The 43341-nt window shown below is 63.5% G+C and carries 37 protein-coding genes and 3 tRNA genes; 19 read left to right on the forward strand and 21 right to left on the reverse strand.

Annotated elements, in window-relative coordinates; genetic code table 11:
- Positions 1-137 precede the first annotated feature (137 nt).
- The gene (gene folD / locus Q6A48_RS21420; protein ID WP_042727840.1) at positions 138-992 is read right to left on the reverse strand and encodes a bifunctional methylenetetrahydrofolate dehydrogenase/methenyltetrahydrofolate cyclohydrolase FolD; all 855 of its coding nucleotides are present in this window, start codon (positions 990-992) and stop codon (positions 138-140) included.
- A gap of 281 nt (positions 993-1273) precedes the next feature.
- Between folD and Q6A48_RS21425 the strand changes: the two genes are divergently transcribed.
- The 11 genes from Q6A48_RS21425 to Q6A48_RS21475 all read left to right on the forward strand — a co-directional run bounded on the left by Q6A48_RS21425 (position 1274) and on the right by Q6A48_RS21475 (position 11909).
- A tRNA-Arg gene (locus Q6A48_RS21425) sits at positions 1274-1350 on the forward strand.
- 40 nt (positions 1351-1390) lie between these two features.
- Positions 1391-1466 (forward strand) — tRNA-His (locus tag Q6A48_RS21430).
- Between the two features lie 76 nt (positions 1467-1542).
- Positions 1543-1627 (forward strand) — tRNA-Leu (locus tag Q6A48_RS21435).
- Positions 1628-2047: 420 nt separating this feature from the next.
- A complete protein-coding gene (gene tig / locus Q6A48_RS21440; protein WP_304556227.1) occupies positions 2048-3358 on the forward strand; it encodes a trigger factor in 1311 nt (436 codons plus the stop codon).
- Between the two features lie 92 nt (positions 3359-3450).
- Entirely contained in the window at positions 3451-4092 is a 642-nt protein-coding gene (gene clpP / locus Q6A48_RS21445; protein ID WP_003183177.1) for an ATP-dependent Clp endopeptidase proteolytic subunit ClpP, read from the forward strand.
- A gap of 107 nt (positions 4093-4199) precedes the next feature.
- Entirely contained in the window at positions 4200-5483 is a 1284-nt protein-coding gene (clpX, locus tag Q6A48_RS21450) for an ATP-dependent Clp protease ATP-binding subunit ClpX (RefSeq protein WP_024778305.1), read from the forward strand.
- A 161-nt stretch (positions 5484-5644) separates the two neighbouring features.
- Positions 5645-8041: an endopeptidase La gene (gene lon / locus Q6A48_RS21455; RefSeq protein WP_304556228.1), complete on the forward strand. Its 2397-nt coding sequence runs from the start codon at positions 5645-5647 to the stop codon at positions 8039-8041.
- A gap of 148 nt (positions 8042-8189) precedes the next feature.
- Complete coding sequence (locus Q6A48_RS21460) at positions 8190-8462, forward strand: HU family DNA-binding protein (RefSeq protein ID WP_003183171.1); 273 nt, start codon at positions 8190-8192, stop codon at positions 8460-8462.
- Between the two features lie 224 nt (positions 8463-8686).
- A complete protein-coding gene (locus Q6A48_RS21465; RefSeq protein WP_304556231.1) occupies positions 8687-10558 on the forward strand; it encodes a SurA N-terminal domain-containing protein in 1872 nt (623 codons plus the stop codon).
- A 223-nt stretch (positions 10559-10781) separates the two neighbouring features.
- Complete coding sequence (locus tag Q6A48_RS21470) at positions 10782-11645, forward strand: DUF2242 domain-containing protein (protein ID WP_304556232.1); 864 nt, start codon at positions 10782-10784, stop codon at positions 11643-11645.
- An 81-nt stretch (positions 11646-11726) separates the two neighbouring features.
- On the forward strand, positions 11727-11909 hold the full coding sequence (locus tag Q6A48_RS21475) for a hypothetical protein (RefSeq protein ID WP_304556261.1): 183 nt from the start codon (positions 11727-11729) through the stop codon (positions 11907-11909).
- Positions 11910-11954: 45 nt separating this feature from the next.
- On the opposite strand, the gene Q6A48_RS21480 is transcribed toward Q6A48_RS21475, so the two are convergent.
- Both Q6A48_RS21480 and Q6A48_RS21485 read right to left on the reverse strand, forming a co-directional pair.
- A complete protein-coding gene (locus Q6A48_RS21480; RefSeq protein WP_304556233.1) occupies positions 11955-12992 on the reverse strand; it encodes an AraC family transcriptional regulator in 1038 nt (345 codons plus the stop codon).
- 1 nt (position 12993) lies between these two features.
- A complete protein-coding gene (locus Q6A48_RS21485; protein ID WP_304556234.1) occupies positions 12994-14124 on the reverse strand; it encodes a carbon-nitrogen hydrolase family protein in 1131 nt (376 codons plus the stop codon).
- 255 nt (positions 14125-14379) lie between these two features.
- On the opposite strand from Q6A48_RS21485, the gene Q6A48_RS21490 reads away from it, so the two are divergent.
- Positions 14380-16419, forward strand: a complete 2040-nt coding sequence (locus tag Q6A48_RS21490) for an NADPH-dependent 2,4-dienoyl-CoA reductase (protein WP_304556235.1) — start codon at positions 14380-14382, stop codon at positions 16417-16419.
- Between the two features lie 220 nt (positions 16420-16639).
- Positions 16640-17548 (forward strand): 1-aminocyclopropane-1-carboxylate deaminase/D-cysteine desulfhydrase, encoded by a 909-nt coding sequence (locus Q6A48_RS21495; RefSeq protein WP_304556236.1) that lies wholly within the window; start codon positions 16640-16642, stop codon positions 17546-17548.
- A gap of 7 nt (positions 17549-17555) precedes the next feature.
- Here the strand turns inward: Q6A48_RS21495 and Q6A48_RS21500 are convergent, their stop codons facing one another.
- Together Q6A48_RS21500 and Q6A48_RS21505 are read right to left on the reverse strand one after the other, a co-directional pair.
- Positions 17556-18104, reverse strand: coding sequence for a cytochrome b (locus Q6A48_RS21500; protein WP_304556237.1), 549 nt, complete (start codon positions 18102-18104; stop codon positions 17556-17558).
- A gap of 100 nt (positions 18105-18204) precedes the next feature.
- The gene (locus Q6A48_RS21505) at positions 18205-19611 is read right to left on the reverse strand and encodes a type VI secretion system Vgr family protein (RefSeq protein WP_304556238.1); all 1407 of its coding nucleotides are present in this window, start codon (positions 19609-19611) and stop codon (positions 18205-18207) included.
- 217 nt (positions 19612-19828) lie between these two features.
- Here Q6A48_RS21505 and Q6A48_RS21510 point away from each other — a divergent pair, with 217 nt between their 5' ends.
- Positions 19829-20533, forward strand: coding sequence for a YebC/PmpR family DNA-binding transcriptional regulator (locus tag Q6A48_RS21510; RefSeq protein WP_304556239.1), 705 nt, complete (start codon positions 19829-19831; stop codon positions 20531-20533).
- Between the two features lie 56 nt (positions 20534-20589).
- On the opposite strand, the gene Q6A48_RS21515 is transcribed toward Q6A48_RS21510, so the two are convergent.
- From Q6A48_RS21515 to Q6A48_RS21550, 8 genes are all read right to left on the reverse strand, one after another.
- Complete coding sequence (locus tag Q6A48_RS21515) at positions 20590-21921, reverse strand: leucine-rich repeat-containing protein kinase family protein (RefSeq protein WP_304556240.1); 1332 nt, start codon at positions 21919-21921, stop codon at positions 20590-20592.
- Positions 21922-22098: 177 nt separating this feature from the next.
- Positions 22099-23145, reverse strand: coding sequence for an ABC transporter substrate-binding protein (locus Q6A48_RS21520; RefSeq protein WP_304556241.1), 1047 nt, complete (start codon positions 23143-23145; stop codon positions 22099-22101).
- A 17-nt stretch (positions 23146-23162) separates the two neighbouring features.
- Positions 23163-24278 carry an NAD(P)/FAD-dependent oxidoreductase gene (locus Q6A48_RS21525; protein WP_304556242.1) on the reverse strand — a complete coding sequence of 372 codons (1116 nt, stop codon included), beginning with the start codon at positions 24276-24278 and terminating at the stop codon, positions 23163-23165.
- Positions 24275-25630 carry an FAD/NAD(P)-dependent oxidoreductase gene (locus tag Q6A48_RS21530; RefSeq protein ID WP_304556243.1) on the reverse strand — a complete coding sequence of 452 codons (1356 nt, stop codon included), beginning with the start codon at positions 25628-25630 and terminating at the stop codon, positions 24275-24277. Before Q6A48_RS21530 ends, Q6A48_RS21525 begins: the two co-directional genes overlap by 4 nt.
- A gap of 139 nt (positions 25631-25769) precedes the next feature.
- Positions 25770-26060, reverse strand: coding sequence for a (2Fe-2S)-binding protein (locus tag Q6A48_RS21535; protein WP_304556244.1), 291 nt, complete (start codon positions 26058-26060; stop codon positions 25770-25772).
- Positions 26061-26067: 7 nt separating this feature from the next.
- The gene (locus tag Q6A48_RS21540) at positions 26068-26862 is read right to left on the reverse strand and encodes an ABC transporter permease (RefSeq protein ID WP_304556245.1); all 795 of its coding nucleotides are present in this window, start codon (positions 26860-26862) and stop codon (positions 26068-26070) included.
- Between the two features lie 6 nt (positions 26863-26868).
- Positions 26869-27738 (reverse strand): ABC transporter permease, encoded by an 870-nt coding sequence (locus Q6A48_RS21545; protein ID WP_304556246.1) that lies wholly within the window; start codon positions 27736-27738, stop codon positions 26869-26871.
- Positions 27735-28760, reverse strand: coding sequence for an ABC transporter ATP-binding protein (locus Q6A48_RS21550; RefSeq protein WP_304556247.1), 1026 nt, complete (start codon positions 28758-28760; stop codon positions 27735-27737). The genes Q6A48_RS21545 and Q6A48_RS21550 overlap by 4 nt, the downstream gene beginning before the upstream one ends.
- A gap of 244 nt (positions 28761-29004) precedes the next feature.
- Between Q6A48_RS21550 and Q6A48_RS21555 the strand changes: the two genes are divergently transcribed.
- Positions 29005-29835 carry an IclR family transcriptional regulator gene (locus Q6A48_RS21555; RefSeq protein WP_304556248.1) on the forward strand — a complete coding sequence of 277 codons (831 nt, stop codon included), beginning with the start codon at positions 29005-29007 and terminating at the stop codon, positions 29833-29835.
- A gap of 63 nt (positions 29836-29898) precedes the next feature.
- Here Q6A48_RS21555 and Q6A48_RS21560 read toward each other — a convergent pair whose 3' ends face one another.
- Entirely contained in the window at positions 29899-30651 is a 753-nt protein-coding gene (locus Q6A48_RS21560; protein WP_304556249.1) for an anti-sigma factor family protein, read from the reverse strand.
- Positions 30648-31154 (reverse strand): sigma-70 family RNA polymerase sigma factor, encoded by a 507-nt coding sequence (locus Q6A48_RS21565; protein ID WP_304556250.1) that lies wholly within the window; start codon positions 31152-31154, stop codon positions 30648-30650. The genes Q6A48_RS21560 and Q6A48_RS21565 overlap by 4 nt, the downstream gene beginning before the upstream one ends.
- 166 nt (positions 31155-31320) lie before the next feature.
- Here Q6A48_RS21565 and Q6A48_RS21570 point away from each other — a divergent pair, with 166 nt between their 5' ends.
- Together Q6A48_RS21570 and Q6A48_RS21575 are read left to right on the forward strand one after the other, a co-directional pair.
- On the forward strand, positions 31321-32403 hold the full coding sequence (locus Q6A48_RS21570; RefSeq protein WP_304556251.1) for a catalase family peroxidase: 1083 nt from the start codon (positions 31321-31323) through the stop codon (positions 32401-32403).
- Positions 32400-32936, forward strand: coding sequence for a cytochrome b (locus Q6A48_RS21575; protein ID WP_304556252.1), 537 nt, complete (start codon positions 32400-32402; stop codon positions 32934-32936). Before Q6A48_RS21570 ends, Q6A48_RS21575 begins: the two co-directional genes overlap by 4 nt.
- 50 nt (positions 32937-32986) lie before the next feature.
- Here the strand turns inward: Q6A48_RS21575 and Q6A48_RS21580 are convergent, their stop codons facing one another.
- The gene (locus Q6A48_RS21580; protein ID WP_304556253.1) at positions 32987-34138 is read right to left on the reverse strand and encodes a M14 family metallopeptidase; all 1152 of its coding nucleotides are present in this window, start codon (positions 34136-34138) and stop codon (positions 32987-32989) included.
- A gap of 482 nt (positions 34139-34620) precedes the next feature.
- The gene (locus Q6A48_RS21585) at positions 34621-34968 is read right to left on the reverse strand and encodes a DUF6124 family protein (protein ID WP_304556254.1); all 348 of its coding nucleotides are present in this window, start codon (positions 34966-34968) and stop codon (positions 34621-34623) included.
- Positions 34969-35098: 130 nt separating this feature from the next.
- On the opposite strand from Q6A48_RS21585, the gene Q6A48_RS21590 reads away from it, so the two are divergent.
- On the forward strand, positions 35099-35728 hold the full coding sequence (locus tag Q6A48_RS21590) for a LexA family protein (protein WP_304556255.1): 630 nt from the start codon (positions 35099-35101) through the stop codon (positions 35726-35728).
- A gap of 29 nt (positions 35729-35757) precedes the next feature.
- Here the strand turns inward: Q6A48_RS21590 and Q6A48_RS21595 are convergent, their stop codons facing one another.
- Genes Q6A48_RS21595 through Q6A48_RS21610 form a run of 4 tightly spaced genes read right to left on the reverse strand, consistent with a single transcriptional unit; the run spans position 35758 to position 41318 of the window.
- On the reverse strand, positions 35758-37707 hold the full coding sequence (locus Q6A48_RS21595; RefSeq protein ID WP_304556256.1) for an acetyl/propionyl/methylcrotonyl-CoA carboxylase subunit alpha: 1950 nt from the start codon (positions 37705-37707) through the stop codon (positions 35758-35760).
- Positions 37704-38522 carry a gamma-carboxygeranoyl-CoA hydratase gene (locus tag Q6A48_RS21600; protein ID WP_304556257.1) on the reverse strand — a complete coding sequence of 273 codons (819 nt, stop codon included), beginning with the start codon at positions 38520-38522 and terminating at the stop codon, positions 37704-37706. The genes Q6A48_RS21595 and Q6A48_RS21600 overlap by 4 nt, the downstream gene beginning before the upstream one ends.
- A 13-nt stretch (positions 38523-38535) precedes the next feature.
- The gene (locus Q6A48_RS21605; protein WP_304556258.1) at positions 38536-40143 is read right to left on the reverse strand and encodes a carboxyl transferase domain-containing protein; all 1608 of its coding nucleotides are present in this window, start codon (positions 40141-40143) and stop codon (positions 38536-38538) included.
- Between the two features lie 11 nt (positions 40144-40154).
- Positions 40155-41318, reverse strand: a complete 1164-nt coding sequence (locus Q6A48_RS21610; RefSeq protein ID WP_304556259.1) for an isovaleryl-CoA dehydrogenase — start codon at positions 41316-41318, stop codon at positions 40155-40157.
- 188 nt (positions 41319-41506) lie between these two features.
- Between Q6A48_RS21610 and Q6A48_RS21615 the strand changes: the two genes are divergently transcribed.
- Entirely contained in the window at positions 41507-43204 is a 1698-nt protein-coding gene (locus Q6A48_RS21615; protein ID WP_304556260.1) for an AMP-binding protein, read from the forward strand.
- The last annotated feature ends 137 nt before the right edge of the window (positions 43205-43341 follow it).

The raw sequence follows: 43341 nt of genomic DNA on the forward strand, positions 1-43341 counted from the left end.
CGCCCCCCCCCCGCCCGCCCCCCCCCCCCCCCCCCCCCCCCCCCCCCCCCCCCCCCCCCCCCCCCCCCCCCCCCGGGGGGGGGGGGGGGCCCCCCCCCCCCCCCCCCCCCCCCCCCCCCCACAGGGCTTGGGGTGGATCAGCTGTGCAGCGTTTCTGCCGCGTACAGCGTGTTTTCCAGCAAGCAGGCGCGGGTCATCGGGCCGACACCGCCTGGAACCGGGGTGATCCAGCCGGCGCGGGGCAGGGCGGTCTCATAGACCACGTCGCCCACCAGCTTGCCGTCTTCCTGGCGGTTGATGCCCACGTCGATGACGATGGCCCCTTCCTTGATCCACTCACCCTTTACCAGGCCCGGTTTGCCGGCGGCCACGACCACCAGATCGGCACGGCCGACATGGCCGGCCAGGTCCTTGGTGAAGCGATGGGTCACGGTGACGGTGCAGCCAGCCAGCAGCAACTCCATGGCCATCGGCCGGCCGACGATGTTGGAGGCGCCCACCACCACGGCATCGAGGCCGTAAAGATCCACGCCGGTGCTTTCCAGCAGCGTCATGATGCCCTTGGGGGTGCAGGGCCGCAGCAATGGGATGCGTTGGGCCAGCCGACCGACGTTATAAGGATGGAAACCGTCGACGTCCTTGTCCGGGCGGATGCGCTCCAGCAGCCGGGAGGCGTCGAGGTGTTCAGGCAGTGGCAACTGGAGCAGCACACCGTCGATGTTCGGGTCTTCGTTCAGACGATCGATCAGATCGGCCAACGCTTGCTGGGTGGTTTCGGAAGGCAGGTCGTAGGCCTGGGAAAGGAAGCCGACCTCTTCACAGTCTTTACGCTTGTGCGAGACATAAACCTGAGAGGCAGGATCGCTGCCGACCAGGATCACCGCGAGGCCGGGCGTGCGCAGGCCTTGCTGGCGGCGCTCGGTGACTCGTTGGGCGATCTGCTGGCGCAGGCTGGCGGCGATCGATTTGCCGTCGATAAGTTGTGCAGTCATTGCGCGTGGTTAACCATCGAGAGGGGAAAAAAAGAGAACGCATTCTCGCATGCCGGGGCGTGAGGGCAAAGGCGCTTGGTCTGCAAATTCCCCTAACCCCTTTAATTAAATGAATTTTTTTTAAAAAAGAGTTGACGACCTATCAGGCCGTCTATAACATTCGTCGCACTTGTCGGGCACAGCCTAGCACTGGTTAAGAAGGTGGAGCGGAGTTGGTTGTTTCAACTCGGTAAAACTGAAAGCACTTAGTTTGTAATCGTCCAAGAATACAGATTAAAAAGGCGCCCGTAGCTCAGCTGGATAGAGCATCCGCCTTCTAAGCGGATGGTCGCAGGTTCGAGTCCTGCCGGGTGCGCCATTAGGCAGCTTTGGCACAAGTAACGCAACAAGGCAATATGGTGGGCGTAGCTCAGTTGGTAGAGCACGGGATTGTGACTCCCGTTGTCGTGGGTTCGATCCCCATCGTCCACCCCATATTCTAGAAGGCGCCAGATCTAACCATCTGGCGCCTTTGCTTTAAAAGCTAGTGGCCACACGGGCCGCTGGATACGCGGATGTGGTGGAATTGGTAGACACACTGGATTTAGGTTCCAGCGCCGCAAGGTGTGAGAGTTCGAGTCTCTCCGTCCGCACCATACAAGTCGCTATTTAAATAGCTGAAAACGGCGCAGTACCTGAAAAGGACTGCGCCGTTTTTGTTTTCGGGGTTCTGGACCTGTCGCCGGCGCCGTTTCCGGGCGTGCGTTGGGGCGGGATCAATCACGATTGTGTTTCGTGATGATGCGCGGCATGCCCGTTGGTCTCCTTGCGGGGCAGGGATCCTGTGCATCGATCCTGCGCTTCTATATATAGGAAGCGCTGGTGCAGAGCCTTTGGTTGATCGGCTGTATGTGCAAATCGTGCGGGGCATCACCGTCTGTCCCGCTCTTAAATTCAATGCCTGTTTCCGACCCGTTTTCAGTAGGGTGACTTCTTGAGTTTGACCTACTAGAATGCATGCCCTTGATTCTGGGGTCGGAAACGCCCGGCCAACGTCTGTGCAACGAGGAATATCCATGCAAGTTTCTGTTGAAAATACTTCTGCTCTTGAGCGCCGCATGAGCATCACCGTGCCGGCTGAGCGCATCGAGACTCAGGTCAACAAGCGTCTGCAGCAGACTGCCCAAAAGGCCAAAATCCCAGGTTTCCGCCCAGGCAAAGTGCCGATGAGCGTGATCCGTCAGCGTTACGAAGCTGATGCTCGCCAGGAAGCCGTGGGCGACGTGATCCAGTCGTCGTTCTACGAAGCCGTGGTCGAGCAGAAGCTGAACCCGGCCGGTGCGCCGTCCGTCGAGCCTAAAGTGCTGGAGAAGGGCAAGGACCTGGAATTCGTCGCAACTTTCGAAGTGTTCCCTGAGTTCACCGTAGCCGGTTTCGACAGCATTGCCGTCGAGCGCCTGAGCGCCGATGTGTCGGATGCCGACCTGGACAAGATGCTGGACATCCTGCGCAAGCAGAACACCCGTTTCGAAGTGGCCGATCGCGCTGCCCAGAACGAAGACCAGCTGAACATCGATTTCGTTGGCAAGGTTGACGGCGAAGTGTTCGCTGGCGGTTCCGCCAAGGCCACCCAGCTGGTGTTGGGCTCCGGTCGCATGATCCCGGGCTTCGAAGACGGCCTGGTCGGCGCCAAGGCTGGCGAAGAGCGCGTGCTGAACGTGACCTTCCCTGAGGATTACCAGAACCTGGACCTGGCCGGCAAGGCTGCCGAGTTCACCGTGACCGTCAACAGCGTTTCCGAGCCGAAGCTGCCTGAGCTGAACGAAGAGTTCTTCGCCCAGTTCGGTATCAAGGAAACCGGCCTCGAAGGTTTCCGCGCCGAAGTGCGCAAGAACATGGAGCGTGAGCTGCGCCAGGCCATCAAGTCCAAGGTCAAGAACCAGGTCATGGACGGTCTGCTGGCTTCCAACCCGATCGAAGTGCCAAAGGCCCTGCTGGACAACGAAGTGAACCGTCTGCGCGTGCAGGCCGTCCAGCAGTTCGGTGGCAACATCAAGCCGGACCAGCTGCCGGCCGAGTTGTTCGAGGAGCAAGCCAAGCGCCGCGTCGTGCTGGGCCTGATCGTCGCCGAAGTGGTCAAGCAGTTCGAACTCAAGCCTGACGAAACCCGCGTTCGCGAGCTGATCCAGGAAATGGCCTCGGCCTACCAGGAGCCTGAGCAAGTCGTGTCCTGGTACTACAAGAACGAGCAGCAACTGAACGAAGTCCGTTCGGTTGTGCTGGAAGAACAAGTTGTGGATACTGTTCTGCAGAAAGCTAGCGTGACCGATAAAGCGGTCTCTTACGAAGAAGCGGTCAAGCCGGTGGAAGCTCCACAAGCCGATTGATTGCTTTGCGGTAGGAAATACACACCATAAGCCAGCCTTCGCGCTGGCTTATGCGTATTCAAGACATAACTATTTGGGAGTGACTGCGAGACATGTCCCGCAATTCTTTTTATCAGCAGAGCTCTGACATCCAAGCCGCAGGCGGCCTGGTCCCGATGGTTATCGAGCAGTCCGCCCGTGGCGAACGTGCCTATGACATCTACTCGCGTCTGCTCAAGGAACGCGTCATCTTCCTGATCGGCCCCGTCGAAGACTACATGGCCAACCTGGTCGCGGCGCAGCTGTTGTTCCTTGAAGCGGAAAACCCGGACAAGGATATCCATCTGTATATCAACTCCCCTGGCGGTTCCGTGACGGCGGGCATGTCGATCTACGACACCATGCAGTTCATCAAGCCGGACGTTTCCACCATCTGCATCGGCCAGGCCTGCAGCATGGGCGCGTTCCTGCTCGCCGGTGGCGCAGCGGGCAAGCGTCACTGCCTGCCGAACTCGCGCATGATGATTCACCAGCCATTGGGCGGTTTCCAGGGCCAGGCGTCGGACATCGACATCCATGCCAAGGAAATCCTCCATATTCGTTCGCGCCTCAATTCGCTGCTGGCCCATCACACCGGCCAGAGCCTCGAAACCATTGAGCGTGACACCGAGCGTGACAACTTCATGAGCGCCGAGCGTGCCGCCGAATACGGCCTGATCGACTCGGTGATCAACAAGCGTCAAATGCCTGCCTAAGCCGCTCAAAATGCAGGTGGTTGGGATGACCGGCCGCCTGCGGGCTTGAAAAAGCCCGCAATTGCCTTCATCTTGTGTTGCAAGCCTATCGGATTTGGATCGATCGAATGACTGACACCCGCAACGGCGAGGACAACGGCAAACTGCTCTATTGCTCCTTCTGTGGCAAAAGCCAGCATGAAGTACGCAAATTGATTGCCGGCCCCTCGGTCTTCATTTGCGACGAGTGCGTCGACCTGTGCAATGACATCATCCGCGAGGAGGTGCAGGAAGCCCAGGCCGAGAGCAGCGCGCATAAGTTGCCTTCGCCTAAAGAAATCAGCGGCATCCTTGACCAGTATGTAATTGGTCAGGAGCGTGCGAAAAAGGTACTGGCCGTAGCGGTGTACAACCACTACAAGCGCCTGAACCAGCGTGACAAGAAGAATGACGAGGTCGAACTCGGCAAGAGCAACATCCTGCTGATCGGCCCGACAGGTTCGGGCAAGACCCTGCTTGCCGAAACCCTGGCGCGCTTGCTGAACGTTCCGTTCACCATTGCCGACGCAACCACGCTGACCGAAGCGGGTTACGTTGGCGAAGACGTCGAGAACATCATTCAGAAGTTGCTGCAGAAGTGCGACTACGATGTGGAAAAGGCCCAGATGGGCATTGTCTACATCGACGAAATCGACAAGATTTCCCGCAAGTCCGACAACCCGTCCATCACCCGGGATGTTTCCGGCGAGGGCGTGCAGCAGGCCTTGCTCAAGTTGATCGAAGGCACGGTCGCTTCCGTTCCGCCCCAGGGTGGCCGCAAGCATCCGCAGCAGGAATTCCTGCAGGTCGACACCCGTAACATCCTGTTCATCTGCGGCGGTGCGTTCTCCGGCCTGGAAAAGGTCATCCAGAACCGTTCCACCCGCGGCGGCATTGGTTTCAACGCCGAAGTGCGGAGTAAGGAAGAGGGCAAGAAGGTCGGTGAGTCCCTGCGTGAAGTCGAACCTGACGATCTGGTCAAGTTCGGCCTGATCCCGGAGTTCGTCGGTCGCCTGCCAGTCCTGGCAACGCTGGACGAGCTGGATGAGGCGGCTCTGATGCAGATCCTGACCGAGCCGAAGAACGCCCTGACCAAGCAGTACGCCAAGCTGTTCGAAATGGAAGGTGTAGACCTGGAGTTCCGTTCCGACGCGCTGAAATCGGTCGCCAAGCGTGCCCTGGAGCGCAAGACCGGGGCTCGTGGGTTGCGTTCGATCCTGGAAGGCGTGTTGCTCGACACGATGTACGAGATCCCCTCGCAATCCGAGGTGAGTAAAGTCGTGATCGACGAAAGCGTCATCGAAGGCAAGTCCAAGCCACTGTATATCTACGAAAACAGTGAGCCGGCTGCCAAGGCCGCACCGGACGCCTAGGCGTCCCGCTGCCGAAATAAAGAAGGGGCCTTCGGGCCCCTTTGCTTTTAGCGCGTTTTAGACGTGTCTTAGCGCTTGTTTTTTTTCAAGGCTGCCCCCATCTTGGTTTCAAGCTTACTTCCATCTGTTTCCGGCCCTAGGGCCGCCGTAGAGGCGAAATCATGAAGACAACCATCGAATTGCCTCTCCTGCCATTGCGCGATGTCGTGGTGTATCCGCACATGGTTATCCCGCTGTTCGTGGGGCGCGAGAAGTCTATCGAAGCCCTCGAGGCCGCGATGACGGGTGATAAGCAGATCCTCCTGCTGGCTCAGAGGAACCCTGCCGACGATGATCCCGGCGAAGACGCACTTTATCGCGTAGGTACGGTTGCAACGGTCCTGCAACTGCTCAAGCTGCCTGATGGCACCGTCAAGGTCCTGGTCGAGGGCGAGCAGCGCGGTACGGTCGAGCGTTTCAGCGAAGTGGACGGTCACTGTCGTGCAGAGGTGTCGCTGATCGAAGAGGTCGATGCCCCCGAGCGCGAATCGGAGGTGTTTGTCCGCAGCCTGCTGTCCCAGTTCGAGCAATACGTGCAGTTGGGCAAGAAGGTGCCTGCCGAGGTCCTGTCGTCGCTGAACAGCATCGACGAGCCTGGGCGGCTGGTGGATACGATGGCGGCCCACATGGCCCTCAAGATCGAGCAGAAGCAGGAAATCCTCGAGATCGTCGACCTGTCGGCCCGTGTCGAGCACGTGCTGGCGTTGCTCGACGGTGAAATCGACCTGTTGCAGGTCGAGAAGCGCATTCGTGGCCGCGTCAAGAAGCAAATGGAGCGCAGCCAGCGCGAGTACTACCTGAATGAGCAGATGAAGGCCATTCAGAAAGAGTTGGGCGATGGCGACGAAGGCCACAATGAAATCGAAGAGCTGAAAAAGCGCATCGATGCCGCCGGCCTCCCGAAAGACGCACTGGCCAAGGCCCAGGCTGAGCTGAACAAGCTCAAGCAGATGTCGCCGATGTCCGCCGAAGCCACCGTGGTGCGCTCCTACATCGACTGGTTGGTGCAGGTGCCATGGAAAGCCCAGAGCAAGGTGCGCCTGGACCTGGCGCGTGCCGAGGACATCCTCGACGCCGACCATTACGGCCTCGAAGAGGTCAAGGAACGTATCCTCGAATACCTCGCCGTGCAAAAGCGCGTGAAGAAGATTCGTGGCCCGGTCTTGTGCCTGGTCGGTCCTCCCGGGGTGGGCAAGACCTCCTTGGCCGAGTCGATCGCCCACGCCACCAACCGCAAATTCGTCCGCATGGCCCTCGGCGGCGTGCGCGACGAGGCGGAAATCCGTGGTCATCGCCGCACCTACATCGGTTCGATGCCAGGAAGATTGATTCAAAAGATGACAAAGGTGGGCGTGCGCAACCCGCTGTTCCTTCTGGACGAAATCGACAAGATGGGCAGCGACATGCGCGGCGATCCGGCCTCTGCGTTGCTCGAAGTGCTCGATCCTGAGCAGAACCATAACTTCAACGACCACTACCTGGAGGTCGACTACGACCTGTCGGATGTGATGTTCCTCTGCACCTCCAACTCCATGAACATCCCGCCAGCGTTGCTGGACCGGATGGAGGTGATTCGTCTGCCGGGCTACACCGAGGACGAGAAGATCAACATCGCCGTGAAGTACCTGTCGCCCAAGCAGATCCAGGCCAACGGCCTGAAGAAGGGCGAGCTGGAGTTCGACGAGGAAGCGATCCGCGACATCATTCGCTACTACACCCGGGAAGCCGGCGTGCGTGGCCTGGAGCGCCAGATTGCCAAGGTCTGCCGCAAGGCGGTCAAGGAGCATGCGCTGGAAAAACGCTTCGCGGTCAAGGTCACGTCGGACCTGCTGGAACACTTCCTGGGCGTGCGCAAGTTCAAGTACGGACTGGCCGAGCAGCAGGACCAGATCGGCCAGGTGACCGGCCTGGCCTGGACTCAGGTCGGTGGCGAGTTGCTGACCATCGAGGCGGCCGTGGTACCGGGCAAGGGGCAATTGATCAAGACCGGTTCCCTGGGCGACGTGATGGTCGAGTCGATCACGGCGGCGCTGACGGTGGTGCGCAGCCGTGCCCGCAGCCTGGGCATACCCCTGGACTTCCACGAGAAGCGCGACACCCACATCCACATGCCTGAAGGGGCGACGCCCAAGGACGGCCCGAGTGCCGGCGTGGGCATGTGCACGGCGCTGGTGTCGGCGCTGACCGGAATCCCGGTGCGAGCCGATGTGGCCATGACGGGTGAAATCACCTTGCGCGGCCAGGTGCTGGCGATCGGTGGCTTGAAGGAAAAACTGCTGGCGGCACACCGTGGCGGGATCAAGATCGTGATCATTCCTGAAGAGAATGTCCGCGACCTGAAGGAAATTCCTGACAACATTAAGCAGGATCTTCAGATCAAACCGGTTAAATGGATTGACGAGGTCCTGCAAATTGCGCTGCAATACGCGCCGGAGCCCTTGCCGGATGTGGCTCCGGAGATAGTCGCGAAGGACGAAAAGCGCGAGTCTGACTCTAAGGAAAGAATTAGCACGCATTAATACGCATTTGCCTGGGGGGCTTCCTTGACAGTTTTTTAGAGCCCTTGTTATAAAGCGGCTCTTAAGTGTCTGCAGGCCATTCAGCACTCGTTTTTGCTTTCACCAAAAAAACTTAGAATCATCTCAAATAGATATAAGGGGACTTAGAGTGAACAAGTCGGAACTGATTGATGCTATCGCTGCATCCGCTGATATCCCGAAAGCTGCTGCTGGCCGTGCGCTGGACGCTGTAATCGAATCCGTCACTGGCGCTCTGAAGGCTGGCGACTCCGTTGTTCTGGTGGGTTTCGGTACCTTCTCCGTGACTGATCGTCCAGCTCGTACCGGTCGCAACCCGCAGACCGGCAAGACACTGGAAATCCCCGCTGCCAAGAAGCCAGGCTTCAAGGCCGGTAAAGCGCTGAAAGAAGCCGTTAACTAAGGTTTCGTTGAGTTTATCCGGGTCGGGGTCATGCCTGGCTTGGCAGCGGAGCGGTAAGACGGCCGGTTGTGATCGGTCTGGTACGCCAGGGCTTGCAGATTCGAGCCTGGTCCGCTCCGCCAGTTACGAGAAGGCGCATCCTCGGATGCGCCTTTCTTCTATCCGGATTCTACCCACGCTCCACGGTTGCCTAAATTTGAAGTTCAACCGTTTCTGGGGGACGCATGCTGCAGAATATCAGGGACAATTCACAAGGCTGGATTGCCAAAACCATCATCGGGGTCATCGTCGCGTTGATGGCGTTGACCGGTTTCGATGCCATTTTCAAAGCCTCTACCAACAGCAACGAAGCGGCCAAGGTCAACGGCGAGAACATCAGCCAGAACGAGCTGAGCCAAGCTGTCGACATGCAGCGCCGTCAGCTGATGCAACAGCTGGGCAAGGACTTCGACGCCTCCCTGCTGGACGAAAAGATGCTGCGTGATTCGGCGCTCAAGGGCCTGATCGATCGCAAGCTGCTGTTGCAAGGCGCGCATGACGCTAAATTCGCCTTTTCTGAAGCCGCGCTGGATCAAGTGATCCTGCAGACGCCTGAGTTCCAGGTCGATGGCAAGTTCAGCGCCGAGCGTTTCGACCAGGTGATCCGCCAGCTGGGTTACAGCCGGATGCAATTCCGCCAGATGCTGGCCCAGGAAATGTTGATCGGCCAGTTGCGCGCAGGCCTGGCAGGTAGCGGTTTCGTCACCGACGCCCAGGTGCTGGCCTTTGCCCGCCTGGAAAAGCAGACCCGTGATTTCGCCACCTTGAGCATCAAGGCCGATCCGGCGGCGGTGAAGTTGACCGACGACGAGGTCAAGGCTTACTACGATCAGCATGCCAAGGAATTCATGACGCCTGATCAGGTAGTCATCGATTACCTCGAACTGAAGAAAGCCGCGTTCTTCGACCAGGTCAGCGTCAAGGACGAAGACCTGCAGGCGGCCTACCAGAAAGAAATCGCCAACCTGTCCGAACAGCGTCGTGCCGCTCACATCCTGATCGAAGTGAACGACAAGGTCAGCGAAGCCCAGGCCAAGGCGAAGATCGAAGAGGTCCAGGCTCGCCTGGCCAAGGGCGAGTCGTTCGAAGCCCTGGCCAAGGAGTTCTCCCAGGACCCGGGCTCGGCGAACAACGGCGGCGACCTGGGTTATGCGGGCCCGGGTGTCTACGACCCCGAGTTCGAGAAGGCGCTGTATGCCTTGAACAAGGACCAGGTCTCGGCACCGGTGCGCACCGACTTCGGTTTTCACCTGATCAAGCTGTTGGGGGTCGAAGCGCCTGAGGTGCCGACCTTTGCCAGCCTCAAGGACAAGCTGACCCGCGAGCTGAAGACCCAGCAGGTCGAGCAGCGTTTCGTCGAGGCGACCAAGCAACTGGAGGATGCCTCATTCGAAGCGTCCGACCTGGCCCAGCCGGCCCAGGACCTGAAGTTGACGGTCCACACCTCGGCGCCGTTCGGCCGAGAGGGCGGGGAAGGGATTGCGGCCAACCGTGCCGTCGTCACCGCGGCGTTCAGCCCGGAAGTGCTGGAGGAGGGTGCGAACAGCGCCGCCATCGAGTTGGATCCGGAAACCGTCGTGGTCCTGCGTGCCAAGGAGCATCGCAAGCCTGAGCAACTGCCACTGGAAAGCGTGGCCGGTCCGATTCGTGCCCAACTGGCCAAGGAACACGCCAGCGCGGCGGCTAAGACCAAGGCGGATGAGTTGATCGCCAGCCTGCGCGACGGCAAGGCAGCCCTGGACAAGCCTGTCGACGGTCAAGCCTGGAAAACCACCGAGGCGGCGACCCGCAGCCAGGAAGGCATCGATCCTGCGGTATTGCAGGCGTTGTTCCGCATGCCCAAGCCAGAGTCGAAGGACAAGCCGACGTTCTCCAGCGTGACATTGCCCGACGGCAGCCTGGTGATCGTGCGCCTGAATGGCGTCAACGAAGCCGCTGCGCCGACCGATGCGGAGAAGGCCGAATACCGTCGCTATCTTGCATCGCGTGCCGGTCAGCAGGACTTCGCGGCTTACCGCAAGCAGTTGGAAAGCCAGGCGGACATCAAGCGTTTCTGATGCCCTGACGGTTGCCAACCCAGAGACCCCGGCCGAAATGCCGGGGTCTTTTTGTATCTGCCTGTTGCGTTTGCGAGGGTGTTCGTCGATCCATTGGACTGACGTCTTTTTCCTGCAAACAACCCCCAGTAGACTTGTAACCCCTTTGAAACAAGATTACTCACGCTGCCAGGTCGCGTTCTGTTGCACAATACGCCCCGGATCGTTTTCCTCAGGATGTTCAATGTTCACATCATTTCCTCTGCGCACACTCGGACTTGCACTGGCGCTGGCCGCGGCAGCCGGGTGCTCGTCCAAGAAAACCGCCATCTACGAGCACGAGAGCTTCGATGATTCCGGAACGTTCTCGCGCACCTATCCCGTCAGCGATACGGCGACCTGCGAGGCCGGGCGGCGGGCGTTGCTCAGCCAGGGCTACATCATCACCAGCAGCGATCCGAAACTGGTCAGTGGCCACAAGAGTTTCCAGCAGACCGGTGAAACCCACCTGGAGATCAGCTTCAACCTGGTCTGCGCCGAGGATGGTGGCGCCGGGCACCGGGCAACCATGTTCGCCAACGCCTTGCAGGACCGCTATGCCCTGAAGAAGACCAACAACTCCGCCAGCCTGGGCGTCGGTGTGTTGGGGTCGGTATCGATGCCGATCGGTTCGTCCGATGACGCGATGGTCAAGGTCGCCAGTGAAACGGTGTCGGCGGCCAAGTTCTACGAGCGGTTCTTTGCCTTGGTGGAGGTGTTCCTGCCGGCTGACGCGAAGAAGAACGTCGAGAATGCCGACAAGCCGAAAGCCGAGCTGGGGATGCCGGAACCCAAGGCTGAGCCGGCTGCGCTGGTGCCTACGCCCGCCGCCGAGCCGCTACCGGCACCTGCGCCGACATCGGCCCCGGCCACGCCGACCGGCACGGCGATGCCTGTGGAAACGGCCCCAGCCGCGTCCGAACCGGTGGCGCCGCCGAGCGAACCGGCACCGATTGCACCTGCCGAACCTGCGCCGCCAACGGCGCCGGAATCGACGATGGAAGTCATCACGCCGCCACCGGCCAGCGACTTGCCGCCGCCGAGCGAGGCGATCCAGCCACTCCCTTGATATCGCTGTGCGGTGGGCGGCCAGACACATGCCGTCACACCGCCTTGCGCTAATTTCCCCAGGCTGTGCTACGTTTTAAACATGAAGCCTTTGCTTCATGTTTTATTCATAAAGCAGCTTTACTCTGACACCCAGGCCATCAGGCATCGGTTTCAAACGAAAAGGGAAGGACACGCGATGGACGATTATCAGGAAGAGCTGCTCGAATACCAGGCGTATGAACTGGACCCGCTGGAACCGGCTGAAGATGCAACGGAGCTGTAAGCTCCCCGGTGCGTTAACGGATGAATCGAACGCCGGGCGCTGGGTTCAAGTGGCTCGGTGACTGCGCCGGAACTCACCCGGCGTTTGTGCGTTCCAGCGCTTGAAAGCACGTTGGAAGGCTTCGGCCGAGGCAAACCCCAACAGGTAGGCGATCTCGCCGAACGCCAGTTCGGTGTCGCGAATGTAGGTCATGGCCAGGTCGCGGCGGGTGTCATTGAGGATGGCGCGAAATTGCGTACCTTCCTCGGCCAGCTTGCGACGCAAGGTCCAGGTGGGCAGTTTCAGGCGTGCCGCCACTTCTTCCAGGTCGGGCTCCCGGCCGCCATTGAGCAACGGACCCAGCAACTGGATGATGCGCTCGCGCAGGCTGCGGGTGCGGGTCAGTTGTTCCAGTTCCCGTTCACATAACTGGATCAGGTGCTGCCAGGTGCTGGGGCAATGCTGCGGGTTTCGCTGGGCCAGGCTGTCCAGGCCCAGGCGCAGTTGATTCTGCTCGGCGCCAAACTGGATCGGGCAATCGCCCAGCACCCGATAGGCATCCAGGTACGTCGGCTCCTCGAATTCGATGTCGATGCGTTCCGGCCGCAGCGCGGTGCCACCCACGCTGGACAGTTGGTTAAGCCAACCGGCGATGATCGAGTCCACCACGAAGCGGTTATAGGCGTTGTACGGGCTGATGGAATAGAACCGCAGCCAGGCACCGCGGGCGTCCTCGTGGAAGCTGGACTGGCCGCGGTAGTTGGAGCCGTACAACGGCTCGAAGCGGATCAGGCAGCGGGCGGCCTCGCGCACGGTGGGTGCCTGGGCGGCGGTGACGCCCGCGAGTCCGGCCTGGCTCAAGCGGCTCAACCGACCCATGCGCAAGCCCAGGGCCGGGTCTGCGGTCTGTTGGATGGCGGCGTGGCCCAGGCGCATATAGCGAGGAATCGACAGGCGAGCACCAGGTTCGGCCAATCGCGTGGCATCGAGACCGTACTGCTGGAGCAACGGCTGGGGATCCTGCCCATGGCTGGCAATCGCGTCCGCCAGGCTATGGACGAAGCCCACCGACAAATCGCCCAGGCGCATCGGCTGCGGCTTCATGTCACAGCCAGAGGTTCAGCAGGCGCGCGCCGCGGGCCTGGCCATCAGGAAAATGCTGGCCGTCGTGGCTGATGAAGCTCTGGCCGCTGCTGCCACTGTCCCAGAACTGTCCCCGCAGGAACACGCTGACGCCGCCCCGGGCCTGGCTGATGGGCAACTGGCTGGTCAGGGTCAGGCGATGCCAGGCCTGGCCTTCGCTGGTTTCACCCGGCTTGAGGCTCACTTCGCTGGGGGTGGACAGGCCTTTGTAGCCCTTCCAGGGCTTGTCCCAGGTGTCACGCCCGATGACGAAGGCGGGCACCGCGATCAGTTGTGCGCCCAAGTCGTTGAGCTGCCGGTAGTGGATCGGGTACCAGCTGTCGCTGCCGATCAGCACGCCCAGGCGCCCGGCGGGGGTGTCGATGACGTGGATGGCATCCGGACGGTCGGCCTCCAGCACGTCCCGCTGTTCGAACACCGGATGGCGTTGGCGTTGTGGCTGGCCCATCGGCAGGCCGTCGCGGCCGAACACCACGCTGCTGTTGTACAGCGCACCGGCGCTCACTTGGAGCGAGCCTTCGCTGACGCTCGGTTCGGGCAGGATGATCGAGCCGGCCACCAGGGTGACGCCGAACTCCTTGGCCAGCCCGCCGAACAGCGACTGGTAGTCGTGGGCCATGCGTTGGGCTTTCATGCGCAGGTAGGCATCGTCCAGGCGGTTTTCGCCGCGGGTAGCGAGCAGCGCCCGGACGAACGCCAGCGGATTGCTGACCGCCAGCCAGTTCATGGCTTCCTTCAGGGTCGTAGCCTGGTACAGCTCGTCCTTTTCACCGCTGACCATCAGCCAAGTGCCGATGTGCTCGGGCAACACCACGATGGTTTTGTCATTGAGCAAGCCCTGGTCGCGGGCGGCCTGCAGATAGGCCGCGAGTTTGCGATGCAGGCGCTCGGGGGTCTGGTAATCGGTGGGGAACAATTCGGGCTGGATGCCCAGGAGATTGCCGCGGTCGGCGGGCGTGCCCTGGTCGACGGCCAGGTTGATGCGCAGGTCCGACAGGTAATGACCCGCCGGGCGATCCGCCGTCCACAGTGAATAGGTGATCAGGACGGCGACCAAGGCCAGGGACAACAACAGGTACAGAAATTTGCGCATGGGGGAAACAATCAGCGGCCGTGTGCGGTTCTTACGGGGAAGGGTACGGTAAAACCGGCCATTCGCCAAAGAATGCACGCAATTCCAAGGCGCGTGCGGTCCCGTATGGAGGCTCGGTGCGCTGCACATTTGGGTCATGAAGTTGTCAGTTACGGTCATTGAGCGCCCGCAGCCCGGCTCTTAGGCTGTGGGGCATGACTGAGGGAAGCCGCAGAGCTTCCGACTTTTCCGTGATCGCCCGTTGTGGAGTTACCGATGACCGCCTCCCATTACCCGCACCTGCTGGCTCCGTTGGACCTGGGTTTTACCACCTTGCGCAACCGCACCCTGATGGGATCGATGCACACCGGTCTTGAAGAAAAGCCAGGTGGCTTCGAACGCATGGCGGCGTATTTTGCCGAGCGTGCCCGTGGCGGCGTAGGCCTGATGGTCACCGGCGGGATCGGGCCGAACGACGAGGGCGGGGTCTATTCCGGCGCGGCCAAGCTGACCACCGAGGAAGAAGCCCTCAAGCATCGGATCGTGACCCGCGCCGTCCACGAGGCCGGTGGCAAGATCTGCATGCAGATTCTCCACGCCGGGCGCTATGCCTACAGCCCCAAGCAGGTGGCGCCCAGCGCGATCCAGGCGCCGATCAACCCGTTCAAGCCCAAGGAACTGGACGAGGCGGGCATCGAGAAACAGATCAGCGATTTCGTCACCTGCTCGGTGCTGGCCCAGCAGGCCGAGTACGACGGCGTCGAGATCATGGGTTCGGAAGGCTATTTCATCAACCAGTTCCTGGCGGCCCACACCAACCACCGCACCGACCGCTGGGGCGGCAGCTATGAAAACCGCATGCGCCTGCCGGTGGAAATCGTCCGCCGGGTGCGCGAGGCGGTGGGCCCGAATTTCATCATCATCTTTCGCCTGTCGATGCTCGACCTGGTGGAGGGCGGCAGCAGCTGGGACGAAATCGTCCAGTTGGCCAAGGCCATCGAGCAGGCCGGCGCGACGATCATCAACACCGGGATCGGTTGGCACGAGGCGCGGATTCCCACCATCGCCACCAAGGTGCCGCGAGCGGCATTCAGCAAGGTCACGGCCAAGTTGCGCGGTTCGGTCAGCATCCCGCTGATCACCACCAACCGGATCAACACGCCGGAAGTGGCCGAGCAAATCCTCGCCGAAGGCGATGCGGACATGGTCTCCATGGCGCGGCCGTTCCTGGCGGACCCGGAGTTCGTCAACAAGGCGGCGGCGGGGCGCAGCGATGAAATCAACACTTGCATCGGCTGCAACCAGGCCTGCCTCGACCATACCTTTGGCGGCAAGCTCACCAGTTGCCTGGTGAACCCGCGGGCGTGCCATGAAACCGAGCTCAACTACCTGCCGGTGACCCAAGTGAAAAAAATCGCCGTGGTCGGGGCAGGCCCCGCCGGGCTGGCCGCCGCCACCGTGGCCGCCGAGCGGGGGCACCAGGTGACCCTGTTCGATTCGGCCAGTGAAATCGGCGGCCAGTTCAACGTGGCCAAGCGCGTGCCGGGCAAGGAAGAGTTCTACGAGACCCTGCGCTACTTCAATCGCAAGTTGCAGACCACCAACGTCGAGCTGTGCCTCAATACCCGGGTGGACGTGGCGACCCTGGTGGACGGCGGTTACGACGAGATCATCCTGGCGACCGGTATTGCGCCGCGCGTGCCGGCGATTCCCGGTGTGGAGCACGCCAAGGTGCTGAGCTACCTGGACGTGATCCTGGCGCGCAAGCCGGTGGGCCGCAGCGTCGCCGTGATCGGTGCCGGCGGCATCGGCTTCGACGTGTCGGAGTTCCTGGTGCACCAGGGCGTCGCCACCAGCCAGGATCGCGAGGCGTTCTGGAAGGAGTGGGGGATCGACACCCAGCTCCAGGCCCGCGGTGGTGTGGCCGGGATCCAGGCCGAACCCCACGCGCCGGCGCGCCAGGTGTTCCTGCTGCAACGCAAGGCATCCAAGGTCGGCGACGGCCTGGGCAAGACCACTGGCTGGATTCACCGCACGGGCCTGAAGAACAAACAGGTACAGATGCTCAACAGCGTCGAGTACCTGAAGATCGACGATCAAGGCCTGCACATTCGCATTGGCGAGGCTGGCGAGCCCCAGGTACTGCCGGTCGACAACGTGGTGATCTGCGCCGGCCAGGATCCGCTGCGTGAGTTGCAGGAAGGCCTGGAGGCAGCGGGGCAGACTGTTCACCTCATCGGCGGTGCCGACGTGGCGGCGGAGCTGGATGCCAAGCGCGCGATCAACCAGGGGTCGCGGCTGGCGGCGCAGTTGTAATGCACAAACCTGTGTGGCGACCTTGTTTCTAGCCATGGAATCCAAGGTCACCACTCATCCAACGTGGAGCGGGCTTGCTCGCGAAAGCGGCGGTTCGCTCACATCAATGTTGAATGTACCGCCGTCTTCGCGAGCAAGCCCGCTCCCACAGGTTTTTTCGATGCCAGGGAGTCCGCGACCAGCTGTTAAGATGCCGGCCTATTTCCCCTGGCCTGCTGCCATGCTGCTTCGCGCCCTCGACTGGCATCCCCAACCCCGACTCGAACCCCTTCACCTGGACTGGCTCGCCCGTGCCGGTGTTGAAGTGGCGGTGTTGCGCCTGGACCGGATCGATCCGCTGATCAGCGGCAACAAATGGTACAAGCTGGTCCATCATCTGCACGCGGCCCACGAGGCGGGTGCCGAGGGCGTGATGAGCCTGGGCGGGGCCTATTCCAATCATTTGCATGCGTTGGCGGCCGCCGGCAAGCGCTTCGGCTTTCCAACCGTCGGGCTGTTGCGCGGTCACCCCCGGGAAACGCCGACGGTGCGGGACCTGGAGGCGTTCGGCATGCAATTGCACTGGTTGGGGTACGGCGGCTATCGCGAGCGCCACGCGGTGGATTTCTGGGTGCCCTGGCAGGCGCGTTATCCGCGCCTGCATCCGGTGCCCGAGGGCGGTTCAGGGTTGCCCGGGGCCCAGGGCTGCATGGCCTGGGTGGCCAGTGCCCGGGAACAATTGGCGACGCTGGGTTGGGTGGATTATCACGGCTGGTGGCTGGCCTGCGGCACGGGAACATCGCTGGCGGGACTGGTCCTGGCCGAAGCGGGCGAGCGCCCGGTCCATGGCGTGCTGGCCGTGCCCGAGGACCACGGGGTGGCCCGGCAGGTCGACCGCATCGTGGCGGCGGCGGGGTTGGCCAGGCCGCGTTATGAATTGTTTGACGGCAGCCGTGGCGGTTTTGCCCGGGTCGATGCCGAGCTCACCGATTTCATTTCGGCCACCGGCCCCATCGCCTTGGAACCGCTGTACACCGGCAAGGCACTGATGCTGCTCAAGGCGCAGGTCGAGGCCGGGCGATTCGCCCCGGGCACGCGCTTGATCTTCGTGCACACCGGCGGCTTGCAAGGCCGCCGGGGCTTCGACTGAATCACTTTCAACCGCGCTTGGGCATCATCCGCAACAGCGTGTTGTCGCGTACCACGTAGTGGTGGTACAGCCCCGCCAAGGCATGCAAGCCAATCAACCAATAACCGATGGTGCCGCCCAGTACGTGCCAGCCTTCCAGCTGTTTGGCGAAGTCCTTGTCCTGGTGGATGAGCAACGGCAGGTCGAAACCGTAGAACATCACCTGATGCCCTTCGGCGCTGGTGATCAGCCAGCCCAGCAGCGGCATGGCGATCATGAACAGGTACAGCGCCCAGTGCATCAGGCGAGCGAGGACGGTCTGCCAGGCAGGCGATGCCGGGAAGATCGCCGGGGCCTTGCCCATGCTGCGGGCGAACAGGCGCAGCCAGACCAGCAGGAACACCGTGAGGCCGAGCATGAAGTGCGCTTCCTTGATCAAGGTCCGGCCGCCACTGCCCTTGGGGAAGATTCCACGGAACTCGATGCAGGCATAGACCACGGCCAGCAGGACCAGCATCAGCCAGTGCAAGGTAACCGTGACGGTGCTGTAGCGGCTTTCTGAGTTTTTCCAGGGCATTGCAGGTATCTCCGACAATCAGGGTAGAGCGCCGTCTTGAGCGGCGTTGTGCTTACTGTAAGCCCGTTTCGCTGGGTTTGCTTGTGCTGGATCACTTTTGTCAGGGGCTTAGGTCAGGCGGGTTCAGGAGCCAATCCAGAAGCAACCCCGATCCGCAAGCGCCTTGCGGCGATCGCGGCGGTGCGGTGGCCGGGCCGGGGCCGGCGTCGAATGCCCCTGGGCAGAGCACCGGCCGGTCCGGATCGCCGTCGAGAAAGCTCACCAGCACCTGGCTGCCCGCGACCAGGACCGGAGGCACCTGCAGCGACAGCCGCGACACCGGCAACGCGATGGCCGCCTGATCCGGTGTCCACAGGCTGACGCTGACCTGGCCCTGCTCATCGGCCCTGGCCGGTTGGCCGGCGTGGCCGGGCACATGGGCCAGGTGATAGCCGGGGATGCGTGGCTTGGGGTGCCTGAGGGCCGGCCTGAACACGGTGGACCACGGAATGGCGGTGAAGCGGTTCCGGTAGTCCGTGGCCGACGGAGTGGCGGGCAGGTTCGGTTCGAGGATGGAAAATTGGCGACCGCGATGCTGCACGTCGACGATCAGCCATTGATCGTTGAAGGTCGACACCGGGTGTTCGTCGATCTGGACAAGGTGGCCGCAACGCAGGCCCGGATGGGCGCTTTGGCCATGGATTTCCCGCTGCCGGCAGCGTAGCCGTTCCAAGTGGCGCCGACTGGCCTGGTGACGGTGGGCCATGAGCGGGTCGCTTCGCAGGCGCTCAGGGCCCGGGTGGCCGAAGGCATGATTGGCGGCGCCGGCTTCGGTCTGGCCTTCGGCCCGGTCGTTGAAACCATCGGGCGCACCGGGCGTCATGGGGCGGTGGCGCAGGTACAACCGCTCCATCGCCGGTTCGGTGCTGGCGCCCGGGCGCAAGGGCAGTTGCACCGGCGAAGGGGGAAAGCTCTGCGGGTCCTCGGCAAACACCAGGACGTGGCCCCCGGGCGCGTGTTCAAAGTGATAGTGGATGCCTTCTTCTTCGCACAGCCGTTGCAACAGTGCCAGGTCGCTCTCTTCGTATTGGATGCAGAATGGACGGCGCGGGTACTGCCCATGGGGCAATTCGAAGCGGTAGCTGTCGGCGGGCAGCGCGTGCTCGGCCAACAGGCGTTGCAGCATCTGTACCGCGCTGAGTTGGCTGAATACCCGCCGCCGCGGGCCTTGGTCCAGGCGCTGGAGGTGCGGGACCAGCGTCACGCGATAGCCGATGCGATGGGGCGCGCGGACGCTCAGGCTGATGCCGTGGACGATCCCGTGGATGCCCGATTCGCTGTCCAGGCGCAGGAAGGCCGGTTGCCCTAGCAGCGTGTCGGGGTTCATCGGTGGCGCCAGGCTGATCAGTTCGAGGTCGAAGCGGTAGGGCTGGTTGAGGGCTTCGCGTCCGCTGAACCGTAGCACTTGCAGCTGCAGATCGCTTTGCGTGAAGGTCAGGCTGAAAGGACTTTCCATGTCGTTGCGCATCGCGGCTCTTACCGGCGGGGAGAAACCCAGAGGGTACGAAACCACGGGCGGGAACGGGGCGTGTGCGACGCTATTTCAGAAAGGCCCTACAGGATGCTGCGCAAATGTCGATCCGGGAGGCTGAATTTTTTGGTCGATCAGCCGGATTAGGCCGTATAAACTGGCGCCACAGCGCCGGCCAGCAGATGTCTCGGCGCGTCAGACAAGAGAGTGAGTGATGGGCGCACAGTGGAAGGTTAAACACAAAGAAGCGGCTGCGAACGCCAAGGGCAAGATCTTCGGCAAGCTGGTGAAGGAAATCACCATTGCCGCACGCAACGGCGCCGATACGGCGACCAACGCGCACCTGCGCCTGGTGGTCGAGCAGGCGAAAAAGGCCTCGATGCCCCGCGAGACCCTGGAACGTGCGATCAAGAAAGGTTCTGGCCAGCTCGGTGAAACCGTGCAGTACCACCGTGTCACCTACGAAGGTTTCGCACCGCACCAGGTGCCGTTGATCGTTGAATGCGTGACCGACAACATCAACCGCACCGTTGCCGAAATCCGCGTCGCGTTCCGCAAGGGCCAACTGGGTGCCTCGGGTTCGGTGGCATGGGACTTCAACCATGTCGGCATGATCGAAGCCGCGCCCGACAGCCCGGACGCCGACCCGGAACTGGCCGCCATCGAGGCCGGTGCCCAGGATTTCGAGCCGGGTGAAGAGGGCGCGACCCTGTTCATCACCGACCCCGCCGACCTCGACGCCGTGCAGAAGGCCCTGCCGGAACAGGGTTTCACGGTGCTGTCGGCCAAGCTGGGCTACCAGCCGAAGAACCCGGTCAGTGGCCTGACCGACGAGCAGATGGCCGAAGTCGAAGCCTTCCTCGAAGGCCTCGACAACCACGATGACGTGCAGGACATGTTCGTCGGGTTGGCGGGTTGAACCATCCCGCGCCTGCGGCGAAGGCTGAATCCCTTCGCCACGGGCGTTATGTGTGATCAGCCCTGGAGATTGAACGCGAGGTCGCTTAACAGCGTTTCGATCTCCTCGAACCCAGGGCGCGCCAGCACCTCCGGCTGGCAGCAGCGTGACTGCAAGTCCAGTAGCGTCTCCAGCCTCGCTCCCTCGAGTCCCGGTTCGATTCGCGCCAGCAATTCCCCCAGCAGGATCCCGAAGGCCCGCACCTCGATGCGTTGCAGGGCGCGTGCCAGCGCGATGTCCGTGGTGGCGTGGAACGATGCCGCGCCAAAGTCCCCCAGCAGGCAGTGGCCCTGATCATTGAACAGAATGTTGTGCCCGTACAGGTCGCCATGGGTGATGCCCTGGCGGTGCAGGTGCGCGGCCACCGCGGCGATGCCGTGGGCGATGCGCAAGGCCACGGGCGCGGCGATGCGGAGTTCGTCGGGGTAGACGTCGCGGGTGCACGACGCCAGGCTCGGCAGCCCGGCGAGGTTGCGATAGCTCGGATCGATCAGCGCCATCACCAGCCCGGCCTGTTGCTCGGGATGCCCGACGACCTGGCCCAGCACATCAATCAGGTTCGGATGCCGGCCGGCGGTGATGCACGCATGCATCTCATGCAAGGGCGAGCCGTCGCTGGTCATCTGGCCCTTGTAGAGTTTCACCGCGACGGTTCGCATTGGCTGCCCCGGTGGCTGCCACAGTGCTTGCTGGATCACCCCCGAGGCCCCTTCGCCCAGCGTTTGTTGCAAGGTCAGCTGTGACCAGTCGATGGGCGTCGTGGTGTTCAGCGCGGCGATGTCGGCCTGGGTTTCCAGCGGGTTGCCAGCGTAGGCCAGCCAGCTGAGGCCGGGCAGTTGCAGCAAGCCTGGCGGCAGCTCGGCCAGTTGATTGGCGGCGATGCGCAGCAATTCGAGGCGTTGGCATTGGGCCAGGCTCGCCGGCAGTTGGCGCAGGCGATTGCCGGCCAGCATCAGTTTTTGCAAATCCGGACGTTGGCCCAGTTCATCGGGCAACTGGCTGATCGCGTTGTCCGTCAGGATCAGCCAGCGCAGCCGCGGCGGCAGGGCCGCGCCGGTCACCCGCTCGATGCGGTTCGCCTTGAAGCCGACCATGGTCAAGGCGTCGCACCGGCCCAGGCATTCGGGCAGTTCGGTGAAGCGATTATCCGAGCAGAACAGGACCCGCAGGCGGGTCAGTCGATGCAGGTCGTCGGGCAAGCTGTCGAGCTGGTTGCCGCTGAGATTGAGGATCTCGAGGGAGTCGGCCAGGTCGAAGATTTCCGGGGGGAACTGGGTCAGGCCGCAGGCCAGGTCCAGCCGGGTGATGCCCGAGAGCTGGCCGGCGCGAAGTCGGGTGAGGGTATCCATGGAGAGGGCCGCTATTGATCAAGGGGCGGACGTAAAACCCGAAGCCCGGCGGACCGTGGCGAGGGCACCTGCTTCCCCGTCACGGTCGCGCCGCGCATCGGCGTCCAACGGCCGCATGATACCGGCAAAGCCAGCCCTGGTGTCCTGTCGCGCAAATACGTCCTCTTTAACAGGACACTAGCGCTCGATGCTGCGGTTCCAGCGCGCGTTCCAGGCCGGGCGCTGTTCGTTGACCTGGTCCCAGTCCACGGCAATCGCGGTGTCCAGGTATTGCTTCATCGCTTCCACCTGGCCACGGGTCTTGTCGGTGGTCGGCGTGTTGGGGTTGGACGGGATCTGGTCGCCTTCTTCCAGGGCAATGGCCTGGGCTTCGGGCGACAGCAGGAACGCGGCGAGTTTCTGCGCCAGTTCAGGCTGGGTGTTCTGGGCGATGGTGCATTCGGCGACGTTGAGGACCACCGCGCCTTCCTTCGGCTGCGCGTACTCCACCGGCATGCCCTTGAGCTTGAGCGCGGTCACCTGGGTCGGCGTCAGCGGGAACAGCGCCGCTTCGTCGGTCTGCAGCATTTCGGAGATCTTCGCCGAACTGGGAATGTACTCCAGCACATTGCGCCCGACCGTGTTCGGCCAGGCCTTGAAGCCGGGCTCGACGTCATTTTCGGTGCCGCCCTGGATCCGGTTGAACATCAGGAAGCCGTGCAAGCCGAAGGTCGAGGAGGCCATCGACTGGAACACCACTTTGTCCTTGAAGCGCGGGTCGGCCAGGTCCATCCAGGAGGTTGGCGCGTTCCAGCCTTTTTCCTTGAACAGCCGCGTGTTGTAGGCCAGCCCGGTCACCCCGAGGCTGACGGCGACGGCCTGGTCCTTGATGCGGCCCTTGGCCGGGATCTGCGCCAGGGTCGGGCTGTCTTCGAGTTTGTCGCACAGCCCCATGGAAATGGCGCGGTACATGATGCCGTCGTCGAGGAACATCACGTGCATCTGCGGGTTGCCCTTGCTGGCCTGGACCTTCGCCAGGATGTCGGCGGACGTGCCGGGCACGATCACCACCTTGACGTTGTTGGCTTTCTCGAAGGCCGGCAGGACCTTGTCGGCGTACAGCCGCTCCATGGTGCCGCCGTTCATGCCCAGGTACAGCGTCGGCTCGGCGTGTGCCTGGCCAACGGTGAGCCATGCGCTCAAGCAGGTAAAACCCAGCAGTGCAGTGCGTTTGACGTTATTCATGGCGCGACCTTCCTCTATCAAGCAACGGAGATGGAGTGGAACCGGGTGATGGAAAACGCATCCAGCGGCGTACTCGACGCGCCGCTGCAGATGATCTCGGTGAGCGCCTGGCCCACCGCAGGACCGATCTGGAAGCCCGCGCCGGCGAAACCGAACGCGTGCAACAGGCCGGGTTGGGTGCTGCTGGGGCCGATGACCGGCTGGCGATCGGGCAGGTAGCCTTCGGTGCCGCTCCAGGTGCGAATCGCCTGGGCGCCTTCCAGGAACGGGTAGAGTTCCACCGCCTGGCGCAGGATTTCGATCACGGCGTTCTGCCCCGGCCGGGCACGGGCATCGTCCAGGGCGAAACCCTGGCCGCCGCCCAGTACGCAATTGCCCCGGGCGACCTGGCGGGCGTAGATGCCGCCGCCCTCGACGCCGGTGCTGGCGTCCATGACCAAGGGCAGCGGTTCGGTGACCAGCATCGCCGGATGCCCGGCATGCATCGGCACCGCTTCGCCGAATTGCGCGGCGAAGTGGCTCGCCCAGGCGCCGGCGCAATTCAGCAGCCAGGGCGCGTGGAACACCAGGCCGGGACCGGTGTGCACGGCGAAGCGCTGGCCGTCATGCTCCACGCCCGTGACGGCGCATTGTTCGTGGACCTGCGCGCCATGCCGGCGGGCCGCCTGGGCAAAGGCCGGCGACACCAGGCGTGGGTTGGCGTGGCCGTCGTCCGGGCACAGCGACGCCCCGACCGCGACGGCGCCGACCCACGGGAAACGCGCGCGCAACTGATCGCGGTCCAGCAGTTGCAGGTCCAGGCCGAAGCCTTGGCTGCTGGCGGCGTAGTCGTGCAGGGCGCGAAGGTCGTCGAGGCTGCGGGCCAGTTTCAGGTGACCGCTGCGCTGGTACTCGCCGTCGATGCCGATCAGTTGCGGAAGTTGGCTCCAGATTTCGTGGGCCCGTTGCGACAGTGGCAGTTGCGACAAGGGTCGGCCCTGGCGCCGCACGCCGCCGTAGTTCACACCGCTGGAGTGCGACCCGCAGAAATCCCGCTCCAGCAGGGCCACCCGGCGGCCGGCCCGGCCCAGGAACAACGCGGCCGAGGCACCCACGATGCCACCGCCGACGATCACCACGTCGACCTCGCTCACGGCGCCACCTCCAAGCCGAAGGGCACGGGCTTGATGGGTGCCTGGGCGCGCAGGCGGCCGATACCCGGCAGCGGGCGGCCACTCTGGCAGGCAATGATTTCCGCCGCCGCGGCGCCGCACATCCGGCCCTGGCAGCGGCCCATGCCGACCCGGCAATGGGCCTTGACCCGGTTGATCTCCCAATGGCCTTCGCCCACCACCTGGCGAATGTCGCCGGCGCTGACTTCTTCGCAGCGGCAGATCACCAGGCGATCATCGGCCTCCGCCGCCCAGCCTTCGGGGAAGGCAAAGGCCCGCTCCAGGCCCTGGCGGAACCGGCCGATGCGCTCCAACGCGTGTTCCAATTGGCTGCAGCGCTGCGAATCGATCCGGTAACCGAGGTCTTCGAGCAGGGCCAGTGCCGCGCGTTCGCCGGCCATTTCCGCGGCGTCGGCGCCCATGATCGCGGCGCCGTCGCCGGCCAGGTAGACCCCGCGGACGCTGCTGCGCCCGGCGCGGTCGCGCTGCGGCAGCCAGGCGCGGTTGAGGGGGTTCCAGGCGAACTCGCAACCGAGCAGGTCGGCCAGTTGGGTTTCGCTGCGCAAGCCATGGGCGAAAGCCAGCGCGTCACAGTCGAGGCTATGCTCGCCCTTGGCGTTGCGCCAGTGCAGCGACTGCACCCGGCGCTCGCCTTCGATATGCGACAAGCTGGCGCCTTGTCGCACCGGGATGCCTTGGGCCGTCAGCCAGGCGCGGTAATACAGGCCCTTGGCAAGCGTGGCGGGCTGGGCCAGCAGGCCGGGCACGGCGCGGACCTGGGCGCTGAAGGGGGAACTGTCGAGGACGGCGACCACCTGGGCGCCGGCGCGGGCGTACTGGTACGCCACCAGGTACAACAGCGGGCCGCTGCCGGCGAACACCACCCGCTCACCGATGGCGCAGCCCTGGAACTTCAGGGCGATCTGCGCCGCGCCCAGGCTGTACACCCCCGGCAGGGTCCAACCGGGCACCGGCAGGATCCGATCGGTGGCGCCCGTGGCGACGATCACGCTGGCGTATTCGAGGCGCTCGGCGCGCCCGTCGTGCAAGGTGTCCAGCACGCCGCCCTCGGCGTTCCAGACCAGGGTATCGGGCCGGTAATCGAGCTGTTCGCGCAATTCGTCGAGGGTCTGGTGCAAGGCACTGGCCTTGTGTGCCTCGAAGCCATAGAGCGTGGCGGGCGAGCGCTTGAAGTTGGCCGGTTGACGTCGATAGATCTGCCCGCCGCCGCGAGCCGCTTCGTCCAGCAGGACGGGGAATACGCCGTGGGCGACCAGGGTTTGCGCGGCACGAATGCCGGCCGGGCCGGCGCCGATGATGGCGATGGGTTTCATGACCACCTCACAAGCTGGGCAGGGGGATGTGTGGCGCCGTCATCGCGGGCAGACTCACTCTCACATTGGGTTTGCGGTGGCCGCCATTGCTCTGTGGCAGCGGGCCTGCTCGCGATGAGCGCATGCCAGGACACCGTGTTCATACCTGGCGCCCCGGCTCGCGGGTGATGTGCAGGCCGGCTTCGAGCAAGGTCGAGCAGGCCCTCACGCGGCGGCCGTCGCCCAGGCGCACCCAGCAATCCTGGCAGGCGCCCATCAGGCAGAAGCCGGCCCGGGGCTCGGCGCTGAAGTCGCTGCCGCGCAAGTGCTCGCCACAGGTCAGCACGGCGGTCAGCAGGGTATCGCCCAGCAGGCCGCTGGCGGGTGCGCCGTCGAGGGTGAAGTCCAGGGCCGGGCGGTCGCCCTCGGCCAGTCGTTTCAGCAGAGCCATGGCGCCCTCATTGTTTTCCGACCAGGACCCGATCCAGGCCATAGACCCGATCGAGCAGAATCATCGTCAGCGCGGTGAGCGCGATGACCAGCGCCGACACCGCCGCCATCATCGGATCGATGGATTCGGTGGCGTAGACGTACATGCGCACCGGCAAGGTTTGCGTGGCCGGCGAGGTGACGAAGATCGACAAGGTGACTTCATCGAAACTGTTGATGAACGCCAGCAACCAGCCCCCGGCCACTCCCGGCAGGATCATCGGCAGGGTGATCTGCCGGAACAGCGTGAAGCGCCCGGCCCCCAGGGATTGCGCGGCCTGCTCGGCGCTACGGTCCAGGCCGATGGCCGAGGCAAGCACCAGGCGCAGCACATACGGTGTGATCACCAGCACGTGGGCGAAGATCAGCCAGGTGAAGTTGCCGTTCACGCCCATCAGGGCGAACAGGCGCAGCAGCGCCACCCCCAGCACCAGGTGCGGAATGATGATCGGCGACAGGAACAGGCCGTTGAAGAAATCCCGCCCGGGGAATTCGAGCCGGGTGATCGCCAGGGCCGCCGGCACCGCGATCAGCGTCGCCAGCGAGGCGGCGCAGAACGCCAGGATCAAGCTGTTGTAGAACGCGTCGACAAAGTCCGCGCGCTCGAACACGGCGCGGAACCAACGCAGGGAAAACGTGGTGGTCGGCAGGCTCAGGGTGTTTTCCGGGGTGAAGGCCACCAGGCACACCACCACCAGCGGCGCGAGCATGAACACCACCACCAAGGCATGGAACAACAGGGCGAAAGGACCGTTCCTGGACATGCTGGATTACCCCAATGATTTCTTGTAGCGGCCTTCGATCATGCGGTTCCACGACAGCATGATCAGCAGGTTGAGCAGCAACAGCGCCACGGCGATGGCCGCGCCCATGGGCCAGTTGAGTTCCGACAGGTACTGGTCGTAGATCAGCGTGGCGACCATTTTCAGGCGGCGACCGCCGAGCAGCCCGGGGATTGCGAACGAACTGGCGGCGAGGCCGAACACGATCAGGGTGCCCGACAGCACGCCGGGCATGATCTGCGGCAGCACCACCTGGCGGATCACCGTGAATTGGCTCGCGCCGAGGGACAGCGCGGCCTGCTCGGCGGCGGGGTCGAGTTTTTGCAGCGACGTCCAGACCGGGATGATCATGAACGGCAGCATCACGTGGACCAGGGCGATGACCACGGCGAACGGCGTGTAGAGCAGCTTCATGGGTGCGCCGCCGAAGGCTTGCAGGGTCTGGTTGACCAGGCCGTCGGCGCCGAGCAACAGGCTCCAGCCGAAGGCGCGCACCACCACCGAAATCAGCAGGGGCGTGAGGATCAGGATCAGGAAGATCGAGCGCCACGGCGCGCCCATGCGGCTGAGGACATACGCTTCGGGCACGCCGATCAACACGCAGAGGAGGGTGGTCAGCGCGCTGATCCACAAGGTGCGCAAGAAGATCTCGTAGAAATACGGATCCCCCAGCAGGCTGGTGTAGTGGTCGAAGGTGTAGGCGTTGCTGTCGATGCCCGAACCGTAGTCAAACACATTGAATGACAGCACCAGGGTCAGGCCCAGCGGGATGACCAGCAGGCCCAGGTACAGGGCCAGGGCCGGCGCGGACATCAGGTAGCCGTGGCGTGCGCGGCGCATGGCCGTGACCCACCTCATGCCGGCACCTCATCCGTGCTCAGTACTCGCAGCAGCGCCGGGTCCCAGTCCAGGCCCACGGCCGTGCCTTCGGCCAACGGCGCGGAGCCGTCGTTGCGGCGCACCACGCACAGTTCGCCGAGGCTGGTCGAGACGCCGTACAACCATTGGCTGCCGAGGAAGAAACGGCTCACGAGGGTGCCTTGCAAGCGACCGGAGCCGGCGGGGCACAGGTCGATTTTTTCCGGGCGCAGGCTCAACGTCAGCTCGCCTTTGCCCTGGAGCGAGGCCTGGACGGCGCCGGTGCTGTCACGCTCGCCTGGCAGCAGGTTGGCCTTGCCGACGAAGCCGGAAATGAATTCGGTGCGCGGATGTTCGTAGAGGGTGTACGGCGCGTCGATCTGGGTGATGCGCCCGGCCTGCATCACCACGACCCGGTCGCTGATGGACAGGGCTTCGGATTGGTCGTGGGTGACCATCAACGTGGTGATCCCGACTTCGCGCTGGATGCGGCGGATTTCGTACTGCATTTCCTCGCGCAAGTTGGCGTCGAGGTTGGACAGCGGTTCGTCCAGCAGCAGCACCGGCGGCTCGATCACCAGCGCCCGGGCCAGGGCCACGCGCTGGCGTTGGCCACCCGAGAGTTCGCGGGGGTAGCGTTCGGCGTGCGGGTCCAGGCGCACCAGTTTCAGTACCCGGGCCACCCGCTGTTGCAGGTCGGCCTGGGGCACCTTGCGCATGCGCAGGCCGAAGGCGACGTTATCCCGGACGGTCATGTGGGGAAACAACGCGTAACTCTGGAACACCACCCCCAGGCCACGGCTGGCGGGCTTGGCGTGGGTAATGTCGCGCCCGTCCAGCAGGATGCGCCCGCTGCTGGCTTCGACGAAGCCGGCGATCATTTGCAAGGTGGTGGTCTTGCCGCAGCCGGAGGGGCCCAGCAGGGAGACGAATTCGCCTTTGTCCACCGAGAGGTCGGTGGCGACCACGGCGTCGATGTCGCCGTAACGTTTGCCCAGTCCTTCAAGTTGCACGAAAGCCATCGCTGCGCTCCACCTGGAATTGTTATGCGTCGCCGTCAGGCGCGCTTTTTTGTATGGGCAGATACGAAAAGGGTGCTGCGGGTGCGTTGGCGCTCGACCTGGGTCGGCTGCCGCTGTTGTTCGAATCGCCCCTCTATGGACGCAGAGTAGGACGAAGAATAGGATGGGCTCAATACGCTATTTCACTGAGACGATGACTATTTTCAGTTTCATTCGTTGAGTAAATTTCCAATGAAGATATCGAATGAATAATTCCACTGATCGGAATAATAACGAGGTGGGCGTTGGCGCCGTGTCCCGGCTGTTTGCCGTATTGCGCAGCCTGGGCGACACCGTCGAGGGTGGGGAACGGGTGACGCAGTTGGCCCAGCGCATTGGTTTGTCGCAGCCGACCACCCATCGCTTGCTGCGCAGCCTGATGGATGAGGGCATGGTCGAGCAGGACGCGCGCACCAAGCGCTATCGGCTGAGCCTGGACTTCTTCGCCCTGGCCGCCCGCGCGGGCAACACCGGCAACCTGCGGGAACTGGTGCGCCCGGCCATGCTGCGGCTGTCGGCGTCCCTGGGAGACTCGCTGTTCCTGCTGGCCCGCAGCGGCTTTGATGCGATTTGCCTGGACCGCAGCGAAGGGCCGTTCCCGATCCGCACGTTCACCGGCGATATCGGCGGCCGCGTGGCCCTCGGCGTAGGCCAGGGCAGCCTGGCGATCCTGGCGTTCCTGCCGGAGGAAGAGCGCGACACGGTGATCCGCTACAATCTGCCGCGGCTCAAGGACTTTCATTTGTACGACGAAGTTTTCCTGCGCTCGGAAGTGGACAACGTGCGCGCGCAGGGTTACGCCGGGCGCAACACTGGCGTGCTGCAGGGCATGGCCGGGGTGGCCGTGCCGATCCTGGACCGTGATGGCCGTGCCGTGGCGGCGTTGAGCGTGGCGACGATCAGCGACCGCCTGGGGCCCGACCGCTTGCCGACCGTGGTGGAGATGCTCAAGCGCGAGGCGGCGGTGATCGGGCCGCGAATCAACCCGTTCGACCCGTTGCTGCGCAGGCCTTCGCAGGTGTTTGGGCAGGGTTGACGGGGGCGAGCCGGGTGGAGCGAGCAGGCTCGCTCCCAGAGGGGAATGGTGGGCTCGCACCCATCAGAAATCCAGGGTCTGCTTGAGCCGTTGTGTCGTCGGTGTATCGCTGGGAATGACCATCGCGTAGTTGTAGCCGGGGCCGGACCAGTACTCGGCCTGCAGCTCCGCGTCGCGGCGACTGCCCCGGGGCAGCAGGAAATTGTTCGGCCCCGGTGGGCGCACGTAGAAGCTGATTTTCTCGCCGTTCGGGTCCTGGTAGACCACCATGGCCGCCGCTCCTTGCTCGGTGCTGAGCAAGCGCCCGCTGACCGGTTTGAAGCCTGCGCCCGACAGATCCGGCAGGCGGTTGGCCTGGGTGAAGTAGCGGTCGAGCCAGGCTTGCATGCTGCGCTCGTCGCCTGTCTGGTAATCGGCCGGCAAGACACCTTGCTGGGCGAACAACCGGTACGCCTGCAAGGCATCGGCCATGGGCGCGGCGCTCCTGAGCAAGGTCATTTCCCGTGCCTGCCAGCCACTCCATCCACCGAGGCTGACCGCCACCAGCAAGACCGCCGCGCTGGCCAGGTGGCGACGAAAACGATGCTTGAGGCGCCGGCGGATCATTGTCGGGTCGAGGGCGGGATTGGCCGGTTGTTGCAGGGTGCCACCGAGCACGGTGCGCAGGTGTTGCGCGTCCTGTTGCCAGGCGCGGACCCGCGCGGCGACGTCGGGGTGGTGGGCGAGGTAGGTGTCTACTCGCCGCCGGTCGGCCTCGCTCAGTTGTCCATCGATGTAGGCGTTCAGGTCGTTGTCACTGGGGGGCATGCTGATCATTTGAGTATTCGCAGGGCAGGGCGGGTGATTTCGCCGTCGCTGAGTTGGCGCAGGGCCTGGCGAGCGCGAGACAGCCGGGACATCACCGTGCCGATCGGCACGTCGAGGATGTCGGCGACCTGTTGATAGCTCAAGCCTTCTACCGAGACCCACAACAACAACGCACGTTGTTCGGTGGTCAGTTGGTCGAAGGCCTGGAGGGACGCTTGCGCGATCACGCTGCGCTCGACCGAGGGGTGGGCATCGTCGCGACCGGTGAAGAATTCGAGCATGCGCGCATACCGCCGGGAGCGGCGATGGGCGTCGAGGAACTGCCGGTAGAGGATCGAAAACAGCCAGGCCCGCAGGTCGCCTTCCGGGCGCTTTTCGGCCCATTTCGACAACGCCCGTTCCAGGCATGTCTGCACCAGGTCATCGGCATTGCTCGGGTTGCGTGTCAGCGACACGGCAAAGCGCCGCAGCCTGGGGATGAGTTCGCGCAACTGTTCATCGAGTTCGTTCATGGAGTGTGGCTTCTTGGGCAGTCACTGCGCCGGGACTGGAAAGACGACCCACGAACGAGATTATTCCAGCGCGGGAAAAATAAATACGAGACGTGGGAATAAACCTGCGAGCCCTTCGTCTGACGGGTCGATTTCCTCAAACGGCCTTGGGCCCTGGAGCTTTGTCATGGTTGACCCTTCTTCCTCTGCGAATCGGCCGCCGCTGAGTGCCGCCGGCCTGACCCTGCGCCTGGCCGCCATTGGTGTGATTGTCGCGGCTGTGGCCGGGGCGTTTGCCTACGTCAACGGCACCCTCGATCCACAACGCCTGACCCCCAAGGCGCTGGTCAATGTGCTGGAAAAGAACAACGGCGTGCACCCCGGTTTTCGGCGCAATCATTCCAAGGGTGTCTGCGTCGCGGGCTATTTTGAAAGCAGCGGCGAGGCCAGCGCCTATTCCCGCGCCGAGGTGTTCAGCCAAGCGCGCACGCCGGTGGTCGGGCGCTTCGCCTTGCCCAGCGGCAACCCCTACGCCCCGGACGGTGGCGTGCCGATTCGCAGCCTGGCGCTGCGTTTCACCCAGGCGAACGGCCAGCAATGGCGCACCGGCATGAACAGCATGCCGGTGTTCCCGGTGGGCACGCCCGAAGCGTTCTATCAACTCCAACAGGCCCAGTTACCGGATCCGGCCACGGGTAAACCCGACCCTGCGGCGGCGCCGGCGTTCTTTGCCGCTCACCCGGAGGCCATGCCGTTCCTGCAATGGATCAAGACCGCCAAGCCCTCGGCCAGTTATGCCACCGAGACCTACAACGGCATCAATGCCTTCTATCTGGTCAATTCCGCCGGCCAGCGCCAGGCGGTCCGCTGGGGCGTGGTGCCGCTGGCCCCGGACGCGGCGGACGCGCCGCCGCCCCAGGGGGCGGATTTTCTTGAGCAGGATCTGGTGAAGCGCCTTGCCGCCGGGCCATTGCGTTGGCAACTGAGGGTGACCCTGGCCAATCCGGGCGATCCGGTGAACGACGCCAGCAAGCCTTGGCCGACGGATCGCAAGGTGATCAATGCCGGCACGTTGGTGCTGGAGCGCTCCCAGGCGCAGGACCAGGGTGAGTGCCGCGACATCAACTACGACCCGCTGATCCTGCCGGCTGGCATCGAAGGTTCCGATGATCCGTTGTTGGCGGCGCGTTCTGCGGCGTATGCCAGTTCCTACCTGCGGCGTACCAGCGAAGTCAGCCAATTGCCCGCCAACCAGGAGTCCCGCCCATGAGCGCCCCTCGACACTTTGCCCCGCTGGCCCGGCTGTTGCACTGGCTGATGGCGCTGATGATCATCGCCATGTTGTTCATCGGTGCCGGCATGGTCGCCTCGGTATCTGAGCGCCATGAATGGCTGCTCCAACTGCACAAGCCCCTGGGCATCGCGATTCTGCTGCTGGTGATCGTGCGCCTGGTGGTCCGCTTCACCACTCGGCAACCGCCGCTGCCGGCCGATCTGCCGGTTTGGCAGGTGATGGCGGCAAAGGCTTCGCATGTGCTGCTGTACGCCCTGATGCTGGCCTTGCCGCTGTTGGGCTGGGGTATGATTTCAGCGGCGGGGGACCCGGTGATGCTGGGCCATTCGCTGCAACTGCCATCGATTCTGCCCGCCCATGCGCAAACCTTCGCCCTGCTGCGCAAGGCCCACGGGTACCTGGCTTATCTGTTGTTCCTGACGGTGCTGGTGCATCTGGCGGCGGCGTTGTTTCACGCCTGGGTGCGACGGGATGAGGTATTGGACAGTATGTTGCGCGGCAAGGATTGATGTTCCGTGGCAAGGACAGGTGCCTTGCCACGGGTTGAGCTGGAGCGGGTTCAGCGCAACTCGTCGACCAGGTCGGCCACGGTGCTCAGCACGTCCTTGCCCAATTGCATCGAACGCTTGCCGGACCAACCGGTGATCGGGTTCGGGTGGTCGTCGTGGTCCTTGAACGGCATCTCCAGGGTCAGGGACAAGCAGTCGTATTTCTGCCCGACCGCATTGCAGGCCAGCGTCATGTTGGCCTGGCCCGGTGCGTCGTGGGTGTAGCCGTGGGTAGTCTGGAAGTCCTTGGTCTGGTGCTTGAGGTGGCTGCGAAAGCGTTCTTCGAGGTGGGCGATACGCGGCGTGTAGCCGGGGTTGCCCTCGCAGGCTGCCGTGAACACGTGGGGGATTTCCTCATCGCCATGCACGTCCAGGAACAGGTCGACGCCGTACTTTTCCATTTGCTGCTGGACGAAATAGACCTCGGGGCTGATTTCCGGGCTGGCGTCCTGCCAGGCACGGTTGAGGTCCTGGCCGTTGGCGTTGGTACGCAGATGACCATGGAAGGCGCCATCGGGGTTCATGTTGGGCACCAGGTACAGGTCGGCCTTGTCCAGCAGGCGATTCAGTTGCGCATCATCATGATGTTGCAGACGCTCGATCACGCCTTCCATGAACCACTCGGCCATGTGTTCGCCAGGGTGCTGCTGGGCGATGATCCAGACCTTGCGCCGGCCTTCGCCACCGTTGCCCTTGCGCAGCAATTGGATGTCACGGCCTTCGACGCTCTTGCCCACGGCCAGCAGTTCGGTGCCGGCCTTGTGCAACGCTTGCTCGATCAGCCAGTCGTGACGGCCGCGGCTGTAGGGTTCGAAATAGGCGAACCAGGCGTGTGGCTGCTCGGCTTCCAGGTGGAAGCGCAAGGCGTCACCTTCGAACTGGGTGGGAATGCGGAACCAGTTGACGTGGTCGTAGGAAGCGACCGCCTGATAGCCGGTCCACGCCTTGTTATACGACGATTGGCTGGCGTTGAGCAGGCGGAAGGAATACTCCTGGCCGACGTGCAGGCCGCTGGCCTTGAAGTGGAACCATTGGAAATGCGGGCTGCGGGTATCGGGCCGGATCTTGAGCAGCGACTGCAACGGGTTGCTGATGTCGACGACTTCAATGTTGCCGCTGTCGAAATTGGCGCTGATATCGAAGGAAGATTTAGCCACGGTCACGATTCCTGAAGAGGATTTTCATGGCCGTTACTTTACACGCTGGGAGGCAAAAGTCAGGACGATTTACATCAAGGTCAAGCGGGGGGCGTCCTCCCTGGACGCCGGGCCAGCTTAGAGTGTCTGCAATTGATTCTCAAGTGCTGGCAGGTGATCGCTCGGCCCCTGCGGGCGGGGCGCTTGAAAATCGATATCCATTTGCTATCATCGCCGCCAACAGATTTGAGCAACACCCAAAGACTTCATTAGCCTGAAGCCATAAGCCGAAAATCGGCAAAAAAAAAGACCCGGCAAGAAGCCGGGTCAAAAACCGTGATTAGCCTGATGAGGAGATACTCCAGAAGTCCGACCTAAGGTCTCCTGGACTATCGACTGATCTCGCGACCAGTTGATGCAATAATAATCATTATCATTTGCAAGTCAAATGGTTTTATCGCATCGATTGGAATTTCCTGTTGTCCGCGTCCGCGCCAACTTCCCCTGTACTACGCCTGACGCGAAGGATAGCGATCCAGGGAGCGGTCGAGCATCACCTTGACCAGATCAATCATGTGCACCACCGAAAAGGCCAGGTCGCGGTTCGAACCGTCCAGCCGGTTGGCGGATTCGTTGGCCGTGGCCGCCGCGCACCGCAGCAGGTCGCAGGCGTGGACCAGTGCTTCCTCCGCGCCGATGTTGTGGTTGACGTCGAAGAATCGCTGTTCTGCCGGTGCCTGCGACACACCCGGTTTCAAGTAGTAGTCGAGCGCTCGTTGCGCCGCCGGGCAGTCCTGCAGCGAAGTGAAAGGGCTGTCGAGCAGCGTGTCGGGCTGGTCCTTGCTGGAGGTGTTCATGGTGTGATGGCTCTCCGTGTGTGGGCTGAAAATCCTGGATCCAGAATAGTACCTATCGTAATTGTGACGATAATTTAAATACTACATTTTGTGTTTTGATGGTCGGAGCCACCCACGTATCGTGCCGCACATGGATAAATGGATAGAGTTGGTCAAGGCCAAGATGAAGGAGCTGCACATCACGCAAGTGGTGCTGGCAGAGCGGTTGGGAATGTCCCAGGGCGGCGTCGGCCATTGGCTGACCAAGCGCCGGCAACCCAGTGTCGACGACATGAATCGGGTCCTGCAGGAGCTGGGGCTGGAATTCCTCGAAGTGGCGATGGTGATCCGCGAGCCGGACACGGCCACGGAAGAGGGCCTGGCGCTGGCGCGGAAGTACAACCCGTACTTCCGCTACCCGGTCAGTGAATGGCACTCGGTCGGCCAGGTGCGCGATGGCGAGGTTCGCTATGAACTGACCGATTACCACGCCCAGGGCGACGCGTTCTGGCTGGTGGTCGTGGGCGACGCGATGACCGCTCCAAGCGGCTTGAGCATCCCCGAAGGCATGTCGATCCTGGTGGATCCGGCGATCGAGCCGGTACCCGGCAAGCTGGTGGTGGCCTATTTGCCCGGCAGCAGCGGCGCGACCTTTCGCAAATTGATCGAGGAGAGCGGGCAGCGTTACCTGGTCCCGCTCAATCCGACTTACCCCAAAACCCTGTACACCGAGCAATGCCGCCTGATCGGCGTGGTGGTGCAGGCCACCATCCGTTTCTGACCGCATCGGCCCGGCAAGCGGGCCGACGGCTACTCTTCGAACGCCACCAGCGTGCTGCCTTCACTGACCATTTCACCTTCCTGGCAATACAGCGCCTTGATCACGCCGGCCTGGGGCGCACGAATGCTGTGTTCCATCTTCATCGCTTCGAGCACCACCAACTGGGCGCCGGCCTCGACCGCCTGGCCTGCGCTCACCAGTACCCGCACGATGCTGCCGTTCATGGGCGCCGTCAGGCCGCCCTGATGGCTGTGGCTCGCCTCGGCGGCGGTTTGCGGGTCGTACCGGTCGATCCGGTGCAGGTCGCCTTGCCATTGCAGGTATAGGCTGTCGCCCTGGCGAATGGCGCGATGGTCACGGCGCACGCCGTTGTGCTCGATCGTCAGTCGCTCGTCGACGAGTTCCGCCCGTTGGGCGCTGGCGTCCAGGATGATCGCGCGATCCTGGCCCTCGCAGCTCAAGTGCAGGCTGGTTTCACTGGGCAACCCCAGGCGCAGGCCGGTGGTCTGGGCCCAAGGTGAATGCGGATCATCGCCGCGCACCTGCGGTGCCAGGCCCAGGGCAAACCCTTGGGCGGCGGCGGACCAGAAGTCGTCATCCAGTTCGCCGGGTTCCGGCAGCAACTGCGACGGGTAGCGGGGGATGAATCCGGTGTCCAGTTCAGCCGCGGCGAAGGCCGGGTGAGCGACGATGCGGCGCAGAAAACCGATGTTGGTCTTCAGCCCGCCGATGGCGAATTCGTCGAGCATGCTCAACAGCCGCAACCGCGCCTGCTCGCGATCTTCACCCCAGGCAATCAGCTTGCCGAGCATCGGGTCGTAGAACGGCGAGATCTCGTCGCCCTGCGCCACGCCGCTGTCGACCCGCCGGCCCGGCCCGTCGGCCGATTCGCGGTATAATGCCAGGCGCCCGGTGGCCGGGAGGAAATCATTGGCCGGGTCTTCGGCGTACAGGCGCACTTCAATGGCGTGGCCGAGCAACGGCACCTGCTCCTGGGTGATCGGCAGCGGCTCGCCCTGGGCGACACGGATCTGCCAGGCCACCAGGTCCAGTCCGGTGATTGCCTCGGTGACCGGGTGCTCGACCTGCAACCGGGTGTTCATTTCCATGAAGAAAAACTCGCCCCGCGAATCCAGCAGGAATTCCACGGTGCCGGCCCCCACGTAGCCGATCGCCTGGGCCGCGCGCACGGCCGCTTCGCCCATCGCCCGGCGCAATGCCGGGGTCAGGCCGGGAGCGGGGGCTTCCTCCACCACTTTCTGGTGGCGACGCTGGATCGAGCAGTCGCGTTCATTGAGGTATAGGCAATGGCCGTGGCGGTCGGCGAAGATCTGGATTTCCACGTGGCGCGGCTTGAGCAGGTACTTTTCCACCAGCATCCGCGAGTCGCCAAACGAGGACTGCGCCTCCCGCTGGGCCGAGGCCAGGGCTTCGGCCAGTTGGCTGACGTCCTCGACGACCTTCATGCCCTTGCCGCCACCGCCGGCCGTTGCCTTGAGCAGCACCGGGTAGCCGATGCGTTCGGCGGCGTCGCGGAAGGTCTCCAGGTCCTGGGCTTCGCCGTGGTAACCCGGGACCAACGGCACGCCGGCCGTTTCCATCAAGGCCTTGGCCGCGGACTTGCTGCCCATGGCGTCGATGGCCGAAGCGGGTGGGCCGAGGAAGATCAACCCGGCATTTTCGATCGCCCGGGCGAACCCGGCGTTTTCGGACAGGAAGCCGTAGCCGGGGTGGATCGCCTGGGCGCCACTGGCTTGGGCCGCGGCGATCAGCTTGTCGATCTGCAGGTAGCTGTCGGCGGCCTTGCTGCCGCCCAGGTCGACGCGGATGTCGGCTTCGCGGCTATGGCGGGCGTCGCGGTCGATGGCGCTGTGCACGGCGACCGTGGTCAGGCCCATGGCCTTGGCGGTACGCATCACGCGGCAGGCGATTTCGCCACGGTTGGCCACCAACAAGGTGGTGAGGGCGGGGGCGCTCATCGACGCGGCTCCTTGTGGTTGGACTCGGCTTGCCAGTTGGGTGCGCGCTTTTGCAGGAACGCCCGCAGGCCTTCCTGGCCCTCCGGGCTGACGCGGATGCGGGCGATGGCGTTTTCGGTATAGCGCCGCAGCGCCGGGGTCAGGGCGCCGTGGCCGACCTCTCGCAGCAAGTCCTTGCTGGCGCGCATGGCCGCCGGGCTGTTGAGCAGCAGGTTGTCGATCCATTGTTCGAGGTGCTGATCCAGCGTCTCGGCCGGGTAACTTTCCGACAGCAAACCGATCTCCCGCGCACGTTGCCCGCCGAAACGTTCTGCCGTGAGGGCGTAGCGCCGGGCGGCCCGCTCGCCAATGGCCTGGACGACGAAGGGGCTGATCACCGCCGGTGCCAGGCCGATGCGCACTTCCGACAGGCAGAACTGCGCTTCATCGGCGCCAATGGCCATGTCACAGGCACTGATCAGGCCCAGCGCACCGCCAAATGCCGCGCCCTGCACGACGGCCAGGGTGGGGATCTTCAGCTTGGCGAGGTTGTACATCAGCTCCGCCAGTTCCCGCGCGTCGTCGAGGTTGGTGTGGTAGTCGAGCTCGGCCGATTGCTGCATCCAGGCCAGGTCGGCACCGGCGCTGAAGTGTTTGCCGCGCCCCCGGATCAGCAGGAAACGCAGGCTCGGATCGCTGCCGACCTGATCCAGGGCAAGGATCAGTTCGCGGATCATTTCGGCGTTGAACGCGTTGTTCTTCGACTCGCGGCTGAGCCACAGGGTGGCGAAGCCGCGTGGGTCGCCGAGCAATTCGAGGGTGTTGAAGTTATCCATGGGCATTCCCCGTCTACATCCGGAACACGCCGAAGCGGCTCGATTCAATGGGCGCGTTGAGTGAAGCCGACAAGGCCAGCCCCAGCACATCGCGGGTCTGGGCCGGGTCGATGACGCCGTCATCCCACAGCCGTGCGCTGGAATAGTAGGGATGGCCCTGTTCTTCGTATTGGTCGAGGATCGGTTGCTTGATCTCGGCTTCCTGCTCGGCGCTGAACGGATGGCCGCTGCGCTCGGCCTGTTCGCGCTTGACCTGCACCAGCACGCCGGCCGCCTGTTCGGCGCCCATCACGCCAATCCGCGCATTCGGCCACATCCACAGGAACCGCGGGTCGTACGCGCGGCCGCACATGCCGTAGTTGCCGGCGCCGAAGCTGCCACCGATGATCACGGTGAACTTCGGCACCTGGGCGCAGGCCACGGCCGTGACCAGTTTCGCGCCATGCTTGGCGATGCCGCCGGCTTCGTATTTCTGGCCGACCATGAAGCCGGTGATGTTCTGCAGGAATAGCAGGGGAATGCCGCGCTGGCAGGCCAGTTCGATGAAGTGCGCGCCTTTCTGCGCGGCCTCGGCGAAGAGGATGCCATTGTTCGCCAGGATGGCGACGGGATAGCCGTGCAAGTGGGCGAACCCGCAGACCAGCGTGGTGCCGAACAACGCCTTGAACTCATCGAACACCGAGCCGTCCACCAGGCGGGCGATCACTTCCCGGACATCGAAGGGCTGCTTGGGGTCGGCCGACACCACGCCGTACAGCTCATCCGCCGCATACAGCGGTGCGATCGGCTGGCGTTGCTGCAGGTCACCGAGTTTGCGCCAGTTCAGGTTGGCCACGCTGCGGCGGGCCAGGGCCAGGGCGTGTTCGTCGTTGTCGGCGTAATGGTCGGCCACGCCGGACACCTTGCAATGCACATCGGCACCGCCCAGGTCCTCGGCGCTGACCACCTCGCCGGTGGCCGCCTTCACCAGCGGCGGGCCGGCGAGGAAAATGGTGGCTTGCTGGCGAACCATGATCGCCTCGTCCGCCATGGCTGGCACGTAGGCGCCCCCGGCGGTGCAGGAGCCCATGACCACGGCGAGCTGCGGGATTCCCTGGGCGCTCATGTTGGCCTGGTTGAAGAAGATCCGGCCAAAGTGTTCGCGGTCGGGGAACACCTCGTCCTGGCGCGGCAGGTTGGCGCCGCCGGAATCCACCAGGTAGATGCACGGCAGGCGGTTCTGCTGGGCGATGGCCTGGGCGCGCAGGTGCTTTTTCACCGTCAGCGGGTAGTAGGAGCCGCCTTTGACGGTCGCATCGTTGGCGACGATCATGCACTCGACGCCTTCCACGCGGCCGATGCCGGCAATCACGCCGGCAGCGGGCACGTCTTCGCCGTACACGGCGTGAGCGGCGAGGGGGCTGATCTCCAGGAATGGCGAGCCGGGGTCGAGCAGGCGGTTGATGCGCTCGCGCGGCAGCAACTTGCCCCGGGAGGTGTGGCGCTCCTGGGCCTTGGCGCCGCCGCCCTGCTGGACGTGGGCAAGCAGGGTCCGAAGGGCCTCGACCTGTTCGAGCATCGCCGCGCGGTTGGCGACGAACTCCGGCGAACGGGGGTTGAGCTGGGTGTGCAGCGTGGCCATGATCAGCTCCGTTAGCGGGTTTCGTTGAACAGTTCGCGACCGATCAGCATCCGACGAATCTCACTGGTGCCGGCGCCGATTTCGTACAGCTTGGCGTCGCGCAGCAGGCGGCCGGCCGGAAATTCATTGATGTAGCCGTTGCCGCCGAGGATCTGGATCGCATCGAGGGCCATTTGCGTGGCGCGTTCGGCGCTGTAGAGGATGACCCCGGCGGCGTCCTTGCGGGTGGTTTCACCGCGCTCGCAAGCCTGGGCCACCGCATACAGGTAGGCACGGCTGGCATTGAGCTGGGTGTACATGTCGGCGACCTTGCCCTGGATCAGCTGGAACTCGCCGATGCTCTGGCCGAACTGCTTGCGGTCGTGGATGTAGGGCACGATCAGGTCCATGCAGGCCTGCATGATCCCGGTCGGGCCGCCGGACAGGACCACCCGCTCGTAGTCGAGCCCGCTCATCAGCACTTTCACACCGCCGTTGAGCACGCCCAGGATGTTTTCTTCCGGCACCTGGACGTCATCGAAGAACAGCTCGCAGGTGTTGGAGCCGCGCATGCCGAGCTTGTCGAACTTGTTGCTGCGGCTGAAGCCTTTCCAGTCGCGCTCGACGATGAACGCGGTGATGCCGTGAGGGCCCTTTTCCAGGTCGGTCTTGGCGTAGATCACGTAGGTGTTGGCGTCGGGGCCATTAGTGATCCAGGTCTTGCTGCCGTTGAGTACGTAATGGTCGCCGCGCTTGTCGGCCCGCAGTTTCATCGACACCACGTCGGAGCCGGCGTTGGGTTCGCTCATGGCGAGGGCGCCGACGTGTTCGCCGCTGATCAGCCGGGGCAGGTACTTGGCTTTCTGCTCGTGGGTGCCGTTGCGGTTGATCTGGTTGACGCACAGGTTGGAGTGGGCGCCGTAGGAGAGGGCCACCGAAGCCGAACCGCGACTGATTTCCTCCATCGCCACTACGTGGGCCAGGTAGCCCAGGCCGGCGCCGCCATATTCTTCCGGCACGGTGATGCCCAGCAGCCCCATGTCACCGAACTTGCGCCACAGGTCGGCGGGAAACAGGTTGTCGCGATCGATCTGGGCCGCCCGGTGGGTGATCTCCTTGGCGACGAAGGCTTGCACCTGGTCGCGCAGCATGTCGATGGTTTCGCCGAGGGCAAAGTTCAGGGATGGGTAGCTCATGGGACACCTTTGGCTTTTTTGTCGGGTGCGGAGAGGGAAGGGTCGCTCTCACCTTTACGTTAACGTAAGCCTGCAAAGAGTGGCTGTCAATCGGCCCTTTACGTTAACGTCAACTTGAGCGACAGTGGACGCGCTTTTGTGGCGAGGATTCACCGATACACCCACTAATAAAGACAAGAGGGCGCGTCATGGATCAACCCGGTTTGCATTCGCAACTCAGCTACACCCACGGTTCCCAAGCCAAGGCTTTGCTGGCGCAGACCATCGGCCAGGCATTCGACCAAACCGTGGCCCGCTTTCCCGAGGGCGAGGCGCTGGTGGTGCGCCATCAAGCGTTGCGCTACACCTGGCAACAGTTGGCTGAAGCCGTCGACCTGCATGCCCGGGCCTTGCTGGCCCTGGGCCTGAACAGCGGCGACCGTCTCGGCATCTGGGCGCCCAACTGTGCCCAGTGGTGCATCAGCCAGTTCGCCAGCGCGAAGATCGGTGTGGTCCTGGTCAACATCAACCCGGCCTACCGGGTGTCCGAGCTGGAGTATGTGCTCAAGCAATCCGGCTGCCAGTGGCTGGTGTGCGCCGGGTCGTTCAAGACTTCGGACTACCACGCCATGCTGCAAGCGCTCGCACCGGAGCTGGCAGAGCAGTCGATCGGCCAGATGCATTGCGAGCGCCTGCCGGATTTGCGCGGTGTCATCAGCCTCGATCCGCGGCCGCCCTCGGGTTTCCTGCCCTGGTCGCAACTGGCGGCCCTGGGCGCTGGGGTGGCCGCCGGGCAGCTGGCCGAGCGCGAGGCGAGCCTGCATTTCGACCAGCCGGTGAACATCCAGTACACCTCCGGCACCACGGGCTTTCCCAAGGGCGCGACCCTCAGCCATCACAACATTCTCAACAACGGCTACATGGTCGGCGAAAGCCTGGGCCTCACCTCTGCCGATCGGTTGGTGATCCCGGTGCCGCTCTACCATTGCTTCGGCATGGTCATGGGCAACCTCGGCTGCATGACCCACGGCAGCACCATGATCTACCCCAGCGATGCGTTCGATCCCTTGCTGACCCTGAGCACCGTGGCCGAAGAAAAAGCCACGGCGCTGTATGGCGTGCCGACCATGTTCATCGCCCTGCTGGACCAGCCGCAGCGAGGCGAGTTCGATCTGTCCAGCCTGCGCACCGGCATCATGGCCGGGGCCACGTGCCCGATCGAAGTGATGCGGCGGGTCATCGGCGAGATGCACATGAGCGAGGTGCAGATTGCCTACGGCATGACCGAAACCAGCCCAGTGTCCTTGCAGACCGGTCCTGCCGATGAATTGGAAGTGCGCGTGACCACCGTCGGCCGCACCCAGCCGCACCTGGAAAGCAAGATCGTCGACGAAGCCGGCAACATTGTGCCCCGCGGCACTACCGGCGAACTGTGTACGCGCGGCTACAGCGTGATGCTCGGTTATTGGAACAACCCCGAGGGGACTGCCGAAGCGATCGATCCGGAACACTGGATGCACACCGGCGACCTGGCGACCATGGATGCGCAGGGCTACGTGTGCATCGTCGGACGGAACAAGGACATGATCATTCGCGGCGGTGAGAATATTTACCCGCGTGAGCTGGAAGAGTTTTTCTTCACCCATCCGGCGGTGGCGGACGTGCAGGTGATCGGCATCCCGTGTTCACGCTATGGCGAGGAAATCGTCGCCTGGATCAAATGCCATCCCGGCCACCGCGCCACCGCGCAGGACATGCAGGCCTGGTGCAAGACACGCATCGCCCACTTCAAGACGCCACGTCACTTCAAGTTCGTCGATGCATTTCCGATGACGGTAACTGGCAAGGTCCAGAAATTCCGCATGCGTGAAATCAGTATCGAGGAATTGCGCGGTAGAGAAGACTGAGCAAGATCCACTGTGGGAGCGGGCTTGCTCGCGAAAGCGGTGTGCCCGGCGCCAAAAAACTTGGGTATTGCCCCCTCGAACCCCGCAATCCCCCTCCCACAAAAAAAAACCAAAACCCACAAACCAAAAAACGGTTG

It is taken from the genome of Pseudomonas citrullilanati (assembly GCF_030580855.1).
Taxonomy (GTDB): Bacteria; Pseudomonadota; Gammaproteobacteria; order Pseudomonadales; family Pseudomonadaceae; genus Aquipseudomonas; species Aquipseudomonas citrulli.

What these genes read in the sequence shown, in the direction of transcription:
- folD (WP_042727840.1), bottom strand. Translation starts at nt 992, where the DNA reads ATGACTGCACAACTTATCGACGGCAAATCGATCGCCGCCAGCCTGCGC.
- tig (WP_304556227.1), top strand. Translation starts at nt 2,048, where the DNA reads ATGCAAGTTTCTGTTGAAAATACTTCTGCTCTTGAGCGCCGCATGAGC.
- clpP (WP_003183177.1), top strand. Translation starts at nt 3,451, where the DNA reads ATGTCCCGCAATTCTTTTTATCAGCAGAGCTCTGACATCCAAGCCGCA.
- clpX (WP_024778305.1), top strand. Translation starts at nt 4,200, where the DNA reads ATGACTGACACCCGCAACGGCGAGGACAACGGCAAACTGCTCTATTGC.
- lon (WP_304556228.1), top strand. Translation starts at nt 5,645, where the DNA reads ATGAAGACAACCATCGAATTGCCTCTCCTGCCATTGCGCGATGTCGTG.
- Q6A48_RS21465 (WP_304556231.1), top strand. Translation starts at nt 8,687, where the DNA reads ATGCTGCAGAATATCAGGGACAATTCACAAGGCTGGATTGCCAAAACC.
- Q6A48_RS21470 (WP_304556232.1), top strand. Translation starts at nt 10,782, where the DNA reads ATGTTCACATCATTTCCTCTGCGCACACTCGGACTTGCACTGGCGCTG.
- Q6A48_RS21475 (WP_304556261.1), top strand. Translation starts at nt 11,727, where the DNA reads ATGAAGCCTTTGCTTCATGTTTTATTCATAAAGCAGCTTTACTCTGAC.
- Q6A48_RS21480 (WP_304556233.1), bottom strand. Translation starts at nt 12,992, where the DNA reads ATGAAGCCGCAGCCGATGCGCCTGGGCGATTTGTCGGTGGGCTTCGTC.
- Q6A48_RS21485 (WP_304556234.1), bottom strand. Translation starts at nt 14,124, where the DNA reads ATGCGCAAATTTCTGTACCTGTTGTTGTCCCTGGCCTTGGTCGCCGTC.
- Q6A48_RS21490 (WP_304556235.1), top strand. Translation starts at nt 14,380, where the DNA reads ATGACCGCCTCCCATTACCCGCACCTGCTGGCTCCGTTGGACCTGGGT.
- Q6A48_RS21495 (WP_304556236.1), top strand. Translation starts at nt 16,640, where the DNA reads ATGCTGCTTCGCGCCCTCGACTGGCATCCCCAACCCCGACTCGAACCC.
- Q6A48_RS21500 (WP_304556237.1), bottom strand. Translation starts at nt 18,104, where the DNA reads ATGCCCTGGAAAAACTCAGAAAGCCGCTACAGCACCGTCACGGTTACC.
- Q6A48_RS21505 (WP_304556238.1), bottom strand. Translation starts at nt 19,611, where the DNA reads ATGCGCAACGACATGGAAAGTCCTTTCAGCCTGACCTTCACGCAAAGC.
- Q6A48_RS21510 (WP_304556239.1), top strand. Translation starts at nt 19,829, where the DNA reads ATGGGCGCACAGTGGAAGGTTAAACACAAAGAAGCGGCTGCGAACGCC.
- Q6A48_RS21515 (WP_304556240.1), bottom strand. Translation starts at nt 21,921, where the DNA reads ATGGATACCCTCACCCGACTTCGCGCCGGCCAGCTCTCGGGCATCACC.
- Q6A48_RS21520 (WP_304556241.1), bottom strand. Translation starts at nt 23,145, where the DNA reads ATGAATAACGTCAAACGCACTGCACTGCTGGGTTTTACCTGCTTGAGC.
- Q6A48_RS21530 (WP_304556243.1), bottom strand. Translation starts at nt 25,630, where the DNA reads ATGAAACCCATCGCCATCATCGGCGCCGGCCCGGCCGGCATTCGTGCC.
- Q6A48_RS21535 (WP_304556244.1), bottom strand. Translation starts at nt 26,060, where the DNA reads ATGGCTCTGCTGAAACGACTGGCCGAGGGCGACCGCCCGGCCCTGGAC.
- Q6A48_RS21540 (WP_304556245.1), bottom strand. Translation starts at nt 26,862, where the DNA reads ATGTCCAGGAACGGTCCTTTCGCCCTGTTGTTCCATGCCTTGGTGGTG.
- Q6A48_RS21545 (WP_304556246.1), bottom strand. Translation starts at nt 27,738, where the DNA reads ATGAGGTGGGTCACGGCCATGCGCCGCGCACGCCACGGCTACCTGATG.
- Q6A48_RS21550 (WP_304556247.1), bottom strand. Translation starts at nt 28,760, where the DNA reads ATGGCTTTCGTGCAACTTGAAGGACTGGGCAAACGTTACGGCGACATC.
- Q6A48_RS21555 (WP_304556248.1), top strand. Translation starts at nt 29,005, where the DNA reads ATGAATAATTCCACTGATCGGAATAATAACGAGGTGGGCGTTGGCGCC.
- Q6A48_RS21560 (WP_304556249.1), bottom strand. Translation starts at nt 30,651, where the DNA reads ATGATCAGCATGCCCCCCAGTGACAACGACCTGAACGCCTACATCGAT.
- Q6A48_RS21565 (WP_304556250.1), bottom strand. Translation starts at nt 31,154, where the DNA reads ATGAACGAACTCGATGAACAGTTGCGCGAACTCATCCCCAGGCTGCGG.
- Q6A48_RS21570 (WP_304556251.1), top strand. Translation starts at nt 31,321, where the DNA reads ATGGTTGACCCTTCTTCCTCTGCGAATCGGCCGCCGCTGAGTGCCGCC.
- Q6A48_RS21575 (WP_304556252.1), top strand. Translation starts at nt 32,400, where the DNA reads ATGAGCGCCCCTCGACACTTTGCCCCGCTGGCCCGGCTGTTGCACTGG.
- Q6A48_RS21585 (WP_304556254.1), bottom strand. Translation starts at nt 34,968, where the DNA reads ATGAACACCTCCAGCAAGGACCAGCCCGACACGCTGCTCGACAGCCCT.
- Q6A48_RS21590 (WP_304556255.1), top strand. Translation starts at nt 35,099, where the DNA reads ATGGATAAATGGATAGAGTTGGTCAAGGCCAAGATGAAGGAGCTGCAC.
- Q6A48_RS21595 (WP_304556256.1), bottom strand. Translation starts at nt 37,707, where the DNA reads ATGAGCGCCCCCGCCCTCACCACCTTGTTGGTGGCCAACCGTGGCGAA.
- Q6A48_RS21600 (WP_304556257.1), bottom strand. Translation starts at nt 38,522, where the DNA reads ATGGATAACTTCAACACCCTCGAATTGCTCGGCGACCCACGCGGCTTC.
- Q6A48_RS21605 (WP_304556258.1), bottom strand. Translation starts at nt 40,143, where the DNA reads ATGGCCACGCTGCACACCCAGCTCAACCCCCGTTCGCCGGAGTTCGTC.
- Q6A48_RS21610 (WP_304556259.1), bottom strand. Translation starts at nt 41,318, where the DNA reads ATGAGCTACCCATCCCTGAACTTTGCCCTCGGCGAAACCATCGACATG.
- Q6A48_RS21615 (WP_304556260.1), top strand. Translation starts at nt 41,507, where the DNA reads ATGGATCAACCCGGTTTGCATTCGCAACTCAGCTACACCCACGGTTCC.